Genomic DNA, 54,789 nt, shown 5'->3' on the forward strand with positions numbered 1-54,789 from the left:
TTCCTGTTCCATTTCCACCACATAGCTGTGGATCCGGCCCTTGAAATAGCGATGGAACATCAGCGCCGGGATGGCCACGATCATGCCGGTGGCGGTGCACACCAGCGCCTTGCCGATGCCGCCGGCCAGCTGGTTCACGTCGCCCACGCCATGGTCGAGGATGCCCAGGAACATCTGGATCATGCCGATCACGGTGCCCAGCAGGCCCAGCAGCGGGCCGGCCGAGGCGATGGTGCCCAGCGCGTTGAGGAAGCGCTCCATGCGGTGCACCAGGTGGCGCCCGGTGTCCTCGATCCGCTCACGGATCTGGTCGCGCGGGCGGTTGCGCGCTTCCAGCGCAGCGGCCAGCAGCGCGCCCAGCGGCGAGTTGGCGCGCAGGGTCTGCAGGTGCGCCGGGTCAAGCTTGCCGCGTGCGGCCCAGTTGCGCACTTCCTGGCCAAGCCCGGGCGGCAGCACTTCCGTTCGCCGCAGGGACCAGAAACGCTCCAGGATGATCGCCAAAGCCAGTACGCCCAACAGCAGCAGCGGCACCATTGGCCAGCCACCGGCCTTGACCAGTTCCCACACGTTTCAACCCTCCGGCCCAACGGCCGCTTGTTCGTTCGGCGATAGGATAGCAGCCGACCGCGCCCGCCCAGCGGCATCCCACCACCGGGATGCGTGGATACGCTGTTCACGCAGCTGCAGCCCTTGTGCACCAAGCCATACGCGGATCGCTCCGGAGTCGGCCGTGGCCAGCACTTCCGCCCCCTGCGCCTGCCAGCGTTGGACCACGTCCTGGCGTGGATGGCCGAAACGGTTGCGGTGGCCGGCCGAAACCACCGCCAACCGTGGCGCCACGGCGGCCACCCACGGCGCGCTGGAGCTGCCACCGCTGCCATGATGCGGCACCAGCACCACATCCGCCTTCAGCGCGGCCGGAGACGCCTGCAGCAGCGTCCGCTCGGCCGGCCGGCCGATGTCACCCGGCAGCAGGACCACGCCGTGGTGGCTGGCGATGCGCAGCACGCAGCTGTCTTCGTTCTCGGCCTGACGGCTGCCCGGCGCCGGGTGCAGGACCTGGAAATCTACCCCGTCCCACTGCCAGCGCAGCCCGTGGTGGCAGGACGTGGCGCCAGCGATGGTGCTGCCCGGCGGCGCCAGCAGCTGCAGTCCGGGCAGCTGCCGTCGCAGGCTGGACAGGCTGCCGGTGTGATCCAGATGGTCATGGCTGAGCATCACCTGCCGGGGCGGCGCCTGGCCGAGCGCGCGCAGGGCCGGGACCAGAATGCGCTCGTTGCCCTCGCCGCCGGTCGGAGGCCCTACGTCGTACCAGAGTGCGTGCCGCGCTGTACGCACCAGCACCGCTGTGCCCTGCCCCACATCGTGCACCAGCAGCTCCAGTTCCCCCTCGGCCGGTGCATGCCGCGCCGGCCACAACAGCGGCAGGCACAGCAGCAGGCCCGCCAGGCCACCGCCGGCGCCGCGTGGCAGCAGCCACCAGAACACCCCCGCCAATGCCGCCGGTACGGCCCAGCGCGGCGCCTCGGCCAACCACCACATGGCCTGCGGGTGCAGCGCCAGTGGCTGCAGCGCCTGCCAGCTCAGCTCGAACAGCCGGGCCGCAGCACGCCAGGACCAGCGGCCGGCTCCCTCGTGCAGCGCATGCAGCCCCGTACCCAGCAACGACAACGGCACCACCAGCAACGTCCACCACGGAATGATCGGCAGGTTGACCAGCGGCCCCAACCGCGCGGTGCCGCCGAACAGGGCCACGCACAGCGGCAACAGGCCGAGGCTGGCCACGCCCTGGGCGGCCAGGAAGCCACGCAGGCCCCCACCGGCGCCCTCCGGCCCGGTTCGCGGCAGGCACCACAGCAGCCACAGCACCCCGCCAAAGCTGAGCCAGAAGCCGGCCGACAACACCGACAGCGGCGCCGGCAGCAGCATCACCATCGCGGCCAGGGCCAACCCCTGCCCCGCACCCACCGGGCGACGTCCGGCACGGGCCAGTGCCACCAGCCCGATCATCAGCGCCGCGCGCACCGTTGGCAGCGCGCCGCCGGCGGCCACGGCATAGGCGGCTGCGGCCAGCGCTGCACCCCATGCCGCCGCCTGTGGCCGTGGCCAGCAACGTCCCAGCACCGGGCACAGCCACCACGGCAAGCGGCACAGCAGTACCCCGAAGCCCGCCACCACGCCGACGTGAAAACCGGAAATGGCGACCAGATGGGTCAGGCCCAGCGCGCGCAGGTGTTCCCAGTCGGCATCGGACAGCCCGCGGGTATCGCCCAGCGCCAAGGCCTGCACGAACCGCGCGGCAGGATGTGCCACCTGCGTAGCGATGGCGTCACTACTGCGCTCGCGCCAGGCTGGCAGGCCCTGCGCAGGCGCGCGCTCACGCGCAGCCCCCGGGTCGCGTACCGTGCCATTGCCGGAGATGCCGCGCAGCAAAGCATGGCGTTCGCCATCGAAGCCGCCGGGATTGATCCGCGAACGTGGCGCACGCACGCGCAGCGGCAACTGCCAATGCGATCCCGCACGAACCGCATGCCGCCCACCCTCGGCCTCGTGCGCTGACGACCCGCGCCACGGATCGTTCCAGGTGACCTGCAGGCGCTTGCCGCGCAGCGCTGGCAGCGCATCGGCCTCGTCCACGTGCAACACGAAACGGGTGTAGCCGGGCCCCCGCTGCGGAAGATCGGCCACCCGTCCGCTCACCCGCACATCCTGCGGCGGCGCGCCGGGTGGCAGCTGGCCGTGCAGCGCCCAATGCCCGTGCAATGTTGCCCATGCCAGGCCGAGCACGATTGCAGCCCAGGGGCGGCCGCGCCAGCGCAGCAGCCAGCCCGCGCCGCCGGCAACCGCCATCGGCGCGCTCAGCCACAGCGGCAGCAGCGCCGGCATCTGCACGCAGGCCAGCGCGCCCAGCACCAGGCCGGCAGCGCAGCCGGGGCCGAACAGGGCCGGCGCGGAACGTTCGGAAGCCATTCCATCAGCCTGCCGCCAGGCGCTACAGGCTGCCTATCGGGGTTTCCCCCGCGCGGCTGTCAGCGCCGGACGGTGCCGCGATGGAAGTTGACCCGGAAGCTGGCACCACCGCCGGTGGCCTCGCCGACACTGACCGAGCCGCCGTGATGCTGCACGATTTCCTTCACCAGATGCAGGCCGAGGCCACTGCCGCTGCCCGCCGCGCGCAGGCGATGGAACGGCTCGAAGATCGCTTCACGGTCACTCACCGGAATACCGGCGCCCTGATCGCTGACTTCCAGAAGGCCACGTGCATCCAGGCGCACGCAGATGGTGCCGCGCCCGCCGCCGTGGACGATGGCGTTGTGCACCAGGTTGGCGATCACCCGCCCCAGCGCCAGGCTGTCGCCATGGATCCACACGGGCGACTCCGGCGCATCCACCTCGAAGCCATAGCCGGCGCCGACCACCAGTGGCGCCAGATCGGCGGCCGCTTCACGCACCAGCAGCGCCAGATCCAGCCGCTGCAGTGCGCCGACATTGCGATCGAGCCGCTGCAGGTCAAGCAGGTGCTCGGCGACGTTGCCGAGCCGCGCCACGTCGGTCAGCAGCTGCGATTTCAGCTCACCCTGCGGCAGCTGCGACAAGCGCGCCTGTACCACTGCAATCGGCACCCGCAGCTCGTGCGCGGCATCGGCGAGGAACTTGTCACGTGCTGCATAGCCCTGCTGCACCTTGTCGATCGCGTCGTTGAAAGCTTCCACCAGCGGCGCGACCTCGGTCGATACCAGCTGCGCATCCAGCCGCGCACCCGGCTGGCCGATATCCAGCTCCTTGGCCTGCTGTGCGGATCGACGCACGCCGCGCATCGCACGGTGGATCACGGTCGGCATCACCAGCAGCGTGATCACGATCAGCGGCAGGAAGAACCACAGGCCGATCAGGCGCAGCACCATCAGTGCGCCGTCCAGCAGCCCGCCCTTCGGCGCCCCGCCCACCATAACCGTGATGCGCCGCCCATCCTCGTTGCGGATCATCACCCGCGCAACGTCCAGATAGGGCGGCACCAGTGAACCCAGTTCGGTGGCGCCCACTGTCGGCAAGCGTGCCAGCAATGGGGCGTGGACCGCAGGGATCGTGCCGCGCTCCAGCCACGTGCCCCTGTCATCAACCGCCGCGAACCAGAGGTTGCCCCCCGCCCCGGCATTGAGCCTGTCCCAGCGCGCCTGGTCCAGTACCAGCCGGCCGCCTTCGCTGTGCACGGCTTTGGCTACCGCCTCGGCCGTGAACATGTCCATTCCCCAAGTGTCCTTGTCGCCCCAGGTCAGGATCAACGCGACCACCGCGAACAACACAGTGAAGGCCTGCGCCAGGAACAACCGCCAGGCCAGGCCGAGCGTGATGGAGCGGATCGGTCGGGTCATCTCACGCCTCCGCCAGCAGATAGCCGACGCCGCGGATCACATGGATCTCCACACCAGCCCCGGCCTGCTGCAGCGCCTTGCGCAGCTTGGAAATGTGCGCGTCGAGTGCATTGGACTGGATCTCGTCATCAAACCCGTACACCGCCGCTTCCAGCGCGCTGCGTGTGACCGTGCGCCCCTGGCGCATCGCCAGCGCCTGCAGCACCAGCACCTGGCGCCGGGGCAGTGCCAGCGGCTGGCCTCCCACCTGCGCCTGCAGCGATTCGAAGTCGAATTCCAGCCGCCCCAGGTGCAGGCGCGGCGTCACCATCGCGGAGGGCCGCCGTGAGACTGCACGGATCCGCGCCATCAGTTCCTCGATCGCCACTGGCTTCACCAGGTAGTCATCGGCCCCCACATCCAGGCCCTCGACCTTGTCTGACAACGTGCCCTTGGCGGTCAGCATGATCACCGCCAGGTTAGGCCGCAGTGCACGCGCGGTGGCGACGAACGCCGCGCCATCGCCATCGGGCAGCTGGCGGTCGAGCAACATCAACTGGTGTACCGGTTCACGCAGCGCGATCGTAGCTTCGGCCAGGCTTCCGACGACGTCGGCGACCACGCCCTGCCGCTCCAGGCCCGATTGCAGGGCTCGGGACAGATCGGGATCGTCTTCGACCAGGAGGATGCGCATCAGGGGGTTCGGCTACCGGAAACGCTGCCGATCATAGTGCCTTGCGCCGGGTTTGGGCGCCTTCGCGTGCCGATTGCCGACGCGCAATGTTCTGACAATGTTGCGCCCGCACCATGCACAGCCATCCTCCGCAAAGTGGCTGATCGATGCCGTTGCTGCCCCCGACCCTGCTGCGCCTGTTGCTGTTCTCCGCTGCCATCAGCCGTCCGTTGGCCGCCAACCAGCGGTTCGGCGATGCAGTAAAGGACAGCCCGATGGCGCGGCGTGGGACACAGACGTCGGCCTTCGTTTCCCTGATGCGCTCGTTCTGAGCGAGCGCCCGTTACAGACAAGGACACCCCTCATGGCCTGCGTCTCCGCCCCCCTCGAAGCCCATGCGATCCTGTGTGCTCCCGACCTGGACAGCGCAGAACGTGCGTATCTGGGCCTTATGCCCGATCTGGAGCATGTGGATGCGCTGGCCCGCCGCGCACTCGGGCTTTCGCGCGTCGCCGATGCGGCACGCACCTACGCGCTGTCGATGACCCTGGTCGGGCTGCGCCTGCAGGAACTTGAGATGAGCGAAGCGACCGCAAAGGAGCACCGCCAGGCTACGCTGCACAGCCTGCGGCAGGTCTTCAACGCCTGAGCGCAGGGGCACGATGGCTCAGCGGAAGGTGGCCCAGGCCAGCACCGCAGCCAGCAGAGCTACCCAGACCACGGCCTTGAAGGTGCCTTCCAGCATGTTGCCGCCGAACAGCAGCTCGACGAATGGATTGGTCCGGGGAGCCGGAACATGCTCGCTCATCTGAGACGGATCCTGAGAGTGGTAGGGACGCGCACGCCTGCGCAGGAGGCAGTCCAGTACGGGCAGGGCATTGACGGCGACGCGCGGAACGTCTGCTTAACAACTCGCGCCGCAGTTCGGGTATGTTCCGGACAACGCTGCGTTCAAGGATGATCAATGCTCAAGCGCGCCCTGGTTCCTGTTGCTGCCCTGCTGCTGTCGGCGTTGATCATCGCGCTGGGATGGCAGAACCGCCAGTTGCGGCAGATCAACGAGCAGATGGCCGCCCAGCTGCAGGCCATGCAGCATGAGGCGCATGGCCTGGCGCTGGGCACGCGTGCCGATACGTTGGCATTGAAAACCACCCAGCGCACCCGGGTGATGATCGGCGGCGAACGCAGCACTGCCCAGATCCTGTACTTCTTTTCCACCGCCTGCCGCTATTGCCTGGCCTCGATGCCGCAGCTGCAGCAGATTGCTGGCGGACGTGGCACCAGCGAGCTGGTCGGCGTGGGGCTTCCTCCCTACGATGAACTGGCCGACTACGCCGGCAAGCACGATCTGCGCTTCCCGATTGCCATCGACAGCGACGGCGAGGCCGCCAGACGCTACCGCGCCACGGTCACACCGATGCTGGTGGTGCTGGCTGCAGATGGCAGCGTGGCCTACAAACACGTCGGCCAACTCGATGAGCAGGTCGTGCAGGCCGCCATGAAGTCGCTGGCGCCTCGCCTTGCATTGCACTGAGGCGCCACGCGCCCGATCCGCGCGCCCGCCCTCGCCACCAGATTCGCGCCACAACCGGCACTCCGGTGCCTTCGGCAACTGCAACACCAACGCCAACCAAGGAGATACACATGATCGGAAAGAAGGTCCTTTCGTCCGTCGCCGGTATCGTCGTTGTCGCCGCGCTGTCGTTCGGCGCGTCCCAGGCCTTTGCGAAGCCAACCAAGGCTGGCTTCGCGCCGGGCTGCACCTACACGCCGGGCTGCGTTTTCGGCGGCAACGGGACAATCGGTGGTACCCGCATCTGCTGCCAGCCGAACTGACCTGTGCAAGGCCGTCCCGCAAACGGCCTACACCGTGCATTTCCACACCTGAAGGAGCCACGCATGATCGGTAAGAAGAAGCTGTTCTCGTCTGTCGCCGGTATCGTCGTTGTCGCGGCCATGGCCTTCGGCACCAGCCAGGCCTTTGCCGTTGCGCCCAAGACCGGCTATGCGCCCGGTTGCGAGCCGCATCCGAGCTGCCCGTTCGGCAACTCCGGCAAGCCTGGCCAGGTGCTGTGCTGTGATCCGCTGTAATCGAAGCCGAGCTGCGGGTCGGCAGCGCTGACCCAGCGCAGCGGTGTTGATCGGCGCCCACCCGCATCGGGCATCGCGCCGGGCCGTCTCTTGGGGCGGCCCGGCACTTCCGGCCCCGGATTCATCCTTCCCCGGGCGCCTTGGCGCGCGCTTTACCGGCTTTCGTCGCATACCGGTTTCACACCGCAGGGGGCAGTGCCACGCTGGACTCCCTTCTCCGGAGCACCGTGCCATGCCGATGCTTGCCCTGCTGCTGTTGTGCGCTGGCCTGTTCGGCCGCGATACCGACGCCGGGGATGCTTCCCTGCGCAGCCAGATCCTGCAGGCCGAGGCTGGGCAGGCAGGAGCATCTCCAATGCCGGATGAGAAAGCAGACCCGGCCACCCTTCAGCTTTACCGGCTGCGCCAGGATCGCGTGCTGCGCGTGGGCAACCAGCCCCTGCGGGCGGACACCCCGCAGCAGCGCACCGGCTCGGCACGCGTTGCGCAGGTCTGGGAACGCGTGGACGGGCATTGGCGGCTGCAGCGCATGATCAGCATCGACGAATGGGTGGCCCAACGCTGACCGCTGGCTGCAGCCCACTGGCGCAAACGAAAAAAGCCGGCCCGGGGCCGGCTTTCATTCTGATCCACCGTTGCACCGGCAGTGCCGGGAGCCAGGTGGTGGGCGGTACAGGGTTCGAACCTGTGACCCCTACCATGTCAAGGTAGTGCTCTACCGCTGAGCTAACCGCCCATCTTGTTCTTGCCGCCCGAAAGCTGGCCTTGCTACGTAAAAACCCGGCGCCAGGGCCGGGCTTTGCATTTCACGACAGCCCTCTCCCGAGGACTTCGTGGTGGGCGGTACAGGGTTCGAACCTGTGACCCCTACCATGTCAAGGTAGTGCTCTACCGCTGAGCTAACCGCCCGTTTTTGCTTCTGAACGTTCGCGATTGCGTCGGTGCAGGCCGCGTATATTACGTATGCCCGCCGTGAAGTGCAATACTTTCGTGAAGAAGATGCTGCACTGCCGCGTTCAGCCCAGACTCGCCTCCTTCAGCTGCCTGATCTGGTCGCGCACGCGGGCCGCGTCCTCGAATTCGAGGTCCTTCGCATGCTGGTACATCTGCTGTTCCAGCGCCTTGAGACGGGACGCCAGCTGGGCCGGGCTGAGCGAGCGATAGTCGCCCCCGTCCTCGGCCACGCCAGGCCTGCCCTTGCCCTTGCCCTTCTTCGCTTCCTTCTCTGCCGCATCCGAACGCGCGCCTTCCAGCACGTCGACGATCGGGCGCGCCACCGAGCGCGGCACGATGCCATGTTCCTCGTTGTACTCGACCTGTTTGGCACGACGGCGGTCGGTCTCATCGATCGCGGCCTGCATCGAACGGGTGATCTTGTCCGCATACAGGATCGCCTTGCCACGCACGTTGCGCGCGGCACGGCCGATGGTCTGGATCAGCGAACCGGTGGAACGCAGGAAGCCCTCCTTGTCGGCATCAAGGATCGCCACCAGCGATACCTCGGGCATGTCCAGGCCTTCGCGCAGCAGGTTGATGCCGACCAGCACGTCGAACTTGCCCAGCCGCAGGTCGCGGATGATCTCCACGCGCTCGACCGTGTCCACGTCCGAGTGCAGGTAGCGCACGCGGATACCATGTTCGGTGAGGTATTCCGTGAGATTCTCGGCCATGCGCTTGGTCAGCGTGGTAACCAGCACGCGGTCGCCCGCCTTGATGCGCGCGTTGGCCTCGCTCATCAGGTCGTCGACCTGGGTACCGACCGGGCGGATCTCCACCACCGGGTCGATCAGGCCGGTCGGGCGCACCACCAGTTCGGTGATCTCGTCACCGGCTTCACGCAGTTCGTAGGGCCCGGGCGTGGCCGACACGTAGATGCTGCGCGGGCAGCGCTCCTCCCATTCCTCGAAGCGCAGCGGGCGGTTGTCCAGCGCCGACGGCAGGCGGAAACCGAATTCGACCAGGGTCTCCTTGCGCGAGCGGTCGCCCTTGAACATGGCGCCGATCTGCGGAATGGTCACGTGCGATTCGTCGATCACCAGCAGTGCATCCGGCGGCAGGTAATCGAACAGGGTCGGCGGCGGCTCGCCGGCATTCTTGCCGGTCAGATGCCGGGAGTAGTTCTCGATGCCGTTGCAGTAGCCAACCTCGGCCATCATTTCCAGGTCAAACTGGGTGCGCTGGGCCAGGCGCTGCGCCTCCACCAGCTTGTTCTGCGCGTACAGCTGCTCCAGCCGCTCCTTCAGCTCCACCTTGATCGTCTCGATCGCTGCCAGCACGCGCTCGCGCGTGGTCGCGTAGTGTGTCTTCGGATAAACAGTGAAACGCTGCATGTTGCGCAGCGTCTCGCCGGTCAGCGGGTCGAACAGTGTGATCTTCTCGACCTCGCCATCGAAAAGTTCCAGGCGCAGCGCCTCGCTGTCCGACTCGGCCGGGAACACGTCGATCACTTCGCCACGCACGCGGAACGTACCGCGCTGCAGCTCGTACTCGTTGCGCGTGTACTGCAGCTGGGTGAGGTGATTGATCAGGTCGCGCTGGTCGATGCGCTCGCCCTTGGACAGGATCAGGCGCAGCGACAGATAGTCCTCGGGTGCACCCAGGCCATAGATCGCCGACACCGTGGCCACCACGATCGCATCCGGGCGCGACAGCAGGGTCTTGGTCGCCGCCAGCCGCATCTGCTCGATGTGCTCGTTGATCGAACTGTCCTTCTCGATGAAGGTGTCCGACGACGGCACGTAGGCTTCCGGCTGGTAGTAATCGTAGTAGCTGACGAAGTACTCCACCGCGTTGTGCGGGAAGAATGCCTTGAACTCACCGTACAGCTGCGCCGCCAGCGTCTTGTTCGGCGCCATGATCAGCGTCGGCTTCTGCACGTTCTGGATGACGTTGGCGATGGTGTAGGTCTTGCCCGAACCGGTGACGCCCAGCAGGGTCTGCTTGGCGATGCCCGCTTCGAAGTTGCTGGTCAGCTTTGCGATGGCATCAGGCTGGTCGCCTGCCGGCGAATACGGCGAGACGAGTTCAAAACGGTCGCTCATGGTGTTGCCAGTTCCCGGGAAGGGTGAGTATACGGGGCAAGCGGTGACGGCCAGCTGAGGGGTTTCCGGGCAGGCGGGCGCGGCAGTGCCTGATGGCGAATGCCCCGGCGTACGGCGAGGCTGCAGGCATGTCCCTTCGCCATCGCCCTGCCCGGCTCCACCGCGGGCTCCATCTGATCGAGTTCCTGATCGCCGTCATGGTGTTGGCGGTCCTGCTGGCGTTGGCGTGGGGCCCTTGGCAACGCATGTTGCGGCACTTCCAGGCGGAAACGCTGCGCGCCGAACTGGTGACCAGCCTGTCGATGGCACGCAGTGCCGCCATCACCGAACGCCGCCGCGTGACGGTCTGTGGCTCGTCGGATGGCATGACCTGCGACCAGGCATGGCGCCAGGGCTGGCGGGTACAGGTCGAACCGGCCAACAGCGCAACCGGCGCCCGAAGGGAACTGCGCGTGCACAGGGCACGCCAGCGTCATGTCGACCTGCGCGCCAGCGATAATCGGCCCGACGTGCGGTTCCGGCCCGACGGCCGCAATGCAGGCACCAACCAGTCCATCGTGCTGTGCGTGGACGGACAGGAGCACAGCCGCGTCATCATCAGCGTCCCCGGACGGGTCAGGAGCCAGCGCCCGCAAAGGCCCATCCCCTGCTGATGCCCGCAATGCCAACGCAGAAACGAAAAAAGCCGCGATTTTTCGCGGCTTTTTTCGAATCTGGCGCCCGAAGTTGGACTCGAACCAACGACCCCCTGATTAACAGTCAAGTGCTCTAACCGGCTGAGCTATTCGGGCGGGGTGCGCATTTTAGCCAGCGTTCGGTGGGGAGTGCAAGCCTTTTATGCGATGCCGCCCAAAGGCCTGCCCTTTACCAGCATCCGGGCCCCTTGCTGGCATTCGGCGTCTTTCGTCCGGCCTGGTCCAGGGTCAGTGTGCCGCAGTCATCCTTCTTCTGGATCTCGGTCGGTGCCGCCTGGAGGGTAAAGGAGGTGCCATTTGGCGTTCCCACGTAGGAAAGCGTGTATCTGGCGGTACCGTCCCGTGGCGATTGCGAGAAGGGCAGCGTCATGCCCGCATAGGTGTTCTCCACGGTATGCCGCCGCTCCAGCATCTGCGCCAGCTCGACCAGATCGGCCTTGGCCTGGGCACGATTGGCCTTGCGCACATAGGCCTGGTACGAAGGCAACGCGATGGCAGCAAGAATGGCGACCACGGCCACGGTGATCATCAGCTCGATCAGGGTGAAGCCGGTGGCGGTTCGACGTCTGCTGTACACATGCATGGGCAACCTCGATATCGGATTCATCAACGGATCTGCCGCCACGATTGCCGCCCACAGGGCCGTGGCATGTAAAGCGGATCGGCGCCGGCCGCACGCAGCACGAACGTACACTGGCTGGCCTGCAGCATCTTGTCGACCGTGCACCCGGTGTCGCCAGGTTTGCAGGGCGTAAGCTTGGGCACAAAGATGTTGGTGTCCTTCACTGGCGGCCCTTGGCTAAGATCACCCTTCTTGGTCAGGGCGACACCACCGCAGTTGCCGGTGCACAGCGCTTCTCCGCCGATGGTTGGGCTCAAGCCGGACATCTGGCCCCCACCGGTCAGCAGATTCAGACCGTACAGCCAGTTCACGCCACCGCCGCTTCCGCAGATGGCGGTACCTGGCACATAGGACGTGAAGAACACGATGCCGTTCTGCACACGGGGGTTGCCGACGAAGCGTTCGCCTTCGACTGCCGATCCGGCCTGCAGGTCCACATACCAGCCGCGGGCCGAACCGTAGTTCACCGCATTGCGGGTGACATCACGCAATTGATAGCCGCTGGCCGATGTGCCGGTAGTGATCACCTGCTGTACCAGATTGTCGCGCGTGCCAACCGCACTGGCGAGGTTATCCCAGATGCCATACAGCGACTGCACTGGCGAGGTGCTGCTGACCGCATTGTCATCGGCGGCGAAATACTGGCCGGTACCGAAGAACAGACTGATGCCGCCGCCCGGACCCGTGCTGATCTCGATGCCGCTCATGATCGGCTGCGGGCTGTTGTTGCGCGTAGCGGTGAACAGCGGCGTTCCAGACAGGGCAATGTTCCAATCGGTCGGATCGGTGCTGGAAAGATCGAACTTCCAGATATTGCCCTGCATGTCACCGCCATACACAGTGTCGGTGATGCCGTCATTGTTCTTCAACGCCACCGTGGCGATGTTGATCAGGCCATTGCGTGCCGCGTACTTGGCACCTACCGGCGAAAGCCGCTTGAGTACCTTGCCGGTCTGGATATCAACCACGAACAGCGCTGCCTTGCCGCTGGTGGAGTTGACGCCATTGCCGAAGATCGCGACGAAGCGCGGCGCAGCATTGGCATCGGCGCCCTTCACCGCCACCACAGCCGGCTTGCCCAGCACGAACCCGAGATCCGACTCTGTCTTGCCCGAGACTTCCCACAACACACTCGATGCACCGAACGCGGTCGGATCGCTGACATTCAGCGCGAACACGGAGCCATTGCCTACGCTCGTCGCATTGGGCGCCTTGCTGGAGCCACCACCACCCGTGGTGCCCACCAGCACCGTGTTCCAGGCATCCCCGTAGTAGACGTCGGACGACGTCAGTGGGCCATCCACGTAGTAGCGATGCCCATACTTGGGATTGGCCAGCTCGGCAATGTGCTGCATGGCAGCTGACGGAATGAAGGCCAGTTCTTCGGTACCGCCGGATGCTCCATTCGAACCGTTGAAACCATGCACCATCCCGTCATTGGCGCCAACATAGATCATCGTCGGCGGCCCCGAGGTCGCGCGCTTCGCTTTCAGGAAGGCGTCATAAGACGTGCCCAGCGTCGCCTTCCACTTGACTGTCGACTGCCTCGCCCAGCCTGCATAGCCGAAGTCATCCGTCTTGGAGACGATCTCGGTGGTGGAATTGACGATGTCACCCAACGGCGAAGTACGCGAACGGAGCCCGCTCACCGCCGCGCCGCGCAGATAGTTGACCAGGGTGGTCGAGGTCTGATTCGCGAACCATGCAGGAATCGAGTCACTGAATCCCAATGCCGACAGCTTCGCCCGCTCATCATTGCCCGGCAGATTGGTGGCCAGGAACTCGTTCGCATTGACCGGGGTCACCGTGCCATCGGACGCGGTCTTGGTCGGGGACGTCGCCATGTAGATGCGGCGCGTGGCACTGCCGATGTTGCTGGACGCCTTCCACAGCACGGCTCCGTCCGCACCCTGGCCGTCGACCTGGGTGGCAATGACATCACCGGTCCAGTCCACAGTGCCAGAGGGCACGCTGTAATGGGACGATACAGTGAACGAGTTGGTCGAAATGCGCGCGCCACTGCCGCTACCACCGACCGGCGCATCACCTTCCGCTGCGCTGTTGAAGATCGCCTCCAGCGCCTCCTTCAGTTTGGTCGGATTGCGTGCCAGGAAGTAGTTATCCGGCACCCCTGGCTTCTTGCTGTCCCACTTCTTACCGGCCGGGACACCGTACTTGGCGGCATACCACAGCGGGCTCTGCAGCTGGCCCGCCGCAGTGGTAGAGGCCTTGTACTTGATGACTACCGGCTTTTGCCAATCGTCGCGGAAGTTGTTTGAGCTGGTCAGCACAGAACCATTGCTGTTGCCCGGACGCAGCGCCAGACGCTGCACGGTGCTGGAGGCATTCGAGCCGGTGATCGTGTAGCCGGTCAACATTGCGTTGCCAGCGTAGGCCGACAGGTTCTCAATGCGGACGAGTACTTCATCCTCTTCAACCTTGCCGGCCAGAGTCGTACCGATCCAACTCTCCACTCTATTCTTTACTACGGTCGTGTAGTTGCACAGCCGCGTATTGCCCGCAGCACTGTTGCTCACCTTCGCATCAGCACGCCAGCAGATGTCATTGAAATCCCCGGTATCATTGCACGCCGCACCCACGCAGTAGCTCAGCATGGCAACGACGTCGTTGTCATGGTCATTGCCCCACAGGGAGTCTTCCCACACCAGCGAGAAGCTGCCGGACTTTGCATCTGTCCGGTAGGGACGGCCATAGACCAGCTTCCCGCCGGTGTCGTTGGCCTGCTTGGTGCCAATGCCGACCGAGCCCAGGAAGCAGCTGCGCCAGCCAGCGCTTGTTGCCGTTGCGCCGCCGGTGTTGTTCGCCTGGCAGAGCGGGGCCAGTCCGATCTTGCTGTTGCCCACCGCAATTTCGAACTGCGGGAGATTTTCCGCCATGGCAACGGCGTAGGTGGTGGCGGTGACCTTGTACGTGCTTGGCTTGTTCTGCACGTTGGGCCGCAGATCGGTCTCCGCGGCCGCCTTGGCCAGTCCCGCCATCAGGAAGCTGCCTTCCATGGAGGGAATGTCCGGGCAGATGCCGCGCGCCTTGCTGAGGCTACCGATTGTCTGGCCCTGGCAGATATCACTATGGGTATCAAGCGAAGCACCGCGCGGTGTATCACCCACGCGACCGATCATGTAGCTCTTGCCGGCGATTCCTTCGGCCGTGCCGACTGCATCCGTCGCGGACACCGCAGACGCAAGGCCGGTCACGGAACCGACGTTGTCGCTGTCAAAGGACGGCAGGCCCGACGATAGCACCAGGATATTGCAGGTCGCGCAATAGGAGTTGCCACCATCTGCGGGCAGGCGATAAGGATCCTTCCAGCTGATATTGGTCGGCAGGCCGCTGAGATCTCCGCTGTCGCTATAGACCTTGGAACCCGCAGTGATGTAGCGCAGCGCTTCAGCATACATTTCCGCCAACGGATTGCCCCAGGCACTGCACTTCTGGCCTCCGGTCCCCGGATCGGTCAGATTGCCATTTCCCTTCTGGTCCTGGCGATTGAGAATGCCGTAGGTGTTGCAGTCATTCCAGTTGTTGGACCAGTTCCAGTTGTCCAGACGGAAGCTTGAAATCGCGTTGATCACGCCCTCATCGTCGGCCTTGGCGCTTCCCGTCAGATTCAGGTAGCAGAACTGCCCCGTAGACAAGTCGATTTCATCGCCCGTGCCGCAGAACTTCGTACCATTGCCCGCGATCTTGCCGATGTTCCGGCGCAGGACGCCACCATCTCGTGGATTGGCGTAGGTTCCCGTGACAAGTCCAAAGCGCAGGCGCCCGCTTTCACCGTAGGTCTGCAGCAACCCGGCCGGCTTGAAACGGTCGGTGATGCCATCGTTGTATTTGCGGCAGAAACTCTCACGCACCGTTGAACTGGCATCACACACCTCGACACGTACGGTGTAGTCCGGGACCGAGGTCGAGCGGGGAATGTCAGCGTAGCCATCGGCGTTGCTGGCTCGTCCGGTATCGCACTGATTGCTGGCAGTCGATGCCCACTCGGTAAATGAACCTTCTGCCACGCGCATCAAAGGCGCACCCTTATCCGAACGCGTTACGCTGCAGAAGCTGAAAGCCGTCCCGCTTCCAGGAAGGTCGGCGAACTCGCGAAGATCCGATCCACTGTAGACCTTGACCCACGCATGCAGATCGCTGGGGATCGGCGCCCGCTCCAACACCGTCTTTTCCTTCGTATCGGTGTAGCGCTGGCCGCCGTACAGCACGTAGCGCATCACATCCAGGCGACTCATCGTCACCCAGTTGAGGAAGTTGCCCGACCACGCGCCGCTGCAGCTGTGCTTGTTGGCGCCCTTTGCCTCTGCACTGGCCTTGAAGACACCGCTGTTGTACGAGTAACAGAGGTTGTAATCGAAGTAGCCTGAGTAATCGAACTTGTCCTGGTAGGTGGTGTCCAGCACCCCGTCCCCGTCCAGGTCGCTGTAATCGCTGTAGGCCTTATTGAACAGCTGCTCGTCACGCGACATCACCATCATCATCAATGGCGGCTGGCTCTGCTTGCTGTACAGCGGCTCCTGCGCGATGTCGTAGTCACCAAGCGCGGCCTGCAGCGGAATGATCAACGCGGCAAGGCCGGCAAGCGCAGCAACACCCACACCGGCCCGCAGCCCGGTGGAGGAACGAAGTCGAAGGAAACGGCGCTCGCTGTTCATGGGATGAAGATCGTATCGATGACCGCACTGGCGGACGCATTGGAGGGATCGTCACTGGCAAGCGCCGTGACCTGGTAGATGTTCCCGGTTTCTTCGTTCTGTCGGCCGCCGGTGCGCCGGCTGGACGCTGCAAAGCACTTGTCGATGCGACGCGTATAGGTGGACTTGGCCTCACTGAGACCATCGGCCCACGTCTGCGGATCGTAGGAGGGACTGCATTCCTCCTGGCTGGCCTTGAAGATGCCCCCGTCAGCCAGGGCCTTCTCGATGGATTTCTCGGTCTGCCGGGCGTCGGCCTCAGCGTTCTGGAAGGCAACGTTGCTGCGCAGATAGTTGGCAGCCATCCGTTCCTGCATGCTTGTGACCTGCATGCCGGCGATGCCCAGCAGGGCCATCAGCACCAGCATGATCAGCACGACGTACAGCACCGCGCCGCGCTGGGAACGCGGTGAATGCAGAGAATGGCGGCGGGCGGGATGGGTACGCATGGTGGCCTCAGTTGCCATACAGGCGATTGCGCAGAGCGATCGTGCTCTGGTAGGCGGCGCGCATGCGGCCGTCAGAAGGCGCGGTGTAGGTCACGCCGAGCGCGGTCAGCGGCGTACTTGAACTGGCCTGGACAGATGCGGCCGGGTCTGGACTGGACACCACCAGCCCCAGTTGCACCGTGCCCACGCGCTGCCAGCCACGCGAGGCCGGCACGATGGAGGCCTGAACATCGGTCGCAGTACCCTGGCGATCAATGTAGCCGGTCGGCGACACCGTGCTCAGACCGTGATCCTGGCCATACAGCAATTGCATGTTCTCCACGCCCTCGACCAGCGCCTCTGCTGGTCCCGCGACCAAGGCAGCACCGGGCTTGGCGGTGAATCGAAGGCGATACAGCGACGATTGCTTGGTCGTAGCGTCGTAGCCCACGTACAGGATCGACGTCTCGGCGCGATACAGCACCGCCTGCCCGGGCTGGTAGTTGCGGGCGATGGCCACGTCGTTGTTGGGTGCGGTGCCCACCGTCACGGTGCCGGCCTTTGCATCGATCGCACGAGCCTGGAAGACCGTGGCGGAAATGCAGTCGGCCACACCGAACAGCCCCGGGTCGGTAACTCCGCTATCAAGCACGGCAAGACGTTTGGGATCAAAGCTGAAAACCGGCTGGGCAACCGTACCGGCTACCGCCGTGACCGGCACACCGGTGGGCACCAGATAGCGCAGAGCGACGATATCGCTGCCGTCGACCCGGTTCTTGATCGCCGCGGCGAACTCACTCGGCAACGCCGGGGAGTACTTGTCGCCCCCCGTTGACGGCGTTGCCGCCAACGTCACCGCGTCGCCCGGCTTGGTATTCGTTGCTTCGTAGCCCTGGATCGACCGCGCAAAGTCCAGCGCGGGGTGGCCTCCCGCAGCGAAGGTGGTTGCCAAGGTGCCCTGCGGATCATGCGCCTGATCGTTCACGCAGCCGAAGTGTCCCGCCATGCGCAGTTCGCGTTGCAGGGAATCCATCGCGAAACGGCTGTTCTCCTGGACCCGCGCCAGCCCTTCAGACAGCTGGTAGGCCGTGCGTGAAGCGGCGAACACCTGGACCACGCCCAGCATGATGATCAGGCCGATGGTCAGGGCGATCATCAACTCGATCAGCGACAGGCCACTCATCGTTTGGCGGGAGCGCATTCTGGTCATCACAGCAGGCTCTCCGCAGCAAAGGTGGTGTCAGCCTTCGAATCGGGATTCCAACGCTCATCGCCCCAACTGACCGACACCCGTACCCGGCCGTCATTGACGGTTACCGTTCCGGATGCCGAGTCACCCAGTGCGCGGCCCAGGCGGCAGCGCCAGTCGCGGGTGAAGTCATCCTTGCCGATATCCTTGCCAATGGACGGCGCGCAGTCACCCTTGCCGGTGGTAGCAGCATAGGTACCGGCATAGCTGAGCGCGTTGATCCGGTTAGCCCGGATCTGATCAAGCAGTTCGTACCCCAGGTTGGTGGCCTGGGTGCGGTAGTTCGCGCTCTGGACGAACCGCACATTCATCGTCTGCAGCAGCGCGAAGCCCAGCAGGCCGATACCCATCACCAGGATCGCGATCATGACCTCGATCAGGGTGAAACCGCCCTGCGCCGTACGGTGCGGCTGGAAGCCGATCTTTCTCATGAGCAACTCTCCTTCAACAGCCTCACCTGTCCCGTAGGCGATATGCGCAGCGTTCGCTGCAGGGGCTGGTCGCCACACTTTTCAGGGCGCAGTGTCACATCCACTTCCGCGTTGGCGCGATTGCGGCCACGGCCATCGAAGCCGATGGTCAACGTTTCGGTTGCGGACTTCATCGTTGGGCGACCTTCGCTGTAGCGCAGCACGTTCTCACCGGAATCAAGCGACCCGTTCCCGTTGCGATCCTCCCAGACCATCCAGCCGTCGGCCCAGCTGCTGCCATCACATTCTTTGCCCGCTGTGGATGCGCATACAGCCCCGCCACGCGTGTTCTTTATTGCCTCGGAACGGGCAAGTGCCAGCGACGCGATCAGTTCGTTGGTCGTCGTGGCCACACGATTTGAGCGGATCGTACTTTGGAAGCTGGGATACGCGATGGTGCTCAGGATCGCCAGGACGGCAACCGTGACCATCAACTCAACCAGCGTGAAGCCGTTTTGCCGGCGCAAAGACATTGGACGCTCCCCAGCGTGTTGGTGGCCACGATGGGCCATCGCCCCGCCACCGGCAAGCGGCGGCAGGATGAACGGTCAATCCGGGGCGACGGGCGTCAAAGGCTTGACGACCCGTCCTCCCCTGCCAGTGCCGGCGCGATCCCCATCACGCCGGCCCGGGCTCAGGCCAGCACCTGGTAGCAGGGCTGGTATTCGCCGGAGATCTTCATCCGGCGCTGCTCGACGAAGGCGCGCAGCAATGCGTCCAGGGCCTGCATCATGTCCGGATCGCCATGGATCTGGAACGGTCCGAACTGCTCGATGCGGCGCATGCCGTCCTCCTTCACATTGCCGGCCACGATGCCCGAGAACGCCCGGCGCAGGTCGGCCGCCAGCGCGTGCGGCGCACGCCCGTGGTGCAGGTCCAGCGCGGCCATCGCCTCATGGGTCGGCACGAACGGCTGCTGGTACTCCCACGGAATCTCGATCGACCAGTTGAAGAAGAACGAGTCCTTCTGCGCCAGGCGGTGCTCGCGCACGCGCTTGATGCCGTTGGCCATCTTCTTGGCCACCGCGACCGGGTCACCGATGATGATCTCGTAGCGCTCGGCGGCAGCATCGCCCAGGGTCAGGCGGATGAAGCGGTCGATCTGCTCGAAGTACGGCGCCGCCACGGTCGGGCCGGTCAGGATCAGCGGGAACGGCAGGTCCTTGTTTTCTTCGCGCAGCAGGATGCCGAGCAGGTACAGGATTTCCTCGGCGGTGCCGACGCCACCGGCAAACACGATGATGCCGTGGCCGATGCGGACGAAGGCCTCAAGGCGCTTCTCGATGTCCGGCATGATCACCAGGTGGTTGACGATCGGGTTCGGCGACTCGGCCGCGATGATGCCCGGCTCGGTCAGGCCGATGTAGCGCGTCACGGTGCGGCGCTGCTTGGCGTGGGCAATGGTGGCGCCCTTCATCGGGCCCTTCATCGCGCCCGGGCCGCAGCCGGTGCAGATATCTAGGCCGCGCAGGCCCAGCTCGTAACCGACCTGCTTGGTGTACAGGTATTCATCGCGCGAGATCGAGTGGCCGCCCCAGCACACGACCAGGTTCGGGTCGCCCGGGTTGAGGATGCGCGCATTGCGCAGCAGGCCGAACACCGCGTTGGTGATGCCCTCGGACGACTCCAGCTCGGCCGCGTAGGCCGGGCCCATCTCGATGGCCATGTAGGCCAGGTCGCGCACCACTGCGAACAGCAGTTCGGCGACACCGCGGATGATCTCGCCGTCGACGAAGGCCATCGCCGGTGCGTTGACCAGATCGATGCGCACGCCGCGATCCTGCTGCGCCACCTGGATGTCGAAATCGGGGTACAGATCGCGCGCCGCGCGCGGATCGTCAGAGGCGCTGCCGCTGGTCAGCACGGCCAGCGCGCAGCGGCGCAGCAGCTCGTGCATGCCGCCGGCAGACGCATCGCGCAGGCGGGCCACTTCGGCCCGCGACAGCACATCCAGCCCACCGCGCGGGTAGATCCGCGCGTCCTGCACCGGCAGTGCGCGGGCTGATTTTTCGTTCGTGGTCATATCCAATTTTTCGCTTCCTTCAAGGTTTCCGACTGTACTGCCGCCCCCTTAAAAAGCAAAACGGCCGGGAAGCCCGACCGTTGGATGTGTGCTTCCTGCGTTCGCCTTTCCGGCACCGCATCGGCGGCGTTGGCACCGCGCACATTTCCGCATGCTACGCCGATGCCAGGGGACCTGCAAGGACTTTCGCATGAAAGGAAAACGGCCGGGTTTCCCCGGCCGTTTTCACTTACTGCTTCAGGTTCTGACGCATCAGAACTTGTACTTCAGGGTCAGCTGCATCGACCAACGCGACACGGCGGTGTTGCCCTTGTCGTTGTTGTTTTCCTGCACCGACGGGTTGTCGGTCGAACCGGTGAAGGAGTACACGTACTTGCCGGTGGCCGGGTCGATACCTGCGTAGTTGGCAACGCGACGGGTGGAGTAGAAGCCGTAGTCGTCGATCAGGCCCCACTTCTTGTTCAGCAGGTTGCCGACATTCATGATGTCCAGGGCGACTTCACCCTTGTGACCCTTCATGAAGCCCGGGAATTCCTGGCTGACGCGGACATCGAAGCTGTTGACCCACGAGGCGCGGTGGCGGTTGGCCGGGACCACGCTGCCGCGGTAGGCATCGAGTTCCGGATTCTGCGCCAGCCAATCGAAGAACTGCTTCTCCATCGCGGCACCACCGGTGAACAGCACGTCGCCCGGACCCTTCGGCACGTAGAACAGGTCGTTGGTGGCAGCACCGTCGCCGTTGGCATCGTTGTAGAAGATGTAGCTGTACGGACGGCCCGAACGGCCTTCGTAGAACAGGCCGACGCGGGTGGCGTTGTCACCGAAGAAGTTGTGCTTCCACTCCAGGGTGCCGGTGACGCGGTCCTTCATCGCATAGCGCGAGTTGTAGGCCACGTTCTCGTTGGCATTGAAGATCAGCGTGTTGTTCCAGTTCGAGGTGTTCTGCGAGCTGGACAGCGGGCTGACCTCGGTCGACTTGGTGTAGGTGTAACCCAGCGACCAGCCCCAGTTCTCGGTCAGCGGCTTGGCCAGCGAGAAGGTAGCCTGGGTGCCGCGACCCTTGTCGGTGTTGCGCAGGACCAGCACATCGCCGATGTCGGACGGACGGTTGGCGCGGTCAACCGCACCCTTGGTACCGGTCGACATGCCGTAGTCGACACCCTTATCGATGCGAGTGTTAGCCGAGTTGCGTCCAGCATCGTTCCAGTAGATCGCGCGGCCATCCTGACCGAAGGCGGTCGGCGCCGACACATCCAGACGGTCGAAGTAGATGCCGTCCTTGACCTTGGTGAACAGCACTTCGGCCGACGCGACGATGCCGTACCACGGCAACTCATGGTCGAACGCCAGGTTGGCCTTCCACACCGACGGCAGGCGGGTGCCCGGCGCGATGATGTCGACGTTCTGACGGGCCGAAGCCGGGCCACCGGCCGGGATGTACGGGTTGTTGCCGTCCGGAGTGAAGGCACCGGCCGGGATGCTGCGCTCGTCGTACTCGATGTAGTTCAGGCCAGTGTTCTGGTAGGCACCTGCCAGCCACACGTTCGGGGCGGCGCCGCCGAACAGGCCCACGCCACCGCGCAGCTGGGTCGGGCGATCGCTGTCGAAGGTGTAGTTGAAGCCGACGCGCGGCTGCACTAGGTTCTTGTCGACCAGCTTGGTGTTGTTGAAGCCGTACAGCTGCTCGATGCGCGGGTTGTACAGGCGCTGGGTGCTGAAGTCAGGCATGTCGATGCGCACGCCGAACATCAGGTTCAGGTTGTAGTTGATTGCCCAGGTGTCCTGCACGAACACGCCGGTGTTCTTCAGGGTGAAGTCGGCCGGGATGTCGCTGCGGCTGCCATCGGCGCGCGGAGCACGCAGCTGGTAGCGCGAAGCCTTGCCCGCCAGGAAATCGTTGACGCTGTTGAATTCGTACACGCCGTTGAGGTTGCGGCCGTAGAAGTTCATCAGGTCATTCTTCGAGTAATCGAAGCCGAACTTGACAGTGTGGTCACCGATGTACCAGGTACCGGCACCAAAGGCACTCAGTTCCTTCGACTCGACGATGTTGACGTGGGTGTTCTGTTCGGTACCGACGTACAGCGAATCGTTGCCCGACTTGATGCGGATCTGCGGCATGTCGACCAGCGGAACGCGGTTGGCCGAGTAATCCTTGTGCGAGACCTTGAACTCGGTCGAGAAGTTCTCGGACCAGTCACTGAACAGTTCGCCCATCCAGGTTTCGTACTCGGTGGGCTGCTGGTACCAGAAGTTGCTCAGCGAGATGGCGCTGCTGCTGACCTGCGGGAAGCGAACGACGTTCTGCTCCATCTTGTTGTAGCGCAGGGCCGCACGGTGGTTCTCGTTGATGTTCCAGTCCAGCTTGACCGCATACTCTTCGATCTCGGTCTTGCTGTTCGGCGCCGTCAGGCTGCCCGGATCGTAGCCCAGCTTGCCCAGGAAGTTCTGGACGTCGGTGATCTGCTGCTGGGTGATGGTGCCACGGCCGATCGGCGTGTCGCTCAGCGCGACGCCCGCGGCCGAGCGCTCGTACTTTTCGTAGTTGGTGAAGAAGAACAGCTTGTCCTTGACGATCGGGCCGCCGAAGGTCATGCCGTAGGTCTTCTCGTCCTCGAAGCCGTTGAAGTCCTGCTTGTCACCTTCCAGGCGCGAACGGACCATGTCCTTGTCGCGGTACGAGCCGTACACGGTGCCGTGGAATTCATTGGTGCCCGACTTGGTCACGGCGTTGATCACCGCACCGGTACCACCGGCGATGGTGGTGTCGTAGTTGGCCAGGTCGATGTTGATTTCCTGGATGGCGTCCATCGAAACCGGCTGACGCTCGGTCGGCAGGTTGTTGGAGCCCAGGCCGAACGGATCGGAGGCGCTGATGCCGTCGATGCGGATGGCGTTGTAACGGGTGTTCTGGCCACCGGCCGAGATCGCGCCGTCAGCCTTGCTGACCTGCGAGATGCGCGGATCCAGGCGGACGTAGTCCTGGATGTTGCGGCTGGCCGACGGCAATGCATCCATCGTTTCGCGGGTAACGTTGGTGCCGGTGCCCATCTTGTTGGCGCTGAACAGGTCCAGGCCGCCGGCAGTGGCGACAACGTTCACCGCGTCCAGGTTGGTCGCAGCCAGATCACCGCCCAGGTTGGCATTGACGGTGTTGACCTGGTTCAGGTTCAGGTAGACACCTTCTTCGGTCTTGGTGCCTTCACCGGGCTTGGTGATGGTGATGGTGTACGGACCACCCACGCGCAGGCCGCGCGCGTTGTAGCGACCCGACGCATCGGTGGTGGCACGCGAAACAGTGCCCGACTCGGTGTGCGTGATGGTGACTTCAGCGCCGGCAACAGGCTGGCCTGCGGCGGACATCACCTGGCCGCCGACACCGGCGGAGGTGCTGCTCTGGGCGAAGGCGGGAGCGGCAGCAAGTGCAGCCACGAGACCAAGGGTAAGCTTGGACATCCGGAGTGGGTGGGTCATTTTTCGGTAGCCTCGATGCGAGTTGGCGATGGCGGAAAAAAAGCGCATCCAAGCAGCCCTGCGGGTGGCTGATCGGAGAGTTATCTGGGGTTCCCTACCGCTCGGCTGAAGGCAGCCCTAACGGTTAACACTAGATTAACACGCTACGCCATCAATGTGACGGTTGTGCGACAAACGGCACCGGTTCGCAACGCAATCGTGACGGGCTCTTCACTCCGTCTTTCCCCGGCACTCACTCGGCGGGGGGCGCCTCGCTGGCATCGAGAATCTTGCCCCGCCAAGCGGCGCCAGCGCCCGACAACAGGGTCACGGCCGCGGCGGCGGCGGCCTCCGGGCCTTGGGCGGCCGGGTCCTGGTCGACGGAATAGGCCCGGGCCCGCAGGGCTGTGCGCAGCGGACCGGGGTACAGGCCACTGACCCGTACGGGGCTGCGGCCGAGTTCGTCGTGCAGGCTGGCGATCAGGCCACGCAGGCCATGCTGGGCCACGCCATAACCGCCCCAGTAAGCCTGCCCCACCCGTTCGGGAGCATCGACCGCAAACACCAGCGCCGCATCTTCACGCTGCCGCAGCAGCGGCAGGCAGGCCTGGGCCAGCCAGGCCGGCGCGGTCAGGGTGACGTGCACCGCGCGGGCGAAACTGGCCGGGTCGGCCAGTTCAAACGGGGTCAGGCCAGGGAAGTGAGCGGCACAGACCAGCAGGCCGTCCAATCCCCCCAGCTCGCGCTGCAGGGCCTGGGCCAGCTCGGCATAGTCGTCGGGGCCCGCACCTTCCAGGTCCAGTGGATACAGCAGCGGCTCCGGGCCGACCGCCTGCACCTGGGCGTAGACACGGTCCAGGCGGCGCGGCTTGCGGCCCAGCAGAACCACGGTAGCCCCCGCGGCTGCGGCAGCAACGGCAGCCGCACTGCCCAGACCACCGCCGGCGCCGGCAACCAGCACTACGCGCCCCTGCAACGGGCGGCCATCGAGCGCCCCGTCGGCCGGTGACGTCGATGGCCAGGCACTCATCCCTGGGTCGCCTCTTCGACGATGCGCTTGAGCTCGCCGGCTTCGAACAACTCCAGGACAATGTCACAGCCACCAATCAACTCACCGTTGATGAACAGCTGCGGGAAGGTCGGCAGGTTGGAAAAGCGCGGCAGGTTGGCGCGGATCTCGGGTTCTTCCAGCACGTTGACGGTGCGCAGGGTGACCGCGCCGGCCGCCATCAACGCCTGTACCGCGCGGCTGGAGAAGCCGCACATCGGGTATTGCGGGGTGCCCTTCATGAACAGCACGAGCGGGTAACGATCGACCTCGGCCTGGATTTGCTGCATTACCGCCACAACCACACTCCTTGCTTCGCCGGACAAACCGACCGCGGTGGTCGGCTAGACTGCCCACGGTAGCCGCCATTGTAAGCGGATGGAACCGGCTGCCGCCGCCCCTCTGGCCACGAACCTGTCCATGCCTGTTGAATTGCCTGCCCTGCCCTACCTTCCCGGCTCCCTGCAGCCGCACCTGTCCGCGCAGACCGTGGAACTGCACCACGGCCGCCACCATCGCGCCTATGTAGATGCCGTCAACGCCGGCATCCTCGGCACCGAGTGGGAGGAAGCGTCGCTGGATGAGATCGTCCGCCACGCCCAGGGCAGGCTGTTCGATGCGGCCGCCCAGGCCTGGAACCACGGCTTCTATTGGCAGTGCCTGCGGCCGCGCGGCGGCGGCGAGCCGCAGGGCCGATTGGGCGAGCTGGTCAAGCGACAGTTCGGTGACGCGCAGCGCCTGCGCGAGGAGTTCAACCGCACGGCGTTGGGCCTGTTCGGCTCGGGCTGGGTGTGGCTGGTGCAGCATCCGGGCGGGCAGCTGGGCATCCAGGCCACCCGCAACGCAGGCACACCCCTGACCGGTGAGAGCACCCCGCTGCTGTGCTGCGATGTCTGGGAGCACGCCTACTACACCGAGTACCAGAATGACCGGGCGCGTTACCTGGATGCCTTCTGGCAGCTGGTCAACTGGGAATTCGCCGAAAGCCAACTACGCTGAGGCAACGGCTCCGCCCCGGGGTGGTGCCGGCCGCTGGCCGGCATCCCCATCGGTGTACAGAGATGGCGAATCTGCCGGCCAGCGGCCGGCACTACCGGAAAGCAGAGCGTGGCTTCACGCGTTCTCGTGCGCGGCCACCGCGTCCATCACCCGTGCCGAATACACCAGCGCGGCGCCTGCATTGAGCGACACCGCCACGCCCAGTGCTTCGGCGATTTCCTCGCGGCTGGCGCCATGCTTCAGCGCTGCATCCACATGTACGGTGATGCAGCCATCGCAGCGGGTGGTCACCGCCACTGCCAGCGCGATCAGTTCGCGGGTCTTGGCATCCAGATGGTTGGTCTGGGCGCCGGCATTGGCCAGGGTCGCGTAGCCCTTGACCGTGTCCGGCGAGAGCTTGCCGATCTCGCCGATACGGCCCTTCAGTTCCTTGCGGTAGGCATTCCAGTCGAGCATGGCGTGACTCCTGTGAAAGGAGCTCCACGCTACCACCGGCAATGGTGCGCCGATGCCTGCACCGGCGCGCCACACCGTTGCAGGCATACAAGGTTGTGCCGGCCATTGGCCGGCACGCCCGGGCTCAGCGATTGCGCAGCGCGTGTACCGCCGGCGCCACCTGGGCCTGGCGGTCCAGTTCCAGGCCAACCTGATCCAGCGCATCGGCCAATGCAGCGGCATCATCGTCGCGCAACGTGGCGTGGCCGACCTTGCGGCCCTCGCGCGGCTCCTTGCCGTAGTCGTGCCAGTGGCCGCTGGCCTGGGCCAGTACCGGTGCCGGGTCGGGCATCACGCCCAGCCAGTTCAGCATGCAGGCGTGACCCAGCATGCGGGTGCTGCCCAGCGGCAGGCCCAGCACGGCGCGCAGGTGATTCTCGAACTGCGAGGTTTCGCTGCCTTCGATGGTCCAGTGGCCGGAGTTGTGCACGCGCGGCGCCATCTCGTTGGCCAGCAGTTCGCCATCGCGGCAGAACAGCTCCAGCGCGAACACGCCGACGTACTGCAGGTGCTCGGCAACGCGGCGGGCATAGCCGATCGCGGCCTGCTGCTCGGTGTCGGACAGCACGGCCGGGGCCACGCTGGCCGACAGCACGCCGTCGACATGCCAGTTGCCGGTGACCGGCCAGGCCTCGAAGCTGCCATCGCGGCCACGCACGGCAACCACGCTGACTTCGCGCTGGAAGGCCACGAAGCCTTCCAGGATCAGGCCGGTACGCTCGACCTGTGCACCCAGCGCATCCCACGCGGCATCGATGTCGGCCTCGTTGCGCAGGCGGAACTGGCCCTTGCCGTCATAGCCGAGGCGACGGGTCTTGAGGATGCACGGCAGGCCGAATTCGGCGGCCTTGGCGGCCAGTTCGTCGCGGCTGCGGATATCGGCGAAGGCCGGCAGCGGAATGCCCAGCTGCTGGAACAGGCTCTTCTCGCTGAGCCGGTCCTGTGCGACAGCCAGCGCCGACGGCGGCGGGTAGACCGGCACGCGGTCGGCCAGCCACTGCGCACTGTCGGCCGGCACATTCTCGAAATCGAAGGTGACCACATCGACCTTGGCAGCGAAGTCCGCCAGGGCCTGGCGGTCATCGAAGGCGCCCACGGTGAGCGGCGCCAGCGGGCCGCTGCAGGCATCAGCGGCCGGGTCATACAGTTCGAAGCGCAGCCCCAGCGGCGCACCGGCCAGGACCATCATGCGGGCGAGCTGGCCGCCGCCCAGGATGCCGACGGTCAGACTCATTGGCGCGGATCGTCGTGGGCCATCACGTCTTCGGTCTGGCGTGCACGGAAGGCATCGAGCGCCTGGCCGATCGCCGGCTGGTCGCTGGCCAGCATCGCAGCGGCGAACAGCGCGGCGTTGGAGGCGCCGGCGTTGCCGATGGCGAAGGTGGCGACCGGGATACCGGCCGGCATCTGCACGATCGACAGCAGCGAATCCATGCCGTTGAGGGCCTTGGACTGCACCGGCACACCCAGCACCGGCACGGCGGTCTTGGCCGCGATCATGCCCGGCAGGTGCGCGGCCCCGCCGGCACCGGCGATGATGGCGCGCAGGCCACGCGGGCCTGCCTGCTCGGCGTAACTGAACAACACATCCGGCGTCCGATGCGCGGACACCACCTTCACTTCGAACGGAACACCCAGGGCTTCAAGCTTCTGGGCGGCGTGCTGCATGGTTTCCCAGTCGGAACGGGAGCCCATGACGATGCCGACAAGCGGCGCGATCGGGTTGGGGGTCATTGGCCGTCACCTGCCTTAAAGACGTATTCTAGCCATCTTCCACGCAAGACGAAGAACCATGGATCGCAAGCTGCTCGACCTGCTGGTGTCGCCGGACACCCGCCAGCCCCTGTCCCTGCTGGATGGCAAGGGCCTGGAAGCCCTCAACAAGGCCATTTCCGCCGGCGCGGTGACCAAGGCCGATGGCAACCCGCTGGCGCAGCCGCTGCGCGAGGCACTGGTCACCCGCGACCGCAAGCAGGTCTTCCGCGTGGACGATGGCATTCCGGTGCTGCTGGCCGAGGAAGCCATTCCCACCGCCCAGATCGCCGACTTCCCCGCCGCATGAGCGCGCTGCCGACGCCGGATGCGGCCGTTGTCGCCGCCGATGTCGCGCGTGCGCTGGCCGAGGACCTGGGCAGCGGCGACGTCACCGCTGCGCTGCTGCCCGACCAGGCCGACAGCGCTTACCTGCTGTGCAAGCAGGACGGAGTGATCGCCGGTCGCCCCTGGTTCGACGCCACCCACCGCGCACTCGACCCGGAGGTGCGCATCGAATGGCGTGTCTCCGAAGGTGACCCGGTCACTGCCGGCACCGTGCTGGCCCTGCTGCACGGGCGCAGCCGCAGTCTGGTCAGTGCCGAGCGCACCTCTCTGAATTTCCTGCAGACGCTGTCCGGCACCGCCACCACCACCGCCCGCTACGTAGCGGCAGTGGCCGGTACCGGCACGCGCATCCTCGACACCCGCAAGACCCTGCCCGGCCTGCGCCTGGCGCAGAAGTACGCGGTGCGCTGCGGCGGTGGCGAGAACCACCGCTTCGGCCTGTACGACACGGTGATGCTGAAGGAGAACCATATCCGTGCCGCCGGTTCGCTGGCCGCAGCGGTGGCCGCCGCACGCCGGCAGTGGCCTGCGCTGCCGCTGGTTGTGGAGGTCGAAGACCTGGCGCAGCTGCGCCAGGCGTTGGAAGCCGGGTGCGAACGCATCCTGCTGGACGACTTCAGCCCCGACCTGCGTCGCGAAGCCGTACGCATCACGGCCGGCCGCATTCCACTGGAAGTCTCCGGCAGCGTCGGCCTGGGCGGCCTGCGTTCGATCGCCGAAGACGGCGTGGACTGCATCTCCATCGGCGGGCTGACCAAGCATGTGCAGGCCATCGATCTGTCGCTGAAGCTGGGCCCGCCTCCGGCTTGAGGCCTGCGGGACGTTGTCGAGCCTACGCTCGGCTGCTTCTCGATCTGCGGCGCGCCCTGCACCCGCTTTGCGCGATGAGCCGAGCGTGGGCTCGGCTCTGCACGACCGGAACGCCTTCACGGCTCGGCTACGCCAGCCTCTGCGACGCTGCCGGCATCCCCCACAGGAGCCGCGCATGCGCCGGATGCTCTTGCCTTCCTGCCTGCTGCTGGCCGCGGCGCCGTTGTCCGCAGCGGCCGCCGAAGCCTGCGACGTACCGCCCCGCTTCGGCCTGAGTCCGTTGGCGGTGGCCATCCGCAACACCGCCTGCAATGAGCACCGGCTCTGGTACCGGCCCTTCATCGATCGTGAAGGCCGTGCCGCCAGCCTCAGCGTCACCGAGGCCGAAAGCGATCACCTGGCCGACAACGGACTGATCGCCTGGCAGCGCGTGGCTGGCTACTGGCGAAACAGCGGCACGCTCAACGCGATGGGCAGCATCGCCGGCGCCAGCAGCTGCCTGGCGCCGCTGGGCACGCGCTACACCGACAGTGACTGCCGCGCGTTCCTGATCGACAACCCGTGGTCGGCCGCGTTCATCTCCTGGGTGATGGTGCAGTCCGGCGTTCCTGGCTTCAATACCTCGCCTCGCCACATCGACTACATCCGTGCCGCATACCAGGGCGGCCCCTCGGGCGTGCCGTACCGGCTGGTCGACCCGGCCACGGCCAAACCCGCGCCGGGCGACCTGCTGTGCTTCCTGCGCGACCGCAGCACCACGCTCAGCTACAGCGGGCTGGTGCAGGCGCTGGGCAACGGCTCGGTGGGCCACTGGAAGTCGCATTGCGAAGTGGTGGTGGCCGCCAACCTGGGGGGCGACCAGACCCTGTACCTGGTCGGTGGCAACGTGATGAACACCGTAGCGATGCGGCTGCTGCCGCTGGACCGGACCGGGCTGATCAAGCTGCCACCGGCGCGCGAACGCAACAGCACCGGCATCGACCCGAGCTGCACGCCCGGGCGCGAGGACGAATGCAGCTTCAACCGCCAGGACTGGGCAGCCCTGCTGCAGCTGACTGCAACCTCACCGCTGGTGATGCCCTCGCCCACTGCGACGCCGATGCAGCGCACTCCGGCACCGCAACCGGTCATCGTGCCCGCGCAGCCGGTGTCCAGCGAACCGCAGCCGCGGCGGTGAGTGCAGCGCTTGATCCGGCGCGCGTTCGCCGCCATCTTTGTGGGATCGACCTCTGACGGCTGACGCCATGCCTACCCTGCTGCTGTTGCTGATTGCCGGCGGAATCATCTACTTCTTCTGGAACGCGGCACGCTCGGCCGCAGAGCGCGCCGTTGAATTGGGCCGCAATGCCTGCCGCGCAGCTGATGTGCAATGGCTGGACCAGGCGGTGCACGCCACCGGCCTGCGCCTGTCGCGCGGCGAGGATGGCCGGCTTGGGTTCGAGCGCACCTTCAAGTTCGAGTATTCCTACGATGGCATCGATCGCCACGTGGGTCGCATGGTGCTGCGTGGCGACCAGTTGATCTCGTTCACCGGCCCCGGCGCGGCGCGGATCAGCCAGATCCGCGCGGATGTGGACGATGCCGAGGATGTGTAAGGGCTGAAGGCGTGCCGACCAACGGTCGGCACCCACCGTTACTTGGTTACTTGACCACGCGCAGGTTCGGCCGCCCCTTCGGCGGCGGGCTGGCTGGCGGCGTATCGTCCGGCGGCGTGCCTTCCTCGTGCAGCAGTTCGTCGCTGGTCGGCGCGGTTTCGCTGCCCGGGATGTCATCCGGCAGCGCCATGCCCTGCCCGGTCTCGCGGGCATAGACCGCCAGCACGGCGCTGATCGGCACCTGCACCGGGTAGCTGGTACCGGAGAAGCGCGCCGAGAAGCTCACCATCTCGTTGTCGATCATCAGCCGTACGACGGCACGTTCGGCGATGTTGAGCACGACCCGGCCATCCTTGACCGCCGAAGGCGGCACCTGCACGCCGGGAACGCCGGCGTCGACCAGGATGTGCGGGGTCAGCTGGTTGTCGTTGATCCATTCCACCAGCGCCCGCAGCAGGTACGGGCGGTGGCTGGTCATGTGGAAGAAGTCTTCGGTCATGCGTGAAGTGTACGCGCCCGGCGCCCCGCCGGGGCGGATCGCCTGCACGCCGGTCGGCGTGCAGACGGGTAACGCGGGCCGGATCAGGTCGGCAGGTCGCGCAGCTTCTTTTCCTGCTCGGTCAGGCTGCGGACGAAACCGGGGTGGCGGAAGATGCGGTTACCGTAGTCCTCAATCGCCTTGCCATCCTTCGGAAGTGGCACATCCAGCGATTGCAGCCGCCAGATGATCGGGGCCATGGCGCAGTCGGCCAGGCTCATTTCCGGGTTGAGGAAGAACTTGCTGGCCTTGAACAGCGGCAGCGAGGCGGTCAGCAGTTCCTTCAGGCGCTTGCGCCCGGCCTCGGCCTGGGTCTTGTTGCCCAGCTGGATGGCCTGCACCTGCGGCACCCAATCGTGCTCGATGCGCAGCATCGCCAGGCGGATGCGCGCACGCGACAGCGGATCGACCGGCATCAGCGGCGGATGCGGGTAGCGCTCGTCCAGGTACTCGCTCACCACCGACGCGGCGTAGAGCACCAGCTCGCGCTCCACCAGGGTCGGCACCGAGTGGTACGGATTGAGATCGATCAGGTCTTCGGGCGGGTTCTGCGGATCGACCGGAACGAAGTCGAAGGTGACGCCCTTGGCCGCCAGGACCAGGCGCACCCGGTGGCACAGCACATCGTCGTTCGAGGAAAACAGCGTCAGTGTATTGCGCATGCGTACGCTCGCCGCCATCAAAGGCTCTCCCACGACAGGAGACCGCCTGCCGCATCGGCGCCGCCGGCACCGTGCCGACGGTCGACTCCTCCCCGAGTGTGCAACCGACCATCACAAAAGCCAATAGGCCCGTGCGATGGCCGGCGGCCGAATCAGTGGACGTCCTTCCAGTATTCCTTCTTCAGCAGGTACAGCAGGAAGGTCAGCAGGGCCAGGAACAGGATGACCCACACGCCCAGCTGCTGGCGCTTGAGCGCGGCCGGCTCGCCGGCGTATTCGAGGAAGTTGGTGATGTCCCGCACGGCCTGGTCGTACTGCCCGGCATCGACCGAACCTGGCGTTTCAATCTTCAGGCCGGTCACCGGCGGGTCCATGCCGGGGCCTTCGGCCTTGCCATGCACGGCGTGCTGCAGGCCCTGCATCTCCCACAGCGGGTTCGGCATGGAGGCGTTGGCGAACAGCGCGTTGTTCCAGCCCAGCGGCCGGCTGCTGTCCAGGTAGAACGACTTGAGGTAGGTGTAGACCCAGTCGCTGCCGCGCACGCGCGCGATCAGGCTGAGATCCGGCGGCATCTTGCCGAACCACTTCTCCGCGTTCTCCTTGGGCATCGCCACCGGGATCGGGTCGCCGATCGCCGAGCCGGTGAAGTTGAGGTTGTTCATCACCTCTTCCTCGGTCAGGCCCAGGTCCTGCGCCATCCGCGAATAGCGCAGGTACTTCAGCGCATGGCAGCCGGAGCAGTAGTTCATGTACAACTGTGCGCCGCGCTGCAGCGAGGCGCGGTCACCCAGATCGTTGCCTGCCTGCAGCAGCTTGGTGCCGCCCTCGGCGGCGGAGGCCAGGAAACTGCCCAGCATCAGGGTGGCCGCCAGGGCCAGCCGGACCATCCAGCGCTCAGTCATGCGTGGTCACCCTCTCCGGTACCGGCTTGGTCTTGTCCAACCGTGTCCATAGCGGCATGGTGATGAAGAAGGCGAAGTACAGGAAGGTCAGCACCCGCCCGATGTAGGTTTCATGCACGTCGGTGCCCGGGCCGGAGCCGATCACGCCCAGCCACACGAAGCACACCGCCAGCACGCCCAGCATCACCCTCGAGATCCAGCCGCGGTAGCGCACCGATTTCACCTTCGCCTTGTCCAGCCACGGCACCAGGAACAGGATCGCGATGGCCGAGAACATCACCAGCACGCCACCGAGCTTGTTCGGCACCACGCGCAACATCGCGTAGTACGGCGTGTAGTACCAGACCGGCTTGATGTGCTCCGGGGTGACCAGGCGGTTGGCCTCGGTGAAGTTGTCGTGCTCCAGGAACAGGCCGCCGAAACCCGGGGCGAAGAAGATGATGAAGGCGGCGATGATCAGCAGGAAGCCGGCGCCTACACCATCCTTGAGCGTGTAGTACGGGTGGAACGGAATACCGTCGGCCGGAGCGTTCGGCGACCAGCGGTTGCCCTTCGGCCCCTTCTTGATCTCCACGCCATCGGGGTTGTTCGAACCCACTTCGTGCAGCGCGCCCAGGTGCAGTACCACCAACAGCAACAGCACCAGCGGCAAGGCGATGACATGCAGCGCGAAGAAGCGGTTGAGCGTGGCGTCACTGGGCAGGTAGTCGCCCATGATCCATTCGGTCAGGCCGTTGCCGATCACCGGTATGGCACCGAACAGCGAGATGATCACCTTGGCGCCCCAGAATGACATCTGGCCCCACGGCAGCACGTAGCCCATGAAGGCTTCGGCCATCAACACCAGGTAGATCAGCATGCCGAGGATCCACACCAGCTCGCGTGGCTTCTGGTAACTGCCGTACAGCAGGCCACGGAACATGTGCAGGTAGACCACGATGAAGAACAGCGAGGCACCCGTGGAGTGCATGTAGCGGATCAGCCAGCCCCACTCCACGTCCCGCATGATGTACTCGATGGAGCCGAACGCCTCGGCGGCGCTGGTCTTGTAGTGCATCGTCAGGAAGATGCCGGTGACGATCTGGTTGACCAGCACCAGCAGCGCCAGCGAACCGAAGTAGTACCAGATGTTGAAGTTCTTCGGCGCGTAGTACTCGCTCACATGCTTGCGATAGACCGGCATCAGGCCCGGCGCGCGGGCATTGACCCAGTCGGCCACGCCGCTGGCGGTACGGCTGAGGATATTGGCCATCAGGCAGCCCCCTGCGGATCGACACCGATGATGATGGTGTTGTCGTCCTGGTAATGGTGCGCGGGCACCTTCAGGTTGATCGGCGCCGGCACGTCCTTGAAGACGCGTCCGGACATGTCGAAGCGCGACTTGTGGCAGGGGCAGAAGTAGCCGCCCTTCCACTGAGGGTCGTAGGGCTCAGGCCGGATTTCGGCGACCATTTCCGGCGAGCAGCCCAGGTGCGTGCACAGGCCGACCAGTACGGAGATGTCCGGCTTGATCGAGCGCAGTTCGGGGTTCTGCTTCAGCACGTAGTCCGGCTGCTGGTCCTTCTCGCCGGACTCGGGGTCCTTGAGACGGCCGTCCAGCCCATGCAGCGCATCGAGGATGGCCTTGGACCGCTTGACGATCCAGATCGGCTGGCCACGCCATTCCACGATCAGGCGTTGGCCTTCCTGCAGGGCGCTGATGTCAGCCACCACCGGTGCGCCGGCAAGCTTGGCGCGGGCACTGGGGTTCCAGGATTTGATGAAAGGAACGGCGGTGAATCCGACGCCGACGGCGCCCACCACGGCTGTGGTGGCAGAAAGAAAACGCCGACGTCCGGTGTTGACTGGATCGTGTACCCCATCGTTGGCCATCCGGCACTCCGATATTGATTAGGTAGCTTTAAGGCTGCCAGCGGATCCGGTGGGGGCCAGAGCCGCATTGAATCGCGGTCGAGTGTAGCGGAACCGTCGCGCGCCACACAACGCTCTTTGCAAGGAGTGCCGACTGACAGTCGGCACCCACCTGTTCAAGGGAGTGCCGACCAACGGTCGGCACCTACTGGTGACTCAGGGCGGTGCGGTAACGCTCGGCCAGCTGCCCGACCCGGCGCACGTAGTACTGCGTCTCGCTGTAGGGCGGCACGCCACCGTGGCGGTCGACCGCGCCCTCGCCGGCGTTGTAGCCGGCCGCGGCCAGGGTCAGGTCGCCATTGAAGCGCTTCAGCAACCACGCAAGATACTGCACGCCACCGCGGATGTTCTGCCCGGCATCATAGGAATCGCTGACCCCGAAGCGGGCCGCGGTCGGCGGCATCAGCTGCATCAGGCCCTGCGCGCCGGCGCGGCTGAGCGCGGTCGGGTTGTAGGCCGACTCGGCGTGGATGATGGCGCGCACCACGGCTTCTTCGACGCCGAACTCGCGTGCGGCCGAGGTGATCTCGGTCTGGAACGCGGTGGTGTTCAAGCGCACCGAACCGAAGTCCACGCGTGGGTTGACGCCACAGGCATAACAGCGCTCCATGAAACTGTAGCGGATGGTACGCACCGGGCCGAGGTTGGCGACCTGGGTTGGCCGCGCACTGGTGTAGTGGCGCACCCCATCCTTCATGAAGGAATAGACCTGGCCGCTGACCATCCGCCCGGCCCGCGAGGCCGTCGGTGCCGCAGCAGGCGCGGGGGCAGCAGGCGTCGACGCGACCGCAGTGGGCGCAGCGGCGCTGGCCGCCACGGCGACCGGATTGCGTTCGATGCTGGCCACCGTGGTCGGCGCAGGCTTCGGCGCGACCACCACAGGGCGCGGTGCCGGCCGGGTATCGCGGCTGTAGCTGATGCTGCTGCAGCGCGCGCCGGCCACTCGCTTGCTCACGTAGCTGGTGACCCCGTCGGCGCCCTGGCACTTGTACAGGGTGCCGGCGCTGGCCGGCGCAGCGGTCAGCGCAGCGATGATGATCGCCGTTGTCCCCAGTATCCCCTTCATGCCGCGAGTGTCCCAGCTTCGCCGGGGCTTGCCAAGCGACGTGGCTCAGCCTGTGACCGGCGGCACAGCCAGCACCTGGCCCAATCCGGCCAAACGCTGTGCCAGCTCATCGCGCAGGCCCGGCGGCGTGGTCCACAACGCCACCGGCACCCGGTCCAGGCTGAGGATCTGCGCCAGCATCATGCCGCAGCTCTCGGCGCCCATCCGCAACAGGCAATGGCCGGCAACATCAGCCTCCAGCACACCACACCACGGTGGGATGCGCCCTTCCAGCTCGGTGCGGCTGCCGGCCAGGCGGACGATGGCCTGCAGTGCGAACGGCGCCTGGCTGACCGCCTGCCGCACCATCACATCGGGCGGCGCTGGCGTGCGCCGGTGGAGGCCCGGCTCGGAGCACTCACGTACGGCACCCATGCGGTCCACGCGCAGGGTGCGCCAGTCCTGCCGCCCCAGATCCCAGGCAAGCAGATACCAGCGCCGCCCGTAATTAACCAGGTGCTGGGCCTCGACCTCGCGCTGGGTGACCGCGTCCTGCGCACTGCGGTATTCGAAGGCCAGCCGCGACGCCTGCCGGCAGTGCTGGGCCAGCCGTCCGAGCAGGCGTGCGTCGGTGGACGGAAGGTCGGACAGGGTGGCCGTCGCCGCATGCACCTCCCCGGCCTGCCGGCGGTGGCGGGTCGGCACCAGCGGGTCGAGCTTGGACAACAGGCCCCGCGCAGTGTCGTCGATGCCGGCGACGGTCGCAGACGCGGCACGCAGGGCGATGGCCAGGGTGGTTGCCTCCTCCTCGTCCAGCAGCATCGGCAATACCGGCGCCCCCGCCCCGAGCTGGTAGCCGCCGCCCACCCCTGACGAGGCGTGGACCGGGTAGCCCAGCTCGCGCAGGCGCTCGATATCGCGGCGGATGCTGCGCCGGTCCACGCCCATGCGCTCGGCCAGCTCAGCCCCGGACCACTGGCGGCGGGCCTGCAGCAGGGCGATCAGGCGCAGCAGTCGATGGGCGGTATGGCGCATGAAGAATCGAGGACAGAAGTCGTCCGCAATAGTGCCCCAGGATGGCTTCCAGTTCACCACCCACCGCAAGGAGCAATGCCATGACCTCACGCCAGATCACCCTGTACCACGCCGCCCGATCCCGCTCGAGCGGCGCCGTGGCCCTGCTCGAAGCGCTGGGTGCCGACTACCGCATGCAGGTGCTGGACCTGAAAGCCGGCGCCAACCTGGCTCCGGCCTATCTGGCCATCAACCCGATGGGCAAGGTGCCGGCCATCGTCCACAACGGCGCACTGGTGACCGAGCAGGTCGCCATTTATCTGTACCTGGCCGACCTGTATCCGGAAGCCGGGCTGGCACCGCCGATCGGCGACGCCCTGCGCGGGCCCTACCTTCGCTGGATGGCCTTCTACGGCGCCTGCTTCGAGCCAGCGATGATCGACAAGGCGATGCACCGCGAGCCACCGCCGCGCCTGATGTCACCGTACAACGATGCGGACACCGTGCTGCAGGTGGTCGAGGCCCAGCTGGCACAAGGGCCGTACCTGCTCGGCGGGACGATGAGTGCCGCGGATGTGCTGTGGGGCAATGCGCTGGCCTGGACCACGGCCTTCGGCCTGGTGCAGCCTGCGCCGGCCACGGCTGATTACATTGCGCGGATGAGCGCGATGACCGCCTTCGACCGTTCGCGGCAGATCGACGCGGAGCTGGCGGCGGCGTAAGGCGTTCCGCCGGGCATGGCCCGGCGCTACCGGCCGGGGGCGGGACTCAGGTAGATCCACGCCATGCGTGGATGACCCGCCCGCCGTGCCTGCGGGGCGGGCCTGGCTCTACCGGGCCGGCGCACGCGCTGGGATACAGGTAGAATTGCCCGCTTTCCCGCCACCCGAATGGATTAAGCGCCATGACCGGGACGCCAGACGTCTTTTCGCCCGCCACGCCGGGCGGTACCCCGCTCGTTGCCCTGCCCGCTGGTCCGCGCAAGCCTGACCAGGTCAAGGGCAAGCTGTACATCAAGACCCACGGTTGCCAGATGAACGAGTACGACTCGGCCAAGATGGCCGACGTACTTGCCGCCAGCGATGGCCTGGAACTGACCGACAGCCCGGACGACGCCGACGTCATCCTGGTCAACACCTGCTCCATCCGCGAGAAGGCGCAGGAGAAGGTGTTCAGCCAGCTGGGCGTGTGGAAGGGCCTGAAGAACAAGGGCCGCGAGGTCATCATCGGCGTGGGCGGCTGCGTGGCCTCGCAGGAAGGCGAGGCGATCATCAAGCGCGCGCCGTTCGTTGACCTGGTGTTCGGCCCGCAGACCCTGCACCGCCTGCCGGAACTGATCCGCGCGCGACGCGAACAGAAGCGCCCGCAGGTGGACATCAGCTTCCCCGAGATCGAGAAGTTCGACCGCCTGCCCGAGCCGCGCGCCGAAGGTCCCTCGGCATTCGTGTCGATCATGGAAGGCTGTTCCAAATACTGCTCGTTCTGCGTGGTGCCCTACACCCGCGGCACCGAAGTCAGCCGCCCGTTCGAGGACGTGGTGGTGGAAGTGGCGCAGCTGGCCGCACAGGGCGTGCGCGAGATCAACCTGCTCGGCCAGAACGTCAATGCCTACCGAGGGCCTTATGGGGACGGCGAATTCGCCGACCTTGGCCTGCTGATCCGTACCATCGCCGAGATCGACGGCGTCGGCCGCATCCGCTTCACCACCTCGCATCCGCTGGAGTTCAGCGATTCGCTGATCGATGCGTTCCGCGACGTGCCGCAGCTGGCCAACTTCCTGCACCTGCCGGTGCAGGCCGGCAGCGACCGCGTGCTGTCGGCGATGAAGCGTGGTTACACCGCACTGGAATTCAAGTCGAAGATCCGCAAGCTGCGCGCGGTGCGCCCGGACATCTCGATCAGCTCGGACTTCATCGTCGGCTTCCCCGGCGAGACCGATGCCGACTTCGAGAAGACCATGAAGCTGATCGAGGACATCGGCTTCGACCACAGTTTCTCCTTCATCTATTCGCGTCGACCGGGTACGCCGGCGGCCGATCTGGAGGACACGATCAGCGATGCCGAGAAGCACGCTCGCCTGTCGCGGCTGCAGGAGCGCATCAATGCGCACGCCGCCAGCATCTCCGGGAAGATGGTCGGTACCGTGCAGACCGTGCTGGTGGAAGGGCCGTCGCGCAAGAATCCGAACGAGCTGACCGGCAAGACCGAGAACATGCGTTCGGTGAACTTCCCGGCGCCGGCGCGGTTGATCGGCCAGTTCGTGGATGTGCTGATCACCGAAGCGCTTACCAACTCGCTGCGTGGGCGCGTGGTAGCGGAATAAGGTGTGCCGACCAACGGTCGGCACCCACCGGAAATGATGCCGGACAGCGGCCGGCACTACCGAATGACAGGCCTCAATCCAGGCGCTTGCGGAAACGCAGGATCGCCAGCGTCATCATCACCACGATGAAGGCCAGCAGCGCCAGCGCGTCGTGCCACAGTTCCCATAGGGAGGCGCCGCGCAGCATGATGCCGCGCACCAGGCGCAGGAAGTGGGTCAGCGGCAGCACCTCGGCCAGCCACTGCACCGGCCGCGGCATGCCGGCGAACGGGAACATGAAGCCCGACAGCAGGATCGACGGCAGGAACAGGAACAGCGTCATCTGCATCGCCTGGAACTGCGAACGCGCGCGCGTGGAGATCAGCAGGCCCAGCGCCAGGTTGGCCAGCACCAGCAGGACCGCGGCCAGGTAGATGTCCAGCAGGCTGCCGCGGATCGGCACCTGGAACAGCCAGGTACCCAGCGCCAGCACCAGGGTGGTCTGCAGCAGGCCGATCGCTGCATAGGGCAGCACCTTGCCGACCATCAGTTCGCTGCGCGATACCGGCGTGGCGATCAGCAGTTCCATGTTGCCGCGCTCGCGCTCGCGCACCACCGCCACCGCCGTGAACATCACCAGGGTCATGGTCAGGATCACCCCGATAAGGCCGGGCACGATGTTCACCGCCGAGCGCCGCTGCGGGTTGTAGAAGCTGGTCACGCTGATTGGACCAGCTGCGATGCTGCCTTCGCGTAGCGGCCGCGTATTGCTGGTCGGGCGCGTATCCAGTGGCACCTGCGCCAGCTGGATCGCCGCACTCTGCACCACGGTGTCGCTGCCATCGACCAGCACCTGTACCGCTTCGCGTCCATCGAAGCGGCGACGCTCGAAGTCGGCCGGCACCACGATGCCGACGCTGATCTCGCCGCGGCGCAGTGCCTGCATCAGCTGGCCCGGCGTGTAGGCCTCGCTGCGCGGCGTGATCACGCCGGTAGCGACCATGTCCTGCACCAGTGCGCGAGAGGCGGCGCTGTTGGCCTGGTCGGCGATACCCGCATCGAGGTGGCGCAGGTTGAGGTTGATCGCATACCCGAACAGCAGCAGCTGCATCACCGGAATGCCGACGATCATCGCCAGCGTGATGCGGTCGCGGCGCAGCTGCCGCAGCTCCTTGAGCACGATCGCCCACAGCCGGCGCAGGTTCATGCCGCCGGCTCCCGGCCACGGCCGCGGGTGGCGGCGACGAACACGTCTTCCAGGTTCGGCGCTACGGTTTCGATATGCGCTTGCGGGTCGGGGCTGGCCAGCGCGCGCCGCAGCACTGCGACATCCGCTACGCCCTCATTGCACAGCACGCGCAGATGGGTGCCGATCTGCGCCACGCTCAGCACGCCGGGCAGCTCGGCCAGCACGCGGCTGGCCTGGCGTGGCTGCGATGACGTGACCTGCAGCGTGCGGCCGTCCAGCTGCGCGCACAGTTCGGCCGGCGTGCCATCGGCGACCAGCGCGCCACGATCAAGAATAGCCAGCCGGTGGCAGCGCTCGGCTTCGTCCATGTAGTGGGTCGAGACCAGCACGGTGGTACCGGCGTCGGCAAGTTCAAACAGGGCCTCCCAGAAGTCGCGGCGTGACTCCGGGTCGACCGCGCTGGTCGGCTCGTCCAGGAACAGCAGTTCGGGCGAATGCACCACGGCGCCGGCCAGGGCCAGCCGCTGCTTCTGCCCGCCGCTGAGCGTACCGGCCAGCTGCGGCTGCCGGTCCTGCAACCGGTACTGCTGCAGCAGCGCATCGACCCGTTGCCGGGCCTGGTTGCGCGGCAGGCCCTGGATGGCGGCGAGGAATTCCAGGTTCTCGCGTACCGATAGGTCTTCGTACAGCGAGAAGCGCTGGGTCATGTAGCCGATGCGCCGGCGCAGTGGTTCGGCCTGCTCGGGAACCGCCAGGCCCAGCACCTCGATCTGCCCCGCACTGGGTTCCAGCAGGCCGCACAGCATGCGGATGGTGGTCGACTTGCCCGACCCGTTCGGGCCCAGGAAACCATAGACCTGGCCACGGGGCACGGTCAGGTCGACCTTGTCCACGGCCAGCAGATCGCCGAAGCGACGAGTCAGGCCCTGCGCATGCACTGCGATGTCCGCACCGGTGTTCAGAAGCGCACCTGCACCGGCAGCCCGGCCGGAAGCGTCTGCATGTCGCTGGCTTCATCCACTTCGATCTCGGCGAGGTAGCTCAGGCGCTCGACGTCATCGCCGGTCAGTGCGTAGTACGGGGTGAATGAAGGCTCGCTGCGGATCGCGCGCACATGGCCCTTCAGTACGGTGCGCCCTCCCTCCAGCTGTATCTGCGCCGGCTGACCGACCTTGACCTGCAGGCGCAGCGGCTGCGGCAGGTAGACGCGCGCATAGGGGCGCTCGCCAACCAGCATCACCGCCAGTGGCGCCCCGATCGGTGCCTGGTCACCCTGCCGGTACGGCAAGGCATCGATCACGCCATCGCGCGGTGCGCGCAGCTGCAGCTTCTGCAGGTTGACGCCCTGCACCACCTGCTGCGCCTGTGCGGCGTCGGCGGCCGCCTGGCCCTGGGCGATGTCCTGCGCGCGACTGCCGTGCACCCGTTCCAGCCAGGCCTGCTCGGCGGCACGCACGCTGGCCGCAGCAATGCCGGCGGCCGCCCGTGCACGGTCCAGCTCGGCGGCGGCGATCAGGCGCTGGCGTGCCAATGGTTGCACGCGCCGATAGTAGGCAGTGGCTTCAGCAGACTGCGCGCGCAACGCGGCCAGTTGTGCCTGGGCCTGTGCGATCTGTTCCTGCCGCGGGCCGAGCTTCAGCTCTTCCAGCTGGGCCTGCGCGCGCGCCGTGTCGGCCTGCGCCACCGCGAACTGCGCGTCGCCGCGGGCGGAGTCGAGCTGCATCAGCACGGCCCCGGCCTTGACCCGCTGGCCCTCGCGCACCTCCAACGTGGCGATCACCTCGGCCGCCGGCGCCGGCACCGTGATCCGGTCCCACTCCAGTGTGCCCAGCGCCGTTGGCGTTGACTGCCCACAGCCTGCCAGCAGGCCGATGGCCGCCAGCCCGAGTCCACGCATCCCGTTGCCGATGCCCATACCATCCCTCCTGCGACGGCGACACGGTGCCAGCTGCCCCGTGCACCCTCAATGATTCCGATCAGCCCTGACGGTTTTTTCGCCACGTACGGGCGAGCCTTTTGCTGCAAGGCTCCTCGCCACCTATCCACAGCTTGATTCAGCATCATTCCACAGCTGGTGTGGAGAACCGAACGAGGGCGGCCGTACTGGGTGCCTGGCAGCGGAAGATGCGCTGCCGTCACAGGAGCCGGCCGGCTGTGACGGTTTTTTCACCACCGCCTCATACGCCTTGTGGCACAAGCACTGCGAAGGCCTATCCACAGGTTTTCGCGCCCCCCGTCCACACCGGGTGTGGAAAACCGCGTATCGGCCCGCTGCTGGCCGCATGCCCGGTACGCGCGTAACCTTGTCATCCCAAGTCCATCGCGGTGGACGGCGAACCCGCCCCACCCCAAGCAATGAAAAGCATCGATCATCGAGACTTCACCCTGTCGCCGGAAGACAACGAGCGATTGGCCAACCTGTGCGGCCCCTTCGACGGGCACCTGCGCCAGATCGAGCTGAAGCTCGGCGTGGAGATCGCAAACCGTGGCTTCGTGTTCCGCATCAGCGGGCCCAATGAAGCCATCGTGGAGGCGCAGAAGCTGGTTGAAGCGCTGTACGCCGAAGCCGGCGAGACCGTCTTCGACAACCACGCCATCCATCTGCGCCTGGCGCAGGCCAATGTCGAGCAGATCGCCGAACGCTCCTACGAAGCGCAGGAGGTCGCGATCAAGGTCAAGCGCGGTACGGTACGTGGCCGTGGCGCCAATCAGTCCCGCTACCTGCACCAGATCGCCACCCACGACATCAACTTCGGCATCGGCCCGGCCGGTACCGGCAAGACCTTCCTGGCCGTGGCCAGCGCGGTCGAAGCACTGAACGAATCGCGGGTGCAGCGCCTGATCCTGGTGCGCCCGGCGGTGGAAGCCGGCGAGAAGCTGGGCTTCCTTCCAGGCGACCTGAGCCAGAAGGTCGATCCCTACCTGCGACCGTTGTACGACGCCCTGTACGAGATGATGGGCGTGGAGAAGGTGGTCAAGCTGCTGGAGAAGAACGTCATCGAGATCGCGCCGCTGGCCTACATGCGCGGCCGCACGCTCAACGATGCATTCGTGATCCTGGACGAAGCACAGAACACCACCATCGAACAGATGAAGATGTTCCTGACCCGCCTGGGCTACGGCTCCACCGCGGTGGTCACCGGTGACCTGACCCAGACCGACCTGCCCAAGCACGTGAAATCCGGTCTGCGCGACGCCATCGATGTGCTGCGTGAAGTCGAGGGCGTCAGCTTCACCTTCTTCGAATCCCGCGACGTGGTCCGCCACCCGCTGGTCGCGCGCATCGTCAGCGCCTACGACCGCCGCGACCTGCATCAGATCCAGCCTGGAGCGACGCCATGACCCGTGGTCCCGTGCGACTGGACGTCGCCGTCAGTTATGCCCTGCCGCGTGCCGGCCTGCCGGCGGCCGTGAGCTTTCGCAAGTGGGTGGCCGCTGCGTTGAAGGGCCGCATCCGCGAGGCCGATCTGGCCATCCGCGTGGTCGATGCCAAGGAAGGCCAGTCGCTGAACCGCCATTACCGTGGCAAGGACTACGCCACCAACGTGCTCAGCTTCCCGGCCGAAGTGCCCGAAGGCCTGCCCAAGGGCGTCAAGTTTCCACTGCTCGGCGACCTGGTGATCTGCGCACCGGTGGTGGCCCGCGAAGCCGACGAACAGGGCAAGGCGCTCAACGCCCATTACGCGCACCTGACCGTGCACGGCGTGCTGCACCTGCTTGGCTGGGACCACGAGGACGACAAGGAAGCCGAGGCGATGGAACAGCTGGAGCGCGACATCCTGGCCGAGATCGGCATCGCCGATCCCTACGCCGGCGAGCGCTGACGACCACGCACACCGGGTTCATCACGGAGGACAACCCCATCGCGCTGTTGCCCGCACTCATCGCCGCTCTTCTGCAGGTAACCACTGCCCCGGGCATCGACCCCGACCGGGAACGACCGTCGCCGTTCCCGGCCAGCGACAGCGCGGCCGACATTGCCGCCAAAGTCGCCGAGGTGCAGGCCTTCTTTGACGTCAGCCAACAGACGGCCCGCCAGGCGGTCGCCGAGGCGCAGCAGCACGCATTGATGGAACGCTTGAGGGCGCGCCACGCGGCACGCCTGGCCGGCATGTGGGTGGACAATGCGACGGGTTGGACCGTCGTCGTGCGATTGACTGGCCCAGCCTCCGAGGCGGATGAGACCCATCCAGGGGCGGACGGCCCGCAACGCGTGCGCTATATCATCGGCGCTTCAATGACCGAAGCGGAGATGCAGCGCCGTCTTCAGGCGCAGCAGGGCTGGTTCATCCCGCAGCTGCCCGGTCTGACCGGCTATGGCCTGGACGTCATGACCGGTGAACTGGAGCTGGAACTCCGGGATACCGCTGGCGCGCGCGCAACGGCGGCGACCGTGCGCGACCACCTGCAGGCGCTGCTGGGCTACCCGGTCAGGCTGCGCTGGTACCCAGCGGCATCGCAGCGCCGATCGCCCTGACCCAGCCGGGCTGCAGGTGCCGGTCCGCGCGCTGCGCAATTGTTTGCCGCCTGGCATGGCGGCACAAGGAAACCAAGGATGACCTCGGGAAACAGCTTCACGGCGATTGCAATGAGTGCGGGCCTGTTCGCAGGCCTGCTGGTGCTGGGCGCGTACACCGTGCGCCGCATCAGCGCCCGCGACCCCAGCGGCGGGCACTGGCTGCTGCGCAGCCTGGCCCTGCTCTCGCCCTTGTGCCTGCTGGCCGGGCTGGCGACCGGCATGATCGGCCCCCACCTCACGGGTAGAGCAGAACCCGTCCACCTGCCCGGGCTGTGGGAAACGTCGATGGTGCTGATACTGGTCGGTGCCTTGACCCTGCCGGTGCTGTGGCGAACGCTGCTGCAGCAGCGGCTTGGCAGGCCGGTCAACGCGCTTCCGTTCTTCCATGCCAGCCGCACCTCGTTGCTGGTGCTGTTCGTGCTGGCCGTGATCTACGTGAAAGTGGCCAGGACAGCCGCATCGGAAATGTTGCCCTGGCTGACCAGCCCGGGCCTGTGGCCGGCGGTGGTGCGCATCGCGGGGCAATCGATGCAGATCACCATGCTCGCGGTCGTGCTTACCCTCTCACTGATGGTCGTGCGGCGGGCGATGACCGGTTTCCTGCGCCTTCTCAGCGGGCTGTTCAGGCGCTCACCGGAGCTATGATGGGTGCCCTTCGCCTGCGGAAACCGCCCGTGTCACTGCGCTGCTGCCTGCCCCTGCTGTGTGCCCTTGCGGTCCCATCCGCCTTCGCTTCCAGCGTCGACCTGCCGGCCCTGATCGAATGCCGCCAGGGGGTGGCCGAGCAGGCCGCGCTGGCGCCGCTGCTGGCCGATCCGCTGAAGGCCGTGGCCCAGGGCCTGCAGCCGCTGCCGCAGGGCAACCAGTTCATGAGCGAGTTCCGGCTGGCCAGCCCGATCACCGTCTTCGGCCAACAGACCGATCGGGTGGCGGTGGCCGGCGCCAGCGTCATGGCCGTCCTCGACCAGGCCGACCCACGCCCGCTGGCCAAACGGCTGGAATTGGAGACCGGCTACGACCAGGACGGCAAGTTCATGGCCGGCCGCGAGCTGGTCAGCCGCGACGTGACCGACCCGAAGACCGGCGAGGCCCAGATCGAGTCGATCATCCTCAGCGTCTCCACCGTGGCCTCCCACCCGGGCAAGACCCTGGCCGGCTGCACCTACAGCCTGGACCTGCCCGAGGAGGAGCCGGCCGCGGCCGCCCCAACCCCGGCCACCGGCAGTCACTGACAGGCCGTCACATCCTGCTAGACTTGGGTCAACGCCCGGCATGCCGGGTGCCTTTTTTCCAGAGATGTCAGAAGACGACAGTAGTAGCTCCCCTGCGGAGCACAGTGAAAAGAAGCGCGGCTGGCTTGAACGCCTGACCTCCGCCTTCTCCGGCGAACCCCATACCCGCGACGAGCTGGTCGCTGTCCTGCACACCGCGCAGGAAGAGGGTCTGATCGCCGCCGATACCCTGAAGATGATGGAAGGCGCCATTTCGGTGGCCGAGCTGACCGTGGGCGACGTGATGATCTCGCGCTCGCAGATGGTCTCGCTGCCGGTTGAAGCGCCCTTCCTGGAACTGATGAAGCAGGTGGTCGAATCCGGCCATTCACGCTTCCCGGTACACGGCGAGAACAAGGACGACATCCTTGGCATCCTGCTGGCCAAGGACCTGCTGCGCGGCGTGGTCGCCGACAACGGCCCGGCCAACGTACGCGAGCTGCTGCGCCCGGCAGTGCTGATTCCGGAGGCGAAGAAGCTCAACGTGCTGCTGAAGGAGTTCCGCCTGTCGCGCAACCACATGGCCATCGTGGTGGACGAGTACGGCGGTGTCGCCGGCCTGGTCACCATCGAGGACGTGCTGGAACAGATCGTCGGCGAGATCGACGACGAGCATGACGAGGCCGAGGATCCGTCAGCGCAGATCGCGATCCAGTCCGACGGCCAGTACGTGGTCGACGCGCTGACCCCGATCGGCGACTTCAACGAGCGTTTCGGCGCGACGTTCTCCGACGAGGACTACGACACCATCGGCGGCCTGGTCACCGAGGCCGTGGGCCACCTGCCGGAAGTCGGTGACGAGCTGGCGCTGGACCGCTTCATGTTCCGCGTGGCCCGCGCCGATGCGCGCCGGGTACAGGCCTTCCACGTGACCGTGCTGCCGCCGGACGCGCAGGACGACGCTTGAAGCGCCGCGGCCTGATCCTCATGGTGTGGCTGGCACTCTACGTGCTGGCCATGGCCCTGCCGCTGGCCGCCTTCGCGCAGCCGGCGCCGGCCACACCTGCCCTGCCCGCGGCCAGCGCTGAAGCCCCTGCTCCGCGCATCGGCGTGGTGACCATGCAGCCGGGCACGGTGTTCTTCGAACGCTTCGGCCATGACGCCATCGTGGTGGTCGATCCGCTCAGCGGAGACGCAACCTCGTACAACTTCGGCTACTTCGACCCCTCCGAGGACGATTTCATCAGCCGCTTCGCACGTGGCGACATGATGTATTACCTGGTGGCGCTGCCGCTGCAGCAGGACCTGTCGTACTACGACGAGACCGGCCGCGGTGCCAGCGTGCAATGGCTGGACCTGCGCCCGGACCAGGCGCGTGCGCTGGCCGCTGACCTTGCCGAGCGGGCCAAGCCGGAAAACGCGCGCTACCACTACGACTATTACACCGCCAATTGCGCCACGATGGTGCGCGACACCCTCGACAAGGCGTTGGGTGGTGGCCTGCAGTCGCAGCTGTCGGGGCGCTCGCGTGGCAACACCTATCGCAGTGAATCGGTCCGTCTGGCCTCGCCGGCACCATGGATGTGGCTGGGCTTCGATGTGGGCCTGGGGCCGTTCGCCGACCAGCCGCTGTCGCGCTGGCAGGAAGCGTTCGTCCCGATGCGCCTGGCCGATGCCTTGCGCCAGGCACGCAACAGCGATGGCCGGCCGCTGGTGCAGTCCGAACAGGAACTGTTGCCGCACCGCATCGATCCGGAGCCGAAGGAGTTCGCACGCCGCTGGTGGCCGTGGCTGCTGTGCGGCCTGGTGATCGCTGCTGGCGTGCTGGCGTTGCGCAACCGCCCGCGCCTGCTGGCCGGGCTGGCACTGCCGTTCTGGCTGCTGTGCGCTCTGTTGGGTGGCGTGCTGGTGTTCCTGTGGGGCTTCAGCATCCACTACGCCGCGTGGGCAAACCGCAACCTGCTGCTGCTTTCGCCGCTGGCCGTGCTGCTGCTGCCCGGTGCGATCGCGCTGCTGCGCCGGCGCCTGCCGGGGCGCATGTTCAGCATCATGTTGTGGCTGCTGGCGGTACAGGCGGTGGCCGCACTGGTGCTGCACTGGCTGAGCCTGCAGGCCCAGTACAACGTGCAGTGGATCGTGCTGCTGCTGCCGGTGCACGCGGCCCTGGCGTGGGTGCTGGGGCGCCGTCCTCACTTGTCCGAAACACGGCCCTGACGCACGATGGCGGGCATGTCATTGCCCGCCTCCGCTTCCGCCCCGGCTTCGGCCAACCCTACCTGCGTCATCAACTGCGTCCACTACGATGACGAGGGCAAGCGCCACGACATCAGCCTGGACGCCATCAGCGATGTCATCGCCAGTGGCAATGGCTTCGTGTGGGTCGGCCTGTACGATCCCAACGACGATGTGCTGCTGAAACTGCAGGAAGAATTCTGCCTGCATGACCTGGCCATCGAAGACGCGCGCAACGCACACCAGCGGCCCAAGGTCGAGACCTACGGCAATTCGCTGTTCGTGGTGGTGACCACCGCGCAGATGGTCGACGAGCGCATCCAGTATGGCGAAACCCATGCCTTCCTCGGCCCGCGCTTCCTGGTGACGGTGCGCCACGGCGCCTCGCTGTCCTACGCGCCAGTGCGCGCACGCGTCGAGCGCGAGCCGCAGCTGCTGAAAATGGGCCCGTCGTACTGCCTGTATGCGGTGACCGACTTCGTGGTCGACAACTACCTGCCGATCGTGCACCGCTTCCGCGATACCCTGGACCTGCTGGAGAAGGACATCTTCGCCGAGAATTACAAGCGCAGCACCGTGGTGCGCCTGTACGAGCTCAAGCGCGAACTGAACAAGATGCGCATGGCAGTGGCGCCACTGCAGGACGTGCTTGCGCAGCTGCGCCGCTACCAGGGCGAACTGATCCCGGACGAAGTGAAGCTGTACGTGCGTGACGTGCATGACCATGCGGTGCGCATCAGCGATGTGATCGACACCCTGCGTGAGATGCTGGGCACCGCGCTGAGCGTGAACCTTTCGCTGGTGACACTGGCGCAGGGCGAGACGGTCAAGCGGCTGGGTGCGTGGGCCGCACTCTTGGCGGCGCCGACGCTGATCACCAGCTGGTACGGCATGAACTTCAGCCACATGCCGGAGCTGAGCCAACCGTGGGCCTACCCACTGATGATCGTTGGCGTGGGCGGCGTCTGCGTAGGGCTGTACCGGCTGTTCAAGCGCTCGGGCTGGCTGTAGCGCATCGATCAACGGTCGATAGCCACCGAATCAGCAGGCCCCGACCGTTGGTGGTGGCACATGACCCGCTTCTGGTAGTGCCGGCCGCTGGCCGGCAATCAGGGCAATGCAGGCCAGCGACCGGCACTACCGCTCGGGATCAAGCCACGTAGACGGTCTTGATGTTCATGAACTCATGGATGCCATGGTCAGCCAGCTCCCGACCAAAGCCTGACTGCTTGCTGCCGCCGAACGGCAGCCGCGCGTCGCTCTTGACGATGGCGTTGACGAACGCCGCACCGCATTCCATGCGCTGCGCGAAGCGCTCGCCGCGTACCGGATCGCCGGTCCACACGCTGCCGCCCAGGCCGAAGCGGGTGTCGTTGGCCACGCGCAGTGCCTCGGCCTCATCCTTGACCCGGATCACCGCGGCCACCGGCCCGAACAGCTCCTCGTCATACGCCGGCATGCCCGGGCCGACCTGGTCGAGCACCGTGGCCGGATAGCCGGCATGGGTGCCGGCTATCGGCTCACCACCGATCAGCACCCGCGCGCCCTTGGCCACGCTGGCCTGCACCTGCTTGTGCAGTTCGTCACGCAGGTCGGCGCGAGCCATCGGTGCCAGCGTGGTGCCCGGCTTATCGGGATCGCCGTACTGGCGCTCGCCCGCCGCCTGCACAAAGCGACGGGTGAACTCATCGGCCACCGCCTCGACCACGATGAAGCGCTTGGCCGCGATGCAGGTCTGGCCGCTGTTGTCGAAACGCGACTTCACCGCCGCCGCCACGGCCTTGTCGAGGTCGGCATCGTCGAGTACCACAAAGGCATCGCTGCCACCCAGCTCCATCACCGACTTCTTCAGCTGGCTGCCTGCAGTGGACGCGATCGAGCGCCCTGCCCGTTCGCTGCCGGTCAGTGTCACCGCCTTCACCCGTGCGTCGCGCAGCACCTCGGCAGCCTGGTCGTTGTCGATGTGCAGCACGTCGAACACGCCATCAGGCAGGCCGCCGTCACGACACACCGCCAGGATCAGGTCGGCGCACTGCGGCACGTTGCTGGCGTGCTTGAGCAGGGCCACGTTGCCAGCCATGAACGCCGGGGCGAGGAAACGGAACACCTGCCAGATCGGGAAGTTCCATGGCATCACCGCGAACACGCAGCCGATCGGCTCGTAACGCACGTAGCTGCGCTGGGCTTCGGTGTCGATCAGCTGCGGCTTGAGATAGTCGGCGGCGTGGTCGGCGTAGTACTCGCAGGCGGCAGCGCACTTGTCGACCTCGGCCAGCGCCTCGGCCTTGAGCTTGCCCATCTCATGGGTCATCGCCTGCTGCAGATCGTCGCGGCGCGCGCGCAGCTGCGCGGCGATCTGGCGCAGGATCGCGCCGCGTTCCTGCAGTGAACGCTCGGCCCAGCCGGGGAAGGCATCGGCGGCGGCCTGCAGGCGCTGCTCGATGTCGGCAGCGCCCATCAGTTCATGGCGGTAGGTCACCTGGCCGTTGGCCGGGTCGATGATCTCGACGGTCATGGGGGATCTCCATCTGGAAGACCCCCATTGTGCGCCGCTGTCCGTGAGCCGGGTGTTGCCGGCGCTGTCGACGGACCGTGTGCTCAGCCGTTGTCCTGCCGCGCCAGCTGCAGGTCGCGCTGGCGCCGTTTCTCGGCGCGGGCATTGATGTACCAGCCGATCACCGCAGCGATCGACACTGCCGACACCAGCAGCGTGGCCAATGCGTTGATCTTCGGGCTGATGCCCATGCGCACCGAGGCGAACACCTTCATCGGCAGCGTGGTCGAGCCCGGCGTGGCCACGAAGCTGGCCACGACCACGTCATCCAGCGACAGGGTGAAGGCCAGCAGCCAACCCGCCACCAGCGCCGGCGCGATGATCGGCAGGGTGATGCGGGTGAACACGGTCAACCGGCTGGCGCCCAGGTCCATCGCCGCTTCTTCCAGCGACAGGTCCATTTCCTGCAGGCGCGAGGACACCACCACGGTGACGAAGCAGAGGGTGAAGGTCACGTGCGCGATCCAGATGGTGGCCAGGCCACGCGCCGGGAAGCCGGGAATCGCGCCCATCGATGCCAGCAGCGCCATCAGCGAGAAGCCCAGGATCACGTCCGGCATTACCAGCGGCGCGGTGACCAGCGCCCCGAACAGTGGCTTGCCGCGGAAGCGCTTGAAACGGGTCATCACCATCGCCGCCAGCGTGCCCAGCACGGTGGCGGTACAGGCGGTCCAGAACGCCACCACCAGGCTGGTCCACATCGCCTCCATCAGCGCGCGGTCGGCGAACAGGTCACTGTAGGCGCGGGTGGAAAACCCGGCCCAGACCATCGCCAGCCGCGAGCTGTTGAACGAATAGAACATCAACAGCAGGATCGGCAGGTACAGGAAGGCGAAGCCCAGCAGCAGCACGCCCAGCCCCAGGCCCTTGGCGGTGCGCGGACTCATGCCTGCTTCCCTTCCAGCAGGCGCTGCTGGGAACGGTTGAAAAGCAGGATCGGCACCAGCAGCAACAGGATCATCGCCACCGCCATCGCCGAGGCGCCTGGCCAATTGCGGTTGTTGAAGAACTCGTTCCACAGCTGGCGGCCGACCATCAGTGTCTCCGAACCACCAAGCATTTCCGGGATCACGAATTCACCCACCGCCGGGATCATCACCAGCATGCAGCCGGCGATGATGCCCGCCTTCGACAACGGCAACGTGATGCGCAGGAACGCCTGCCACGGCTTGGCACCGAGGTCGTAGGCCGCTTCCAGCAGGCGGTGGTCATGCTTGACCAGGTTGGCGTACAGCGGCAGCACCATGAACGGCAGATAGCAGTAGACGATGCCGATGTAGGCGGCGGTCGGGGTGTCGATCAGCTGCAGTTTCGGCAGGCCCATCGACGTCATCAGCGTCTGCAGGCCGGTGAACTGCAGGAACTGGTCGAGCAGGCCATTGCGGTCCAGGATCGCCTTCCACGCATACACGCGGATCAGGAACGAGGTCCACGAAGGCAGCACCACCAGCATCATCGCCACGTTGCGAGCGGCGGGCGACAGGCGCGCGATGGCATAGGCCATCGGATAGCCGATCAGCAGGGTGAAGAAGGTGGAGATCGCCGCGATCCTGATCGAGCTCAGGAACGCCTGGGCATAGATCGAATCGCGGAACAGCGCCAGGTAGTTTTCCAGGTTCAGCTTCAGCGAGAAACCGCCGTCGGCGTACTGCAGCAGCCAGGTATACGGCGGCGAGCCGACCCGGCTGAGCGAGAAGCTGATCATCAGCACGATCAGGAACGGCACTGCGAAGAACAGCAGCAGCCACAGGTACGGAATGCCGATCACCGTGGCACGCAGCCCCGGCAGCCAGCGCTTCAGGCCGGCGACGCTCATGAGGTCAGCACCACGCCGTCGTTGTCGCGCCAGTGCACCCACACGCTGTCGCCCCAGGTCAGGCCATCGCTGGCCCAGCGCTGCGAATTGGCGAAATTGGCCAGCACCTTGGCGCCGCTGGGCAGGCGCACGTGGTAGACCGAATGGCTACCGAAATAGGCGATGTCCTCGATCACGCCCTGCGCTTTGTTGGTGTGCCCTTCCGGCTCGTCCTTGCCGATCATCACCTTCTCCGGGCGCAGCGCGAACGCGACCGGCTGCCCTTCGTAACAGGTGATGCCATGGGCGATGTAGATCGGTGCCGGGAACAGCGGCGAGCGCACGGTGACATACTCGGGCAGGTCCTCGTCGATCACCCCGTCGAACAGGTTGACCGAACCGATGAACTCGGCGACGAAGCGGTTGGCCGGCTGCTCGTAGACCTCGTCCGGCTTGCCGACCTGCTGGATCCAGCCAGCATCCATCACCGCGATGCGGGTGGCCATGGTCATCGCTTCTTCCTGGTCGTGGGTGACCATCACGCAGGTCACGCCCGACGATTCGATGATGCTGACCAGTTCCAGCTGCATCTGCGAGCGCAGCTTCTTGTCCAGCGCGCCCATCGGCTCGTCCAGCAGCAGCAGCTTCGGCCCCTTTGCCAGCGACCGCGCCAGCGCCACGCGCTGCTGCTGGCCGCCGGAGAGCTGGTGCGGCTTGCGCTTGCCCAGGTGGCCCATCTGCACCAGGTCGAGCATCTCGCCGACGCGCTTGCCGATCGCGTCCTTGCCCAAACCATCCTGCTTCAGGCCGAACGCAATGTTCTGTTCGACCGTCATGTGCGGGAACAGCGCATAGGACTGGAACATCATGTTGACCGGCCGCTGGTACGGCGGCAGCGCGTCCAGGCGCTGGCCATCGACGGTGATGCTGCCCTTGGTGGGCGTCTCGAAGCCGCCCAGGCAGCGCAGCAGGGTCGATTTGCCGCTGCCGGAGCCACCGAGCAGGGCAAAGATCTCGCCCTTGCGCACGTCCAGGTTGACGTCGTCGACGGCGACGAAACCGTCGAATTCCTTGCGCAAATCACGAATGGAGAGATAGCCGGGCGCACCGGTCGTGTCGACGACGGCGGCTACCGGCTGGGCTTCAACGGGCATGGGGGCTCCGGGAGCGGGCGGTGGACAGCGGCCACCATTCTAACGGCCGGGGGCTGCAGGGGATATGACGGAGGCAGGCGGAAGCGGCCGTTGGCCGGCCTCGGGGGCTAGAGCAGTGTCGGTTTTCCCCCGCCATGGTGGCCTGTCCGCCGGAAGGCCCGGGCTCTCCTCGACGCCCGGACGGCTGTCCCGGCCAGGCACCACGGGCGGCGGCCCGATCTGCAACATTTTTCAGAGCGTGATCCATTGAAAGCCCGGGACATTCCCCGCGCAATGCCCCGGATCTAGGCCTTGCATGGACCGACCCTGGTGATTTCCCCGGACAGCCCCTCCCCTTTCCCGCCCCGCTTGCCGAGTTCCCTGCCTGCGAGGCTGCCGCTGGTCATCATCGGCGCCGGCCAGGCCGGGTTGTCGCTCAGCGCACTCCTGCAGGAGGCCGGCGTCGAGCATCGCGTGCTGGAGGCCGAAACCGTGGGCTCCAGCTGGCGGCGGCGCTGGGATTCGTTCCAGACCAACACCGCCAACGCGACCATGGCCCTTCATGGCCATGCCTATGCCGGGGATGACCCGGAAGGGTTCATGGGGGCCCCGGAAGTGATCCGACGGCTGCGCGACTATGCCGACGAGCGCGCATTGCCGATCAGCGAGGGGTGCGTGGTCCATCGGGTCGGGCCCGAGTCCGGGGGTTATGCCATCGACAGCAGCCGGGGGCTGATCCATGCCCAGGCGGTGGTGGTCGCCACCGGTGAATACCGCCGGGCGCGGTTGCCCCGGGCCCCCTTCGCGCCCGCACCAGGCCTCACCGTGTTGCACTCCAGCGACTACCGAAGTCCCGGCCAGCTACCCGAGGGCGCGGTGCTGGTCATCGGCGGCGGCCAGTCCGGCGCGCAGATCGCCCAGGA

At 66.2% G+C, this 54,789-nt stretch carries 55 protein-coding genes, 3 tRNA genes and 1 pseudogene (1 of these 59 only partly in view); 23 read left to right on the forward strand and 36 right to left on the reverse strand.

Going from position 1 to position 54,789, the window contains the following annotated elements; translation table 11 throughout:
* The 4 genes from N5C25_RS06015 to N5C25_RS06030 form a co-directional block, all read right to left on the reverse strand.
* On the reverse strand, positions 1-567 hold a 567-nt coding region (locus N5C25_RS06015), incomplete at its 3' end, for a MotA/TolQ/ExbB proton channel family protein (RefSeq protein ID WP_279936607.1).
* A 3-nt stretch (positions 568-570) separates the two neighbouring features.
* The gene (locus tag N5C25_RS06020) at positions 571-2,970 is read right to left on the reverse strand and encodes a DNA internalization-related competence protein ComEC/Rec2 (protein WP_058979572.1); all 2,400 of its coding nucleotides are present in this window, start codon (positions 2,968-2,970) and stop codon (positions 571-573) included.
* A 59-nt stretch (positions 2,971-3,029) separates the two neighbouring features.
* On the reverse strand, positions 3,030-4,373 hold the full coding sequence (locus N5C25_RS06025; RefSeq protein WP_021203594.1) for a HAMP domain-containing sensor histidine kinase: 1,344 nt from the start codon (positions 4,371-4,373) through the stop codon (positions 3,030-3,032).
* A 1-nt stretch (position 4,374) separates the two neighbouring features.
* Entirely contained in the window at positions 4,375-5,046 is a 672-nt protein-coding gene (locus N5C25_RS06030) for a response regulator transcription factor (RefSeq protein WP_019659002.1), read from the reverse strand.
* Between the two features lie 215 nt (positions 5,047-5,261).
* On the opposite strand from N5C25_RS06030, the pseudogene N5C25_RS20490 reads away from it, so the two are divergent.
* Positions 5,262-5,357, forward strand: a pseudogene (locus tag N5C25_RS20490) (MipA/OmpV family protein); the annotation flags it as partial.
* Between the two features lie 32 nt (positions 5,358-5,389).
* On the forward strand, positions 5,390-5,674 hold the full coding sequence (locus tag N5C25_RS06040; protein WP_019659004.1) for a hypothetical protein: 285 nt from the start codon (positions 5,390-5,392) through the stop codon (positions 5,672-5,674).
* 18 nt (positions 5,675-5,692) lie between these two features.
* On the opposite strand, the gene N5C25_RS06045 is transcribed toward N5C25_RS06040, so the two are convergent.
* Positions 5,693-5,833, reverse strand: a complete 141-nt coding sequence (locus N5C25_RS06045) for a hypothetical protein (RefSeq protein ID WP_021203593.1) — start codon at positions 5,831-5,833, stop codon at positions 5,693-5,695.
* A gap of 156 nt (positions 5,834-5,989) precedes the next feature.
* On the opposite strand from N5C25_RS06045, the gene N5C25_RS06050 reads away from it, so the two are divergent.
* The 4 genes from N5C25_RS06050 (at position 5,990) to N5C25_RS06065 (ending at position 7,681) form a co-directional block, all read left to right on the forward strand.
* Positions 5,990-6,559 carry a TlpA disulfide reductase family protein gene (locus tag N5C25_RS06050; protein ID WP_058979570.1) on the forward strand — a complete coding sequence of 190 codons (570 nt, stop codon included), beginning with the start codon at positions 5,990-5,992 and terminating at the stop codon, positions 6,557-6,559.
* Between the two features lie 110 nt (positions 6,560-6,669).
* A complete protein-coding gene (locus N5C25_RS06055; protein WP_019659007.1) occupies positions 6,670-6,861 on the forward strand; it encodes a hypothetical protein in 192 nt (63 codons plus the stop codon).
* 63 nt (positions 6,862-6,924) lie between these two features.
* Positions 6,925-7,116 carry a hypothetical protein gene (locus tag N5C25_RS06060; protein ID WP_019659008.1) on the forward strand — a complete coding sequence of 64 codons (192 nt, stop codon included), beginning with the start codon at positions 6,925-6,927 and terminating at the stop codon, positions 7,114-7,116.
* 232 nt (positions 7,117-7,348) lie between these two features.
* Positions 7,349-7,681, forward strand: coding sequence for a hypothetical protein (locus N5C25_RS06065; protein WP_021203592.1), 333 nt, complete (start codon positions 7,349-7,351; stop codon positions 7,679-7,681).
* Between the two features lie 96 nt (positions 7,682-7,777).
* On the opposite strand, the gene N5C25_RS06070 is transcribed toward N5C25_RS06065, so the two are convergent.
* The 3 genes from N5C25_RS06070 to uvrB form a co-directional block, all read right to left on the reverse strand.
* A tRNA-Val gene (locus N5C25_RS06070) sits at positions 7,778-7,852 on the reverse strand.
* Between the two features lie 98 nt (positions 7,853-7,950).
* Positions 7,951-8,025: transfer RNA gene (locus N5C25_RS06075), tRNA-Val, on the reverse strand.
* Positions 8,026-8,132: 107 nt separating this feature from the next.
* Entirely contained in the window at positions 8,133-10,157 is a 2,025-nt protein-coding gene (gene uvrB / locus N5C25_RS06080) for an excinuclease ABC subunit UvrB (protein WP_021203591.1), read from the reverse strand.
* Positions 10,158-10,249: 92 nt separating this feature from the next.
* Here uvrB and N5C25_RS06085 point away from each other — a divergent pair, with 92 nt between their 5' ends.
* Entirely contained in the window at positions 10,250-10,810 is a 561-nt protein-coding gene (locus N5C25_RS06085; protein ID WP_279936608.1) for a GspH/FimT family protein, read from the forward strand.
* A gap of 61 nt (positions 10,811-10,871) precedes the next feature.
* On the opposite strand, the gene N5C25_RS06090 is transcribed toward N5C25_RS06085, so the two are convergent.
* The 11 genes from N5C25_RS06090 to grxD form a co-directional block, all read right to left on the reverse strand.
* A tRNA-Asn gene (locus N5C25_RS06090) sits at positions 10,872-10,948 on the reverse strand.
* A 73-nt stretch (positions 10,949-11,021) separates the two neighbouring features.
* On the reverse strand, positions 11,022-11,435 hold the full coding sequence (locus tag N5C25_RS06095) for a type IV pilin protein (RefSeq protein WP_049446493.1): 414 nt from the start codon (positions 11,433-11,435) through the stop codon (positions 11,022-11,024).
* 23 nt (positions 11,436-11,458) lie between these two features.
* Positions 11,459-16,150, reverse strand: coding sequence for a PilC/PilY family type IV pilus protein (locus tag N5C25_RS06100; protein ID WP_279936609.1), 4,692 nt, complete (start codon positions 16,148-16,150; stop codon positions 11,459-11,461).
* Positions 16,147-16,656 carry a PilX N-terminal domain-containing pilus assembly protein gene (locus tag N5C25_RS06105; RefSeq protein WP_345781914.1) on the reverse strand — a complete coding sequence of 170 codons (510 nt, stop codon included), beginning with the start codon at positions 16,654-16,656 and terminating at the stop codon, positions 16,147-16,149. The genes N5C25_RS06100 and N5C25_RS06105 overlap by 4 nt, the downstream gene beginning before the upstream one ends.
* Entirely contained in the window at positions 16,646-17,827 is a 1,182-nt protein-coding gene (locus N5C25_RS06110; protein WP_043400482.1) for a PilW family protein, read from the reverse strand. Before N5C25_RS06110 ends, N5C25_RS06105 begins: the two co-directional genes overlap by 11 nt.
* The gene (gene pilV, locus N5C25_RS06115) at positions 17,827-18,297 is read right to left on the reverse strand and encodes a type IV pilus modification protein PilV (RefSeq protein WP_043400479.1); all 471 of its coding nucleotides are present in this window, start codon (positions 18,295-18,297) and stop codon (positions 17,827-17,829) included. Before pilV ends, N5C25_RS06110 begins: the two co-directional genes overlap by 1 nt.
* Positions 18,294-18,809, reverse strand: coding sequence for a Tfp pilus assembly protein FimT/FimU (locus tag N5C25_RS06120; protein ID WP_043400476.1), 516 nt, complete (start codon positions 18,807-18,809; stop codon positions 18,294-18,296). The genes pilV and N5C25_RS06120 overlap by 4 nt, the downstream gene beginning before the upstream one ends.
* Before the next feature lie 161 nt (positions 18,810-18,970).
* Entirely contained in the window at positions 18,971-20,359 is a 1,389-nt protein-coding gene (ppnN, locus tag N5C25_RS06125) for a nucleotide 5'-monophosphate nucleosidase PpnN (RefSeq protein WP_005408855.1), read from the reverse strand.
* Between the two features lie 252 nt (positions 20,360-20,611).
* Positions 20,612-23,833 (reverse strand): carboxypeptidase regulatory-like domain-containing protein, encoded by a 3,222-nt coding sequence (locus N5C25_RS06130; protein WP_058979557.1) that lies wholly within the window; start codon positions 23,831-23,833, stop codon positions 20,612-20,614.
* A gap of 232 nt (positions 23,834-24,065) precedes the next feature.
* A complete protein-coding gene (locus N5C25_RS06135; RefSeq protein WP_058979555.1) occupies positions 24,066-24,842 on the reverse strand; it encodes an SDR family NAD(P)-dependent oxidoreductase in 777 nt (258 codons plus the stop codon).
* Positions 24,839-25,159, reverse strand: a complete 321-nt coding sequence (gene grxD / locus N5C25_RS06140) for a Grx4 family monothiol glutaredoxin (RefSeq protein WP_005408852.1) — start codon at positions 25,157-25,159, stop codon at positions 24,839-24,841. The genes N5C25_RS06135 and grxD overlap by 4 nt, the downstream gene beginning before the upstream one ends.
* A gap of 121 nt (positions 25,160-25,280) precedes the next feature.
* Here grxD and N5C25_RS06145 point away from each other — a divergent pair, with 121 nt between their 5' ends.
* Positions 25,281-25,859, forward strand: a complete 579-nt coding sequence (locus tag N5C25_RS06145; protein WP_058979595.1) for a superoxide dismutase — start codon at positions 25,281-25,283, stop codon at positions 25,857-25,859.
* 114 nt (positions 25,860-25,973) lie between these two features.
* Here the strand turns inward: N5C25_RS06145 and N5C25_RS06150 are convergent, their stop codons facing one another.
* From N5C25_RS06150 to purE, 3 genes are all read right to left on the reverse strand, one after another.
* Complete coding sequence (locus tag N5C25_RS06150; RefSeq protein ID WP_019659022.1) at positions 25,974-26,315, reverse strand: carboxymuconolactone decarboxylase family protein; 342 nt, start codon at positions 26,313-26,315, stop codon at positions 25,974-25,976.
* 124 nt (positions 26,316-26,439) lie between these two features.
* Complete coding sequence (locus tag N5C25_RS06155; protein ID WP_279936611.1) at positions 26,440-27,588, reverse strand: 5-(carboxyamino)imidazole ribonucleotide synthase; 1,149 nt, start codon at positions 27,586-27,588, stop codon at positions 26,440-26,442.
* Complete coding sequence (purE, locus tag N5C25_RS06160) at positions 27,585-28,088, reverse strand: 5-(carboxyamino)imidazole ribonucleotide mutase (RefSeq protein ID WP_005412808.1); 504 nt, start codon at positions 28,086-28,088, stop codon at positions 27,585-27,587. The genes N5C25_RS06155 and purE overlap by 4 nt, the downstream gene beginning before the upstream one ends.
* 58 nt (positions 28,089-28,146) lie before the next feature.
* Here purE and N5C25_RS06165 point away from each other — a divergent pair, with 58 nt between their 5' ends.
* From N5C25_RS06165 to N5C25_RS06180, 4 genes are all read left to right on the forward strand, one after another.
* Positions 28,147-28,416, forward strand: a complete 270-nt coding sequence (locus tag N5C25_RS06165; protein WP_019659024.1) for a Trm112 family protein — start codon at positions 28,147-28,149, stop codon at positions 28,414-28,416.
* The gene (gene nadC, locus N5C25_RS06170) at positions 28,413-29,264 is read left to right on the forward strand and encodes a carboxylating nicotinate-nucleotide diphosphorylase (protein WP_021203580.1); all 852 of its coding nucleotides are present in this window, start codon (positions 28,413-28,415) and stop codon (positions 29,262-29,264) included. The genes N5C25_RS06165 and nadC overlap by 4 nt, the downstream gene beginning before the upstream one ends.
* A gap of 175 nt (positions 29,265-29,439) precedes the next feature.
* Complete coding sequence (locus N5C25_RS06175; protein ID WP_058979549.1) at positions 29,440-30,441, forward strand: DUF2272 domain-containing protein; 1,002 nt, start codon at positions 29,440-29,442, stop codon at positions 30,439-30,441.
* 67 nt (positions 30,442-30,508) lie between these two features.
* Positions 30,509-30,859: a DUF3301 domain-containing protein gene (locus N5C25_RS06180; protein WP_005408844.1), complete on the forward strand. Its 351-nt coding sequence runs from the start codon at positions 30,509-30,511 to the stop codon at positions 30,857-30,859.
* A gap of 46 nt (positions 30,860-30,905) precedes the next feature.
* Here the strand turns inward: N5C25_RS06180 and N5C25_RS06185 are convergent, their stop codons facing one another.
* From N5C25_RS06185 to N5C25_RS06215, 7 genes are all read right to left on the reverse strand, one after another.
* Positions 30,906-31,358, reverse strand: coding sequence for a ClpXP protease specificity-enhancing factor (locus N5C25_RS06185; protein ID WP_019659028.1), 453 nt, complete (start codon positions 31,356-31,358; stop codon positions 30,906-30,908).
* 83 nt (positions 31,359-31,441) lie between these two features.
* Positions 31,442-32,077 carry a glutathione S-transferase N-terminal domain-containing protein gene (locus N5C25_RS06190; protein ID WP_058979547.1) on the reverse strand — a complete coding sequence of 212 codons (636 nt, stop codon included), beginning with the start codon at positions 32,075-32,077 and terminating at the stop codon, positions 31,442-31,444.
* Between the two features lie 134 nt (positions 32,078-32,211).
* Positions 32,212-32,961 (reverse strand): cytochrome c1, encoded by a 750-nt coding sequence (locus N5C25_RS06195; RefSeq protein WP_058979545.1) that lies wholly within the window; start codon positions 32,959-32,961, stop codon positions 32,212-32,214.
* The gene (locus tag N5C25_RS06200) at positions 32,954-34,213 is read right to left on the reverse strand and encodes a cytochrome bc complex cytochrome b subunit (protein ID WP_019659030.1); all 1,260 of its coding nucleotides are present in this window, start codon (positions 34,211-34,213) and stop codon (positions 32,954-32,956) included. The genes N5C25_RS06195 and N5C25_RS06200 overlap by 8 nt, the downstream gene beginning before the upstream one ends.
* Positions 34,213-34,833, reverse strand: coding sequence for a ubiquinol-cytochrome c reductase iron-sulfur subunit (gene petA / locus N5C25_RS06205; RefSeq protein WP_004151998.1), 621 nt, complete (start codon positions 34,831-34,833; stop codon positions 34,213-34,215). The genes N5C25_RS06200 and petA overlap by 1 nt, the downstream gene beginning before the upstream one ends.
* Positions 34,834-35,017: 184 nt before the next feature.
* Positions 35,018-35,938 carry a lytic transglycosylase domain-containing protein gene (locus N5C25_RS06210; RefSeq protein ID WP_019659031.1) on the reverse strand — a complete coding sequence of 307 codons (921 nt, stop codon included), beginning with the start codon at positions 35,936-35,938 and terminating at the stop codon, positions 35,018-35,020.
* 45 nt (positions 35,939-35,983) lie between these two features.
* Entirely contained in the window at positions 35,984-36,952 is a 969-nt protein-coding gene (locus N5C25_RS06215) for a WYL domain-containing protein (protein WP_279936612.1), read from the reverse strand.
* Between the two features lie 80 nt (positions 36,953-37,032).
* On the opposite strand from N5C25_RS06215, the gene N5C25_RS06220 reads away from it, so the two are divergent.
* The gene (locus N5C25_RS06220) at positions 37,033-37,653 is read left to right on the forward strand and encodes a glutathione S-transferase (RefSeq protein ID WP_058979542.1); all 621 of its coding nucleotides are present in this window, start codon (positions 37,033-37,035) and stop codon (positions 37,651-37,653) included.
* A gap of 182 nt (positions 37,654-37,835) precedes the next feature.
* Complete coding sequence (gene miaB, locus N5C25_RS06225; protein ID WP_058979540.1) at positions 37,836-39,254, forward strand: tRNA (N6-isopentenyl adenosine(37)-C2)-methylthiotransferase MiaB; 1,419 nt, start codon at positions 37,836-37,838, stop codon at positions 39,252-39,254.
* A gap of 73 nt (positions 39,255-39,327) precedes the next feature.
* On the opposite strand, the gene N5C25_RS06230 is transcribed toward miaB, so the two are convergent.
* The 3 genes from N5C25_RS06230 to N5C25_RS06240 are packed head-to-tail and all read right to left on the reverse strand — an operon-like array spanning position 39,328 to position 42,337.
* The gene (locus tag N5C25_RS06230) at positions 39,328-40,440 is read right to left on the reverse strand and encodes an ABC transporter permease (protein ID WP_058979538.1); all 1,113 of its coding nucleotides are present in this window, start codon (positions 40,438-40,440) and stop codon (positions 39,328-39,330) included.
* The gene (locus tag N5C25_RS06235) at positions 40,437-41,360 is read right to left on the reverse strand and encodes an ABC transporter ATP-binding protein (RefSeq protein ID WP_058979536.1); all 924 of its coding nucleotides are present in this window, start codon (positions 41,358-41,360) and stop codon (positions 40,437-40,439) included. Before N5C25_RS06235 ends, N5C25_RS06230 begins: the two co-directional genes overlap by 4 nt.
* A gap of 20 nt (positions 41,361-41,380) precedes the next feature.
* Positions 41,381-42,337, reverse strand: a complete 957-nt coding sequence (locus N5C25_RS06240) for an HlyD family efflux transporter periplasmic adaptor subunit (RefSeq protein WP_058979534.1) — start codon at positions 42,335-42,337, stop codon at positions 41,381-41,383.
* A 440-nt stretch (positions 42,338-42,777) separates the two neighbouring features.
* On the opposite strand from N5C25_RS06240, the gene N5C25_RS06245 reads away from it, so the two are divergent.
* The 8 genes from N5C25_RS06245 (at position 42,778) to N5C25_RS06280 (ending at position 49,395) form a co-directional block, all read left to right on the forward strand.
* The gene (locus tag N5C25_RS06245) at positions 42,778-43,764 is read left to right on the forward strand and encodes a PhoH family protein (protein ID WP_019659038.1); all 987 of its coding nucleotides are present in this window, start codon (positions 42,778-42,780) and stop codon (positions 43,762-43,764) included.
* A complete protein-coding gene (gene ybeY / locus N5C25_RS06250; protein ID WP_058979532.1) occupies positions 43,761-44,246 on the forward strand; it encodes an rRNA maturation RNase YbeY in 486 nt (161 codons plus the stop codon). Before N5C25_RS06245 ends, ybeY begins: the two co-directional genes overlap by 4 nt.
* A 47-nt stretch (positions 44,247-44,293) precedes the next feature.
* The gene (locus N5C25_RS06255) at positions 44,294-44,899 is read left to right on the forward strand and encodes a hypothetical protein (protein WP_019659040.1); all 606 of its coding nucleotides are present in this window, start codon (positions 44,294-44,296) and stop codon (positions 44,897-44,899) included.
* Between the two features lie 78 nt (positions 44,900-44,977).
* A complete protein-coding gene (locus tag N5C25_RS06260; protein ID WP_279936613.1) occupies positions 44,978-45,586 on the forward strand; it encodes a hypothetical protein in 609 nt (202 codons plus the stop codon).
* Complete coding sequence (locus N5C25_RS06265) at positions 45,586-46,173, forward strand: hypothetical protein (RefSeq protein ID WP_279936614.1); 588 nt, start codon at positions 45,586-45,588, stop codon at positions 46,171-46,173. The genes N5C25_RS06260 and N5C25_RS06265 overlap by 1 nt, the downstream gene beginning before the upstream one ends.
* Before the next feature lie 64 nt (positions 46,174-46,237).
* On the forward strand, positions 46,238-47,119 hold the full coding sequence (locus tag N5C25_RS06270) for a transporter associated domain-containing protein (protein ID WP_005408827.1): 882 nt from the start codon (positions 46,238-46,240) through the stop codon (positions 47,117-47,119).
* The gene (locus N5C25_RS06275; protein ID WP_058979527.1) at positions 47,116-48,366 is read left to right on the forward strand and encodes a DUF4105 domain-containing protein; all 1,251 of its coding nucleotides are present in this window, start codon (positions 47,116-47,118) and stop codon (positions 48,364-48,366) included. Before N5C25_RS06270 ends, N5C25_RS06275 begins: the two co-directional genes overlap by 4 nt.
* 6 nt (positions 48,367-48,372) lie before the next feature.
* Positions 48,373-49,395: a magnesium and cobalt transport protein CorA gene (locus tag N5C25_RS06280; RefSeq protein ID WP_058979525.1), complete on the forward strand. Its 1,023-nt coding sequence runs from the start codon at positions 48,373-48,375 to the stop codon at positions 49,393-49,395.
* Between the two features lie 139 nt (positions 49,396-49,534).
* Here N5C25_RS06280 and N5C25_RS06285 read toward each other — a convergent pair whose 3' ends face one another.
* The 4 genes from N5C25_RS06285 to potA all read right to left on the reverse strand — a co-directional run bounded on the left by N5C25_RS06285 (position 49,535) and on the right by potA (position 53,887).
* Positions 49,535-50,899 carry an NAD-dependent succinate-semialdehyde dehydrogenase gene (locus tag N5C25_RS06285; RefSeq protein ID WP_279936615.1) on the reverse strand — a complete coding sequence of 455 codons (1,365 nt, stop codon included), beginning with the start codon at positions 50,897-50,899 and terminating at the stop codon, positions 49,535-49,537.
* A gap of 83 nt (positions 50,900-50,982) precedes the next feature.
* Positions 50,983-51,825 (reverse strand): ABC transporter permease subunit, encoded by an 843-nt coding sequence (locus N5C25_RS06290; protein ID WP_021203562.1) that lies wholly within the window; start codon positions 51,823-51,825, stop codon positions 50,983-50,985.
* Positions 51,822-52,754, reverse strand: coding sequence for an ABC transporter permease subunit (locus tag N5C25_RS06295; RefSeq protein ID WP_021203561.1), 933 nt, complete (start codon positions 52,752-52,754; stop codon positions 51,822-51,824). Before N5C25_RS06295 ends, N5C25_RS06290 begins: the two co-directional genes overlap by 4 nt.
* Positions 52,751-53,887: a polyamine ABC transporter ATP-binding protein gene (potA, locus tag N5C25_RS06300; protein ID WP_058979519.1), complete on the reverse strand. Its 1,137-nt coding sequence runs from the start codon at positions 53,885-53,887 to the stop codon at positions 52,751-52,753. The genes N5C25_RS06295 and potA overlap by 4 nt, the downstream gene beginning before the upstream one ends.
* Positions 53,888-54,235: 348 nt before the next feature.
* Here potA and N5C25_RS06305 point away from each other — a divergent pair, with 348 nt between their 5' ends.
* Positions 54,236-54,789, forward strand: partial view of an NAD(P)-binding domain-containing protein gene (locus N5C25_RS06305; RefSeq protein WP_260832898.1) — the 5' portion only. Its footprint extends 772 nt past the window's final position; only the first 554 of its 1,326 coding nucleotides appear in the window; the start codon lies at positions 54,236-54,238; the stop codon falls past the right edge of the window.

The organism is Stenotrophomonas sp. GD03958 (genome assembly GCF_029839005.1).
Taxonomy (GTDB): Bacteria; Pseudomonadota; Gammaproteobacteria; order Xanthomonadales; family Xanthomonadaceae; genus Stenotrophomonas; species Stenotrophomonas hibiscicola.

Excerpts from the sequence above, each read along its gene's own strand:
- N5C25_RS06020 (WP_058979572.1), bottom strand. The coding sequence starts at position 2,970 with ATGGCTTCCGAACGTTCCGCGCCGGCCCTGTTCGGCCCCGGCTGCGCT.
- N5C25_RS06025 (WP_021203594.1), bottom strand. The coding sequence starts at position 4,373 with ATGACCCGACCGATCCGCTCCATCACGCTCGGCCTGGCCTGGCGGTTG.
- N5C25_RS06030 (WP_019659002.1), bottom strand. The coding sequence starts at position 5,046 with ATGCGCATCCTCCTGGTCGAAGACGATCCCGATCTGTCCCGAGCCCTG.
- N5C25_RS06040 (WP_019659004.1), top strand. The coding sequence starts at position 5,390 with ATGGCCTGCGTCTCCGCCCCCCTCGAAGCCCATGCGATCCTGTGTGCT.
- N5C25_RS06045 (WP_021203593.1), bottom strand. The coding sequence starts at position 5,833 with ATGAGCGAGCATGTTCCGGCTCCCCGGACCAATCCATTCGTCGAGCTG.
- N5C25_RS06050 (WP_058979570.1), top strand. The coding sequence starts at position 5,990 with ATGCTCAAGCGCGCCCTGGTTCCTGTTGCTGCCCTGCTGCTGTCGGCG.
- N5C25_RS06055 (WP_019659007.1), top strand. The coding sequence starts at position 6,670 with ATGATCGGAAAGAAGGTCCTTTCGTCCGTCGCCGGTATCGTCGTTGTC.
- N5C25_RS06060 (WP_019659008.1), top strand. The coding sequence starts at position 6,925 with ATGATCGGTAAGAAGAAGCTGTTCTCGTCTGTCGCCGGTATCGTCGTT.
- N5C25_RS06065 (WP_021203592.1), top strand. The coding sequence starts at position 7,349 with ATGCCGATGCTTGCCCTGCTGCTGTTGTGCGCTGGCCTGTTCGGCCGC.
- uvrB (WP_021203591.1), bottom strand. The coding sequence starts at position 10,157 with ATGAGCGACCGTTTTGAACTCGTCTCGCCGTATTCGCCGGCAGGCGAC.
- N5C25_RS06085 (WP_279936608.1), top strand. The coding sequence starts at position 10,250 with ATGGCGAATGCCCCGGCGTACGGCGAGGCTGCAGGCATGTCCCTTCGC.
- N5C25_RS06095 (WP_049446493.1), bottom strand. The coding sequence starts at position 11,435 with ATGCATGTGTACAGCAGACGTCGAACCGCCACCGGCTTCACCCTGATC.
- N5C25_RS06100 (WP_279936609.1), bottom strand. The coding sequence starts at position 16,150 with ATGAACAGCGAGCGCCGTTTCCTTCGACTTCGTTCCTCCACCGGGCTG.
- N5C25_RS06105 (WP_345781914.1), bottom strand. The coding sequence starts at position 16,656 with ATGGCAACTGAGGCCACCATGCGTACCCATCCCGCCCGCCGCCATTCT.
- N5C25_RS06110 (WP_043400482.1), bottom strand. The coding sequence starts at position 17,827 with ATGACCAGAATGCGCTCCCGCCAAACGATGAGTGGCCTGTCGCTGATC.
- pilV (WP_043400479.1), bottom strand. The coding sequence starts at position 18,297 with ATGAGAAAGATCGGCTTCCAGCCGCACCGTACGGCGCAGGGCGGTTTC.
- N5C25_RS06120 (WP_043400476.1), bottom strand. The coding sequence starts at position 18,809 with ATGTCTTTGCGCCGGCAAAACGGCTTCACGCTGGTTGAGTTGATGGTC.
- ppnN (WP_005408855.1), bottom strand. The coding sequence starts at position 20,359 with ATGACCACGAACGAAAAATCAGCCCGCGCACTGCCGGTGCAGGACGCG.
- N5C25_RS06130 (WP_058979557.1), bottom strand. The coding sequence starts at position 23,833 with ATGACCCACCCACTCCGGATGTCCAAGCTTACCCTTGGTCTCGTGGCT.
- N5C25_RS06135 (WP_058979555.1), bottom strand. The coding sequence starts at position 24,842 with ATGAGTGCCTGGCCATCGACGTCACCGGCCGACGGGGCGCTCGATGGC.
- N5C25_RS06145 (WP_058979595.1), top strand. The coding sequence starts at position 25,281 with ATGCCTGTTGAATTGCCTGCCCTGCCCTACCTTCCCGGCTCCCTGCAG.
- N5C25_RS06150 (WP_019659022.1), bottom strand. The coding sequence starts at position 26,315 with ATGCTCGACTGGAATGCCTACCGCAAGGAACTGAAGGGCCGTATCGGC.
- N5C25_RS06155 (WP_279936611.1), bottom strand. The coding sequence starts at position 27,588 with ATGAGTCTGACCGTCGGCATCCTGGGCGGCGGCCAGCTCGCCCGCATG.
- purE (WP_005412808.1), bottom strand. The coding sequence starts at position 28,088 with ATGACCCCCAACCCGATCGCGCCGCTTGTCGGCATCGTCATGGGCTCC.
- N5C25_RS06165 (WP_019659024.1), top strand. The coding sequence starts at position 28,147 with ATGGATCGCAAGCTGCTCGACCTGCTGGTGTCGCCGGACACCCGCCAG.
- nadC (WP_021203580.1), top strand. The coding sequence starts at position 28,413 with ATGAGCGCGCTGCCGACGCCGGATGCGGCCGTTGTCGCCGCCGATGTC.
- N5C25_RS06175 (WP_058979549.1), top strand. The coding sequence starts at position 29,440 with ATGCGCCGGATGCTCTTGCCTTCCTGCCTGCTGCTGGCCGCGGCGCCG.
- N5C25_RS06180 (WP_005408844.1), top strand. The coding sequence starts at position 30,509 with ATGCCTACCCTGCTGCTGTTGCTGATTGCCGGCGGAATCATCTACTTC.
- N5C25_RS06185 (WP_019659028.1), bottom strand. The coding sequence starts at position 31,358 with ATGACCGAAGACTTCTTCCACATGACCAGCCACCGCCCGTACCTGCTG.
- N5C25_RS06190 (WP_058979547.1), bottom strand. The coding sequence starts at position 32,077 with ATGGCGGCGAGCGTACGCATGCGCAATACACTGACGCTGTTTTCCTCG.
- N5C25_RS06195 (WP_058979545.1), bottom strand. The coding sequence starts at position 32,961 with ATGACTGAGCGCTGGATGGTCCGGCTGGCCCTGGCGGCCACCCTGATG.
- N5C25_RS06200 (WP_019659030.1), bottom strand. The coding sequence starts at position 34,213 with ATGGCCAATATCCTCAGCCGTACCGCCAGCGGCGTGGCCGACTGGGTC.
- petA (WP_004151998.1), bottom strand. The coding sequence starts at position 34,833 with ATGGCCAACGATGGGGTACACGATCCAGTCAACACCGGACGTCGGCGT.
- N5C25_RS06210 (WP_019659031.1), bottom strand. The coding sequence starts at position 35,938 with ATGAAGGGGATACTGGGGACAACGGCGATCATCATCGCTGCGCTGACC.
- N5C25_RS06215 (WP_279936612.1), bottom strand. The coding sequence starts at position 36,952 with ATGCGCCATACCGCCCATCGACTGCTGCGCCTGATCGCCCTGCTGCAG.
- N5C25_RS06220 (WP_058979542.1), top strand. The coding sequence starts at position 37,033 with ATGACCTCACGCCAGATCACCCTGTACCACGCCGCCCGATCCCGCTCG.
- miaB (WP_058979540.1), top strand. The coding sequence starts at position 37,836 with ATGACCGGGACGCCAGACGTCTTTTCGCCCGCCACGCCGGGCGGTACC.
- N5C25_RS06230 (WP_058979538.1), bottom strand. The coding sequence starts at position 40,440 with ATGAACCTGCGCCGGCTGTGGGCGATCGTGCTCAAGGAGCTGCGGCAG.
- N5C25_RS06240 (WP_058979534.1), bottom strand. The coding sequence starts at position 42,337 with ATGGGCATCGGCAACGGGATGCGTGGACTCGGGCTGGCGGCCATCGGC.
- N5C25_RS06245 (WP_019659038.1), top strand. The coding sequence starts at position 42,778 with ATGAAAAGCATCGATCATCGAGACTTCACCCTGTCGCCGGAAGACAAC.
- ybeY (WP_058979532.1), top strand. The coding sequence starts at position 43,761 with ATGACCCGTGGTCCCGTGCGACTGGACGTCGCCGTCAGTTATGCCCTG.
- N5C25_RS06260 (WP_279936613.1), top strand. The coding sequence starts at position 44,978 with ATGACCTCGGGAAACAGCTTCACGGCGATTGCAATGAGTGCGGGCCTG.
- N5C25_RS06265 (WP_279936614.1), top strand. The coding sequence starts at position 45,586 with ATGGGTGCCCTTCGCCTGCGGAAACCGCCCGTGTCACTGCGCTGCTGC.
- N5C25_RS06270 (WP_005408827.1), top strand. The coding sequence starts at position 46,238 with ATGTCAGAAGACGACAGTAGTAGCTCCCCTGCGGAGCACAGTGAAAAG.
- N5C25_RS06280 (WP_058979525.1), top strand. The coding sequence starts at position 48,373 with ATGGCGGGCATGTCATTGCCCGCCTCCGCTTCCGCCCCGGCTTCGGCC.
- N5C25_RS06285 (WP_279936615.1), bottom strand. The coding sequence starts at position 50,899 with ATGACCGTCGAGATCATCGACCCGGCCAACGGCCAGGTGACCTACCGC.
- N5C25_RS06290 (WP_021203562.1), bottom strand. The coding sequence starts at position 51,825 with ATGAGTCCGCGCACCGCCAAGGGCCTGGGGCTGGGCGTGCTGCTGCTG.
- N5C25_RS06295 (WP_021203561.1), bottom strand. The coding sequence starts at position 52,754 with ATGAGCGTCGCCGGCCTGAAGCGCTGGCTGCCGGGGCTGCGTGCCACG.
- potA (WP_058979519.1), bottom strand. The coding sequence starts at position 53,887 with ATGCCCGTTGAAGCCCAGCCGGTAGCCGCCGTCGTCGACACGACCGGT.